Source organism: Nocardioides sp. NPDC101246, assembly GCF_044767415.1.
Lineage (GTDB): Bacteria > Actinomycetota > Actinomycetes > Propionibacteriales > Nocardioidaceae > Nocardioides.
Genome location: NZ_JBIWNX010000027.1, coordinates 1 through 49,602, shown reverse-complemented (window position 1 = coordinate 49,602; position 49,602 = coordinate 1). Strand labels below are relative to the sequence as shown.

General features: G+C 70.0%; 46 protein-coding genes. 23 read left to right on the top strand and 23 right to left on the bottom strand.

The window, feature by feature from the left end:
* Positions 1 to 169: 169 nt before the first annotated feature.
* Genes ACIRON_RS30365 through ACIRON_RS30355 form a run of 3 tightly spaced genes read right to left on the bottom strand, consistent with a single transcriptional unit; the run spans position 170 to position 4,162 of the window.
* The gene (locus ACIRON_RS30365; RefSeq protein ID WP_402998998.1) at positions 170 to 1,345 is read right to left on the bottom strand and encodes an RDD family protein; all 1,176 of its coding nucleotides are present in this window, start codon (positions 1,343 to 1,345) and stop codon (positions 170 to 172) included.
* Between the two features lie 49 nt (positions 1,346 to 1,394).
* Positions 1,395 to 3,338, bottom strand: coding sequence for an FHA domain-containing protein (locus ACIRON_RS30360; protein WP_402998995.1), 1,944 nt, complete (start codon positions 3,336 to 3,338; stop codon positions 1,395 to 1,397).
* On the bottom strand, positions 3,335 to 4,162 hold the full coding sequence (locus tag ACIRON_RS30355) for a PP2C family serine/threonine-protein phosphatase (protein ID WP_091052335.1): 828 nt from the start codon (positions 4,160 to 4,162) through the stop codon (positions 3,335 to 3,337). Before ACIRON_RS30355 ends, ACIRON_RS30360 begins: the two co-directional genes overlap by 4 nt.
* A gap of 282 nt (positions 4,163 to 4,444) precedes the next feature.
* Between ACIRON_RS30355 and ACIRON_RS30350 the strand changes: the two genes are divergently transcribed.
* Complete coding sequence (locus ACIRON_RS30350) at positions 4,445 to 6,436, top strand: helicase-associated domain-containing protein (protein WP_402998992.1); 1,992 nt, start codon at positions 4,445 to 4,447, stop codon at positions 6,434 to 6,436.
* Here ACIRON_RS30350 and ACIRON_RS30345 read toward each other — a convergent pair.
* Genes ACIRON_RS30345 through ACIRON_RS30330 form a run of 4 tightly spaced genes read right to left on the bottom strand, consistent with a single transcriptional unit; the run spans position 6,411 to position 11,607 of the window.
* Positions 6,411 to 7,439 carry an ABC transporter permease gene (locus ACIRON_RS30345; protein WP_402998989.1) on the bottom strand — a complete coding sequence of 343 codons (1,029 nt, stop codon included), beginning with the start codon at positions 7,437 to 7,439 and terminating at the stop codon, positions 6,411 to 6,413. The two genes, ACIRON_RS30350 and ACIRON_RS30345, sit on opposite strands and share 26 nt — an antisense overlap.
* Positions 7,436 to 8,971 (bottom strand): sugar ABC transporter ATP-binding protein, encoded by a 1,536-nt coding sequence (locus tag ACIRON_RS30340; protein ID WP_402998985.1) that lies wholly within the window; start codon positions 8,969 to 8,971, stop codon positions 7,436 to 7,438. Before ACIRON_RS30340 ends, ACIRON_RS30345 begins: the two co-directional genes overlap by 4 nt.
* Before the next feature lie 3 nt (positions 8,972 to 8,974).
* Positions 8,975 to 10,093 (bottom strand): sugar ABC transporter substrate-binding protein, encoded by a 1,119-nt coding sequence (locus ACIRON_RS30335; RefSeq protein WP_402998982.1) that lies wholly within the window; start codon positions 10,091 to 10,093, stop codon positions 8,975 to 8,977.
* A 59-nt stretch (positions 10,094 to 10,152) separates the two neighbouring features.
* Positions 10,153 to 11,607 (bottom strand): aldehyde dehydrogenase family protein, encoded by a 1,455-nt coding sequence (locus ACIRON_RS30330; protein ID WP_402998979.1) that lies wholly within the window; start codon positions 11,605 to 11,607, stop codon positions 10,153 to 10,155.
* 172 nt (positions 11,608 to 11,779) lie between these two features.
* Here ACIRON_RS30330 and ACIRON_RS30325 point away from each other — a divergent pair, with 172 nt between their 5' ends.
* The 3 genes from ACIRON_RS30325 to ACIRON_RS30315 all read left to right on the top strand — a co-directional run bounded on the left by ACIRON_RS30325 (position 11,780) and on the right by ACIRON_RS30315 (position 19,178).
* Positions 11,780 to 12,709 (top strand): AraC family transcriptional regulator, encoded by a 930-nt coding sequence (locus ACIRON_RS30325; RefSeq protein ID WP_402998976.1) that lies wholly within the window; start codon positions 11,780 to 11,782, stop codon positions 12,707 to 12,709.
* 24 nt (positions 12,710 to 12,733) lie between these two features.
* Positions 12,734 to 14,383, top strand: a complete 1,650-nt coding sequence (locus tag ACIRON_RS30320; protein WP_402998973.1) for a DNA repair helicase XPB — start codon at positions 12,734 to 12,736, stop codon at positions 14,381 to 14,383.
* 139 nt (positions 14,384 to 14,522) lie between these two features.
* Positions 14,523 to 19,178 (top strand): family 78 glycoside hydrolase catalytic domain, encoded by a 4,656-nt coding sequence (locus ACIRON_RS30315; protein ID WP_402998970.1) that lies wholly within the window; start codon positions 14,523 to 14,525, stop codon positions 19,176 to 19,178.
* A 3-nt stretch (positions 19,179 to 19,181) separates the two neighbouring features.
* Here ACIRON_RS30315 and ACIRON_RS30310 read toward each other — a convergent pair whose 3' ends face one another.
* From ACIRON_RS30310 to ACIRON_RS30300, 3 genes are read right to left on the bottom strand one after another with little or no spacing between them, the layout of a single operon-like run.
* A complete protein-coding gene (locus tag ACIRON_RS30310) occupies positions 19,182 to 19,439 on the bottom strand; it encodes a hypothetical protein (protein ID WP_402998967.1) in 258 nt (85 codons plus the stop codon).
* A gap of 43 nt (positions 19,440 to 19,482) precedes the next feature.
* Positions 19,483 to 20,133, bottom strand: a complete 651-nt coding sequence (locus ACIRON_RS30305; protein WP_402998964.1) for a hypothetical protein — start codon at positions 20,131 to 20,133, stop codon at positions 19,483 to 19,485.
* Positions 20,123 to 20,584, bottom strand: a complete 462-nt coding sequence (locus tag ACIRON_RS30300) for a pyridoxamine 5'-phosphate oxidase family protein (protein WP_402998961.1) — start codon at positions 20,582 to 20,584, stop codon at positions 20,123 to 20,125. Before ACIRON_RS30300 ends, ACIRON_RS30305 begins: the two co-directional genes overlap by 11 nt.
* 61 nt (positions 20,585 to 20,645) lie before the next feature.
* Between ACIRON_RS30300 and ACIRON_RS30295 the strand changes: the two genes are divergently transcribed.
* The 3 genes from ACIRON_RS30295 (at position 20,646) to ACIRON_RS30285 (ending at position 23,545) form a co-directional block, all read left to right on the top strand.
* On the top strand, positions 20,646 to 20,942 hold the full coding sequence (locus ACIRON_RS30295; protein ID WP_402998958.1) for a DUF1905 domain-containing protein: 297 nt from the start codon (positions 20,646 to 20,648) through the stop codon (positions 20,940 to 20,942).
* A 36-nt stretch (positions 20,943 to 20,978) separates the two neighbouring features.
* Positions 20,979 to 21,905, top strand: coding sequence for an aminoglycoside phosphotransferase family protein (locus ACIRON_RS30290; protein ID WP_402998955.1), 927 nt, complete (start codon positions 20,979 to 20,981; stop codon positions 21,903 to 21,905).
* Between the two features lie 398 nt (positions 21,906 to 22,303).
* Positions 22,304 to 23,545 carry a DUF222 domain-containing protein gene (locus tag ACIRON_RS30285; RefSeq protein WP_402998952.1) on the top strand — a complete coding sequence of 414 codons (1,242 nt, stop codon included), beginning with the start codon at positions 22,304 to 22,306 and terminating at the stop codon, positions 23,543 to 23,545.
* A gap of 6 nt (positions 23,546 to 23,551) precedes the next feature.
* Here the strand turns inward: ACIRON_RS30285 and ACIRON_RS30280 are convergent, their stop codons facing one another.
* Positions 23,552 to 24,175: a TetR/AcrR family transcriptional regulator gene (locus ACIRON_RS30280; RefSeq protein ID WP_402998949.1), complete on the bottom strand. Its 624-nt coding sequence runs from the start codon at positions 24,173 to 24,175 to the stop codon at positions 23,552 to 23,554.
* Entirely contained in the window at positions 24,172 to 24,786 is a 615-nt protein-coding gene (locus tag ACIRON_RS30275; protein WP_402998946.1) for a hypothetical protein, read from the bottom strand. Before ACIRON_RS30275 ends, ACIRON_RS30280 begins: the two co-directional genes overlap by 4 nt.
* A 92-nt stretch (positions 24,787 to 24,878) precedes the next feature.
* On the opposite strand from ACIRON_RS30275, the gene ACIRON_RS30270 reads away from it, so the two are divergent.
* From ACIRON_RS30270 to ACIRON_RS30235, 8 genes are all read left to right on the top strand, one after another.
* Positions 24,879 to 25,889 carry a TIGR01777 family oxidoreductase gene (locus tag ACIRON_RS30270; RefSeq protein WP_402998943.1) on the top strand — a complete coding sequence of 337 codons (1,011 nt, stop codon included), beginning with the start codon at positions 24,879 to 24,881 and terminating at the stop codon, positions 25,887 to 25,889.
* Entirely contained in the window at positions 25,886 to 26,182 is a 297-nt protein-coding gene (locus ACIRON_RS30265; RefSeq protein ID WP_091046158.1) for a DUF2087 domain-containing protein, read from the top strand. Before ACIRON_RS30270 ends, ACIRON_RS30265 begins: the two co-directional genes overlap by 4 nt.
* 27 nt (positions 26,183 to 26,209) lie before the next feature.
* Complete coding sequence (locus tag ACIRON_RS30260; protein ID WP_402998940.1) at positions 26,210 to 26,629, top strand: hypothetical protein; 420 nt, start codon at positions 26,210 to 26,212, stop codon at positions 26,627 to 26,629.
* A gap of 57 nt (positions 26,630 to 26,686) precedes the next feature.
* Positions 26,687 to 27,343: an exonuclease domain-containing protein gene (locus ACIRON_RS30255; RefSeq protein WP_402998937.1), complete on the top strand. Its 657-nt coding sequence runs from the start codon at positions 26,687 to 26,689 to the stop codon at positions 27,341 to 27,343.
* Between the two features lie 123 nt (positions 27,344 to 27,466).
* Positions 27,467 to 28,324, top strand: coding sequence for a peptidoglycan-binding protein (locus tag ACIRON_RS30250; RefSeq protein ID WP_402998934.1), 858 nt, complete (start codon positions 27,467 to 27,469; stop codon positions 28,322 to 28,324).
* Positions 28,325 to 28,398: 74 nt separating this feature from the next.
* Positions 28,399 to 29,601, top strand: a complete 1,203-nt coding sequence (gene serA, locus ACIRON_RS30245) for a phosphoglycerate dehydrogenase (RefSeq protein ID WP_402998931.1) — start codon at positions 28,399 to 28,401, stop codon at positions 29,599 to 29,601.
* A gap of 11 nt (positions 29,602 to 29,612) precedes the next feature.
* Positions 29,613 to 30,230: a hypothetical protein gene (locus tag ACIRON_RS30240; protein WP_402998928.1), complete on the top strand. Its 618-nt coding sequence runs from the start codon at positions 29,613 to 29,615 to the stop codon at positions 30,228 to 30,230.
* Positions 30,231 to 30,270: 40 nt separating this feature from the next.
* A complete protein-coding gene (locus tag ACIRON_RS30235) occupies positions 30,271 to 31,515 on the top strand; it encodes an MFS transporter (RefSeq protein ID WP_402998925.1) in 1,245 nt (414 codons plus the stop codon).
* Between the two features lie 335 nt (positions 31,516 to 31,850).
* On the opposite strand, the gene ACIRON_RS30230 is transcribed toward ACIRON_RS30235, so the two are convergent.
* Positions 31,851 to 32,108 (bottom strand): DUF4031 domain-containing protein, encoded by a 258-nt coding sequence (locus tag ACIRON_RS30230; RefSeq protein WP_091046148.1) that lies wholly within the window; start codon positions 32,106 to 32,108, stop codon positions 31,851 to 31,853.
* Positions 32,109 to 32,198: 90 nt separating this feature from the next.
* Between ACIRON_RS30230 and ACIRON_RS30225 the strand changes: the two genes are divergently transcribed.
* Positions 32,199 to 32,549 (top strand): hypothetical protein, encoded by a 351-nt coding sequence (locus ACIRON_RS30225; RefSeq protein ID WP_402998921.1) that lies wholly within the window; start codon positions 32,199 to 32,201, stop codon positions 32,547 to 32,549.
* A 14-nt stretch (positions 32,550 to 32,563) separates the two neighbouring features.
* Here the strand turns inward: ACIRON_RS30225 and ACIRON_RS30220 are convergent, their stop codons facing one another.
* Positions 32,564 to 33,298: a GntR family transcriptional regulator gene (locus tag ACIRON_RS30220; RefSeq protein ID WP_402998918.1), complete on the bottom strand. Its 735-nt coding sequence runs from the start codon at positions 33,296 to 33,298 to the stop codon at positions 32,564 to 32,566.
* Positions 33,299 to 33,417: 119 nt separating this feature from the next.
* Here ACIRON_RS30220 and ACIRON_RS30215 point away from each other — a divergent pair, with 119 nt between their 5' ends.
* The 7 genes from ACIRON_RS30215 (at position 33,418) to ACIRON_RS30185 (ending at position 39,307) form a co-directional block, all read left to right on the top strand.
* Entirely contained in the window at positions 33,418 to 34,041 is a 624-nt protein-coding gene (locus ACIRON_RS30215) for an alpha-ketoglutarate-dependent dioxygenase AlkB (protein WP_402998915.1), read from the top strand.
* A 72-nt stretch (positions 34,042 to 34,113) separates the two neighbouring features.
* Complete coding sequence (locus ACIRON_RS30210; protein WP_177191518.1) at positions 34,114 to 35,127, top strand: MoxR family ATPase; 1,014 nt, start codon at positions 34,114 to 34,116, stop codon at positions 35,125 to 35,127.
* An 85-nt stretch (positions 35,128 to 35,212) separates the two neighbouring features.
* The gene (locus ACIRON_RS30205; protein WP_402998912.1) at positions 35,213 to 36,040 is read left to right on the top strand and encodes a DUF58 domain-containing protein; all 828 of its coding nucleotides are present in this window, start codon (positions 35,213 to 35,215) and stop codon (positions 36,038 to 36,040) included.
* On the top strand, positions 36,027 to 36,530 hold the full coding sequence (locus ACIRON_RS30200; RefSeq protein WP_402998910.1) for a hypothetical protein: 504 nt from the start codon (positions 36,027 to 36,029) through the stop codon (positions 36,528 to 36,530). Before ACIRON_RS30205 ends, ACIRON_RS30200 begins: the two co-directional genes overlap by 14 nt.
* The gene (locus ACIRON_RS30195; protein ID WP_402998907.1) at positions 36,521 to 37,600 is read left to right on the top strand and encodes a VWA domain-containing protein; all 1,080 of its coding nucleotides are present in this window, start codon (positions 36,521 to 36,523) and stop codon (positions 37,598 to 37,600) included. Before ACIRON_RS30200 ends, ACIRON_RS30195 begins: the two co-directional genes overlap by 10 nt.
* Positions 37,597 to 38,499, top strand: a complete 903-nt coding sequence (locus ACIRON_RS30190; protein WP_402998904.1) for a VWA domain-containing protein — start codon at positions 37,597 to 37,599, stop codon at positions 38,497 to 38,499. The genes ACIRON_RS30195 and ACIRON_RS30190 overlap by 4 nt, the downstream gene beginning before the upstream one ends.
* A gap of 76 nt (positions 38,500 to 38,575) precedes the next feature.
* Positions 38,576 to 39,307, top strand: coding sequence for a hypothetical protein (locus ACIRON_RS30185; protein ID WP_402998901.1), 732 nt, complete (start codon positions 38,576 to 38,578; stop codon positions 39,305 to 39,307).
* 3 nt (positions 39,308 to 39,310) lie between these two features.
* Here ACIRON_RS30185 and ACIRON_RS30180 read toward each other — a convergent pair whose 3' ends face one another.
* From ACIRON_RS30180 to ACIRON_RS30140, 9 genes are all read right to left on the bottom strand, one after another.
* Positions 39,311 to 40,279 (bottom strand): AraC family transcriptional regulator, encoded by a 969-nt coding sequence (locus ACIRON_RS30180; RefSeq protein WP_402998898.1) that lies wholly within the window; start codon positions 40,277 to 40,279, stop codon positions 39,311 to 39,313.
* A gap of 228 nt (positions 40,280 to 40,507) precedes the next feature.
* Complete coding sequence (locus tag ACIRON_RS30175; RefSeq protein ID WP_402998895.1) at positions 40,508 to 41,989, bottom strand: flavin-containing monooxygenase; 1,482 nt, start codon at positions 41,987 to 41,989, stop codon at positions 40,508 to 40,510.
* Between the two features lie 108 nt (positions 41,990 to 42,097).
* Positions 42,098 to 42,784 (bottom strand): SRPBCC family protein, encoded by a 687-nt coding sequence (locus ACIRON_RS30170; protein ID WP_402998892.1) that lies wholly within the window; start codon positions 42,782 to 42,784, stop codon positions 42,098 to 42,100.
* 3 nt (positions 42,785 to 42,787) lie between these two features.
* Positions 42,788 to 43,642, bottom strand: coding sequence for an FAD binding domain-containing protein (locus ACIRON_RS30165; RefSeq protein WP_402998889.1), 855 nt, complete (start codon positions 43,640 to 43,642; stop codon positions 42,788 to 42,790).
* On the bottom strand, positions 43,639 to 46,116 hold the full coding sequence (locus tag ACIRON_RS30160; protein ID WP_402998886.1) for a xanthine dehydrogenase family protein molybdopterin-binding subunit: 2,478 nt from the start codon (positions 46,114 to 46,116) through the stop codon (positions 43,639 to 43,641). Before ACIRON_RS30160 ends, ACIRON_RS30165 begins: the two co-directional genes overlap by 4 nt.
* Positions 46,113 to 46,628, bottom strand: coding sequence for a (2Fe-2S)-binding protein (locus tag ACIRON_RS30155; protein WP_402998883.1), 516 nt, complete (start codon positions 46,626 to 46,628; stop codon positions 46,113 to 46,115). Before ACIRON_RS30155 ends, ACIRON_RS30160 begins: the two co-directional genes overlap by 4 nt.
* Positions 46,629 to 46,726: 98 nt before the next feature.
* Complete coding sequence (locus ACIRON_RS30150; protein ID WP_402998880.1) at positions 46,727 to 47,950, bottom strand: transcriptional regulator; 1,224 nt, start codon at positions 47,948 to 47,950, stop codon at positions 46,727 to 46,729.
* A gap of 141 nt (positions 47,951 to 48,091) precedes the next feature.
* On the bottom strand, positions 48,092 to 48,379 hold the full coding sequence (locus ACIRON_RS30145; protein ID WP_402998877.1) for a hypothetical protein: 288 nt from the start codon (positions 48,377 to 48,379) through the stop codon (positions 48,092 to 48,094).
* A gap of 416 nt (positions 48,380 to 48,795) precedes the next feature.
* Positions 48,796 to 49,602 (bottom strand): colicin E3/pyocin S6 family cytotoxin (locus ACIRON_RS30140; RefSeq protein WP_402998874.1); only part of this gene is annotated, 807 nt, incomplete at its 5' end.

Here is a 49,602-nt window from a genome sequence, read left to right as displayed (position 1 = left end):
GCCCGGCCCCCCCCCCCCCCCCGCCCCCGTCCCCCCCCGCCTCGGCCGCCGGCCGGCCGGGGGGGGGGGGGGGGGGCCCCCCCCGGGGGGGGGGCCCCCCCCCCCCCCGGGCCCCCCCCCCCACAACTACAGATTCGACCCGCCACAACTGCAGATTCGGCGGGAGGGGTCAGGCCTCGCGAACCACATCCATGGTGCGGTCGCCGAACTTGACCTTGTCGCCGTCGACGAGAGCCGCGGGGCGGCGGGCGCCGAGGGCTCGTGCGGCACCCTGGCGGATCAGGGTGGTGCCGTTGGTGGAGCCGCGGTCCATGACCACGAGGGTGCCGTCAGCTGCGATCTGGAACTGAGCGTGGGTCTTGGACAGCGACATGTCGCTCGAGGAGAGGGCCACCCGGTGGGCGACCTCCTCGCCGGGACGCGGCTCGGGGCCGCGACCGACGATCGCGAGACCCTCGACGACGAAGCTCTGGCCGGTGTCGAACGTGACCCGCCAGCGAGCTGTCGCCGCGGGCTGCGGAGCAGGCACGGGAGGCGGCGGAGGAGCCGGCTGCGCCACCGGAGGAGGCGGGGGCGCGGGAGTCGGCGCGGGAGTCGGCGGGACGGGGGCCGGCGGCATCGGAGCCGCAGGCGTCTGACGGGGGATCATCCCCGGAACGATGGTCTGCGCCGCCTGGGCTTCGGCCGCGGCCTGAGCGGCAGCAGACTGGGCCGCGGCCTGAGCCGCCGCGCTCTGGGTCGGGGCGGCCGGGGTCTGCGGCCGCTCGGCCCGCTCCGGAGTCGCCTCGGCCTGCTTCAGGCGCATGGTGGTCAGGTTGACGATGCGGCGCGGCGCCGGGGCCTCTTCCTCGGCCTCGACGACCACCGGAGGACGTACGTCGACCACGACCGAGCCCGCACGACGGTCGTGCCACCCCTGGCGCCGGCCGCGGTCGTCCATCGCGGCGACCCAGGCGAAGGTGGCGGTCCCGATGCCGAGCGTCGGGATCGTGCAGAGGCCGAGCAGGGCCTGGCGTACGAACGCCTTGCCGACGCCGATCGGGCGGCCCGCGGCTCCGGAGTCATCGCTGACCACGCGGAGCCCGAGGGCCATCTTCCCGGGGGTCTTGCCCCCGGAGCCGGTGAGTACGGTGCCGACCAGCCAGACCGCCAGCACCACGCTGGCGATCAGCGCGACCCCAAGCAGGAGCTCGTCGTTGCGGAAGAAGATCAGCCACGCCAGGAAACCGGCTGCGGCGAAGATCGCCCACGCGATCACCCGATCGATGGCGAAGGCGTAGAACCGACGGTCCGGCTCCGCAATGGCAGCCTCGACCGCTGGGGCCTGAAGCCCCGCCACGCTCATGCCGCCGCCCCCACGATGGAGGACGGCGGCATCAGCGAAAGCGCATGGATCACGGGTTGGTCACCCGGATCGTCAGGCTGTCACCGAGGTCGATGACGGCACCCGGCATGAGCTGGACGGGTACGCCGGGGCGCAGGTCCTCCGGGCCGAGACCGGGCTGGACCAGCACGGTGCCGTTGGTCGAGCCGAGGTCGGTGACCACCGCTGCGCCGTGGTCGACCCCGGCACCGGGACGGATCTCGCAGTGGGTCGAGGAGATCTCCTGGTGGGGGCTCGGCACGGTCACCAGCATCGGCTGCTCGGTGGGCGTGAACCGGCTCGCCTCCGGCGCGCGGCCGACGAGGACGACCCGGTCGACCTCGACGCGGTCGCCGCTGGAGAACTCCAGGCGCGCGACCGGGTAGGCGGTCACCTTCGGGGCCTCGGGCTGGCCGGGGATCCCGGCGAGACCGGCGTTGAGGTCCTCGCCGACGCCGATGCGGGTCAGACCGTCGTGGTCGTCCTCATCGGGGTTGGGCTCCTCCCAGACCGGCTCGTCGTGGGTCTCCGGGATGGGAGCCACGGGCGGAGCCGGCGGCGCGGGCGGGGCCGGGAACGCGGGCGGGGCCGGGGGCGCCGGCGGGATGTCGGTCAGCGGGGCGTCGGCAGGCGGGCCGTCGAAGGACGGTGCCTCGATCGGGGCGTCGCTCGGCGCAGCATCGATCAGGCCCTCGGCCGGCGCCTCCTCGTATGGAGCGGGCGGCGCGTCCACCGGAGGCGGCGGAGGCGTCGTCAGCGGCGGCGGAGGCGGCATCGACGGCGGACCGAAGCCGGGCGCCTGGGCAGACGCGGGCTCGTCGTAGGACTCGGGCCCGTCATAGGACTCGGGCTCGTCGTAGGAGTGCTCGTCGACGGCCTCGAGGATCTCGGTCTCGGCGTCGGGGGCGACGTCGTCCATGTCGGCCACGGGCTCCGGGGAGACCGCGGAGGGCCCGAAGGAGGACGCCACGGCAGCGGCGTGCTCGTCGCTGGCGTAGTCGTCCTCGTAACCGCCGGCAGCGGGCTCCGGGAAGTCCTGGTCGTCGGTGTCCTGGGAGGCGGCCGGCATCTCGAACGCCTCGGTCGGCTCGGTCAGGTCGTCGTGACGCGGCGCGGAGGCCTCGCCGGACTCGTCGCCGCGGTTGACCGAGATCGGCTCGTCCTCGGAGTCCGCGTCGAAGTCGGAGTCGGAGTCCGGGCCGAGGTCTGCCTCGAAGTCGGTCTCCGACTCCGAGTCGGCCTCGAGACCGGGGAGGTCACCCGAGACCGGGATCGGCGGAACGACCGTGAGCGAGGGCGGAGCCGCGACCGGCTCGTCCTCGTCGAGACCCTGCTCCTCGGCGGATTCCAGGTCGTCGGCGGAGTCGGCGTAGGTCTCCTCGGGAAGAGGATCGGTGAGCGGGTCGGCCTGGGCCGGCTCGTCGACGCCGTCGTCGGCGCCCTCCTCGACCGCCACCGGGGCAGCGACGAAACCGGCGCGGCTCTCCGGCGAGTCGTCCTGGGTGGACTCCGGGGCCGGCGGCGGAACCTCGAGACCCGAGACCCGCAGCAGGCCACCGAGCGCCGTCATCGGCTCACCGGTCGCACCCTCCTCGCCGAGCGAGACGGACATCCTGGTGACACCCTCGAGAGTGCGCTCGACCCACGTCTTCGACGACGAGCCGTCGACCTCGACGGCGCCCTCGCCGGCCTCGAACGAGACCACGGACGGGCCGCGCACGACCGTGCGTACGCTTCCACCTTCAGGCGTCACGTCCCCGGAGATGAGGACGAAGCCCGGCAACGAGCTCAGCCCGGTCGCGACGAGCGCGTCGAGCACCTCGTCGAACCCGGCACCGTCGTCGACGAGCGCCCACAGCGCGCCCGCACGGCTCTTCTCCGAGGGCGGGAGCAGCACCGTGGCGCTCTCACCGATGATGCCGAACCATGTGCCCGGCATGTAGGACGTGCTTGCGATGGTTGCTGGCTCACTCATGGCAGCACTCCTAGCTTCTGCTCCATACTCACCCTTTGTTGCTCCGAGTCATACGGGTTCTCCTCGGTCAATCCCATCACATCGACCACGACGGCGGTGGCGTTGTCCCGGCCACCCGCCTCGACCGCGGCGGCGACCAGCTTCTCGGCCGTGTCGCGGGCATCGGTGTCCTCCGCGGCAAGGATGTCGGCGATCTCAGCATCCGAGATCATTCCGCTCACGCCGTCGGAGCACAGCATCAGCCGGGCGCCCACGGGCAGGGTCACCTGGAAGATGTCGGGGACCGCCGGGGCCATCCCGCCCAGCGCCCTGGTCACCACGTTGCGCTCCGGGTGGTGCTCGGCCTGCTCGCGCGTGATCTGCCCCGAGTCGACCAGCTCCTGGACCAGGCTGTGGTCGCGGCTGAGCTGGCTCAGCGTGCCGTCGAAGTATCGGTAGATGCGCGAGTCGCCGACGTTGAGCAGGATCCACAACGGGCTGCTTCCGCCGTCGGCGATCAGAGCCGCGGCGCAGGTGGTGCCGGACTGGTAGTCCGAGGCCCCGCGCGAGCGCTGCTCGAGCGCGAAGGCCACGATCCGGTCCTGTGCCGCCTGGAGGGCCTCGACCATCGCCTGGCTGCCGGACTCGGAGACGTAATGGGTGCCGCCGAGCTTGGCGAACTCCTGGATCACCATCTCGCTGGCGATGTCACCACCGTCGTGGCCGCCCATCCCGTCCGCGACGACGAAGACCGGTGGCTCGGCCACATGGGAGTCCTCGTTGACCTTCCGCACCTGGCCGACATCTGTCGCGGCCCCGTGCGCGATCACTACTTTCCTGGACATCTCGCCCCCTAGGCCTGCCGGGATAGCGTGATGCCGATGGACACAGGCTTCCGCTCACTCGCAGACCAGTTGCGCTCTTGGCCCACAGAGCGCGTCTCACGCCTGCTTCTTGCTCGTCCTGATCTCGCCACGCCGTCCCCTCATGACTCCGGCCAACTCGCCGCCCGAGCAGCCACTCGCACATCCTTGCACTACGCGATGGATGACCTTAACCATCTCGAGCTGATCGTGCTTGATGCCGTTGTCCTCGCGAATCAAACCACCAAAGCCCACTTATCTTCCATGGTGAATGCCGAAGTGGACGCCGCGACACGGGCACTTTCTCATCTGGAGGACACCTGCCTGGTGTGGCAGTCCCTCGACGGCGTGCGCGCGGTGACCGGTGTCGCGGCCCTGCTGCGAGGCTCGCCCGGCACCTCCGGGCTGCAGCCGTTCGCCGCTGACCAGGGAGAAGGCGTACGCAGTCTGCCTGCTGTGTCCGCCGAGGCGCGCGCGATGCTGGAGGCCGTCGACGCCGGCGGCGGCCAGGCCTCGTCCTCCCGCGCGCGCCCGGGCGTATCCGTGGCCGAGGCGGCCGGACCGGCGGAGGAGCTGATCGCCCACGGGCTGCTGGTGTCCTCGGGCGACGGCATGCTGACCCTGCCCGGCGAGGTCGGGATCACACTGCGGGGCGGGCGGACGACGCTCGCCCCCGTGGACGTCCCGCCGCCCCTGCCGACCTCGTCGCGGGCGTCCGCGCTGGTCGACCGGGCGGCCGCGGGCGCCGCCTTCGAGCTCGTACGCAACCTCGAGCTGCTCCTCGACGCCTGGAGCGCGGTGCCACCCCGGTCGCTGCGTGGCGGGGCGGGGCTGACGGTCCGCGACCTCAAGACGACCGCCGAGCGGCTCCATGTCACCGAGCCGGCCGCGGCGCTGCTGATCGAGGTCGCCTGGGCCTCGGGCCTGCTCGCGCTGGGCACCGACGAGGAGGGCGATCCGTCCTGGATGCCGACCGAGCTCTTCGACCAGTGGCTCCAGCAGCCCCTGGCGGCCCGCTGGGCGCACGTGGCGGGCGCCTGGCTGGCCTCTCCACGGCTTCCCGGGCTCGTCGGCCAGCGCGACCCCGCCGGGAAGACCTGGAACGCGCTGGCGCCAGATCTTGCGGGCGCCTCGGCCGTCGAGACCCGGAGGCTGACGCTCGGTCTGCTCGCCGGGCTCCCGGACGGCGAGGTGCTGGCGGCCGGCACCGGCCCTGCATCGATCGTCACCCGCCTCGCCTGGGAGCGACCGCGCCGGCCGCGCACCCGCACCGAGTCCCGCGAGGCACTGGTGGACTGGACGCTCACCGAGGCGCAGACCCTCGGGATCGCCGCGTTCGGAGGGCTGGCTGCGTACGGTCGGCTGCTGGTGGCCGGCGAGGACCCGGTCCCGACCCTGGCCGGGCTGCTGCCGGAGCCGGTGGACCACGTGCTGCTCCAGGGCGACCTGACCGCGGTCGCGCCGGGGCCGCTGGAGCCCGCGCTGGCCCGCACGCTGGCCGTGGTGGCCACGGTGGAGTCGCACGGCGGGGCGACGGTCTACCGGTTCACCAAGGAGTCGGTGCGCCGGGCCATGGACCGCGGCTGGACCGCCACCGAGATCCACGCGTTCCTCACCGCCGCCTCCCGCACCCCCGTCCCGCAGGCGCTGACCTACCTGGTCGACGACACCGCGCGTACGTTCGGGACGGTCCGGGTCGGGTTCGCCGCCGCCTATCTGCGCAGTGACGACGAGGCCGCGCTGGCCGAGCTGCTGGCCCACCCGGCGGCCGACTCCCTGGGGCTGCGACGGCTGGCGCCGACGGTGGTCGTCAGCACCGTCGCGCTCGACTCGCTCCTCCCCCGGCTGCGCGAGCTGGGCCTGGCCCCGGTCGTCGAGGCCCCCGACGGATCCGTCCACGTGGCGCGCTCCGACACCAAGCGCGCCAAGGCCCGCAACAGCCAGCGTCCGGCCGGCGCCCAGGAGGCCCACCTCGCCGCTCGCGCGACAGCGGTCGCGGCCAGGATCAAGGCGGGCGACGAGACCGCCGCCTCCCGCCCGACGCCGGCCGAGCCGGCCTCCACCATGGCGATCCTGCACGAGGCCATCGACGCCGGGGAGCAGGTCGTGATCTCCTACGTCGACGGGCGCGGGGTCGCCGGCGAGGCTCGCGTCGAGCCGTTGGGGATCGACGGCGGCTCGCTCGCGGCCAGGGTCGAGGAGGACGTACGTTCCTTCGCGCTGTCGCGGATCAGGAGTGTCCGGCCGGGGTCGTGACCTTCGGCTCGGCCTCCGCGGGATTCTCCGGCTCCCCGGACCTCCGGCGACCGCGCCAGAGCATGCGGCCACGGGTCTCCCACTGGGAGAGCGCGACGGCGAGGATGAGCGCGACGCCGTAGAAGAGGTCGTTGACCCAGCGAGGTGAGCCACCGAGCTGGAGGCCCTTGATGCCGACGGCGAGGACGTACATCGCCACCAGCGTGCCCCACACGTTGAACCGTCCGCCCCGGAACTGGGTCGACCCCAGGAACACCGCCGTCAGCGCGGGGAGGAGGAACGACGGCCCGACGGTCGGGTCGCCGGCGTTGAGGCGGCTGGTGAGGAGGGCACCGGCCAGCGCGGAGATCGCGCCGCCGGCCATCAGCGCGCCGGTCTGGATCCGGGTCACGCCGACTCCGGCGAGCCGGGCCGAGTCGGGGTTGAACCCGGAGGCGTACATCCGGCGGCCGACGGGCGTGCGCTCGAGCACGTACCAGCTCACCAGGGCGACCGCGAACAGGATGTAGACCGGCACCGTGACGCCCGCCCACTGCGTCGTGGCCAGGGTCCGGTAGGAGGGACCGAGGTCGAGGATCTGCTGGCTGCCGGAGACCCATGCCATCCCGGCGAGCAGGATCGAGCTCATCGCCAGGGTCGCCACGATCGGCTCGACCCGCAGCCTGGTGATGACGACCGCGGTGACCCAGCCGATCAGCGCCCCGACCACCAGCACCAGCGGGAGCTGGACCGCGATCGGCAGACCTGCCTTGGCCAGCAACCAGGCCGACAGGATCGCGGTGAAGCCGACCTGCGCCCCGATCGCCAGGTTGAGCGAGCCGGTGACCAGCGGGATCAGCGCGGCGAGGGCGGCCAGCCCGGTGAGCGCCTCGGCGTCGAGGATCGAGCGCCACACGCCGACCTGGAGGAACCGGTCCGGGATCCAGATCGAGAAGACGACGAACATCACCACGAAGATGTAGACGGCGCTGATGTTGCGGAAGGAGAGTGCACGCAGGTTCACGATGGTCCTTGGTTCTTCTGGATCTCTGGGTTGTCGGGCGTCAGGCCGTAGCCCTCGACGAGCAGGCGATGCTCGGTGAGCGCGTCGCCGGCCAGCTCGGCGACGAGACGGCCGTCTCGCAGGACGAGCACGCGGTCGCAGATCCGCAGCAGCTCCTTGGTGTCCGAGGAGCTCACCAGCACCGCGGTCCCGTTGGCCGCGGCCTGCCCGACCGCCTCGTAGATGGTGGTCTTGGCACCGATGTCGACACCCTGGGTCGGCTCGTCGAGCAGCAGAACCAGCGGGTCGTCGCGCAGCCACCGGGCCAGCACGATCTTCTGCTGGTTGCCCCCGCTGAACAGGCCGAACCGCTGCTCGGTGCGATGCGGACGTACGTCGTACGCCGCCAGCCGGCGCTCCGCCTCCGCCCGCTCCCGGCGGGTGCTGATCGCCCCGCCCGCGCCTCGGACGGTGCGCATCTGCGGCAGGGTGAGGTTCTCCCGGGCGCTCATCTGCGCGGTGGAGCCGTGCCTGGCGCGATCGCCCGGGACGAAGGCGACCTTGCGCCGGATGCTGGTCGCCGGGGTGGGCGCCAGGACGACCGCTCCGCCGACGGTGAAGGTCCCCGCGTGGGACGGCACCGCACCGAAGAGCAGCGACGGCACCGCCTCCCGGCCCGAGCCGAGCACGCCGGCGACGCCGACCACCTCACCGGCGTGCAGGTCGAGGTCGAGGTTCTCGATGGCGCCGCCCCGCAGGCCACGCACGCTCAGGACCGGGTCGGTGCTGCGTACGTCCTGGGGTTGGTGGGCCTCGATCTCCGCCGGGGTGGCGCCGGTGATGAGCTCGACGAGCCGGTCGTGGTCGAGGCCGTCTACCGGCTCGGCGGCGACGACTCGTCCGTCGCGCAGCACGACGACCCGGTCGGCGAGCGCCAGGACCTCGTCGAGACGGTGCGAGATGAACATGACCCCCGCCCCCTCGGCAGCGAGACGGCGGACCGCGGAGAAGAGGACCTCCACCTCGGCGCCGTGGAGCGACTCGGTGGGCTCGTCGAGGACGAGCACGTTGCGCGGGTGCGTCCAGCCGTCCAGGGCGCGCGCGATCGCGACGATCGCGCGCTGGCCGGGGGTCAGGGACGCGACCGGGACGGTGACGTCGAAGCCCTCTCCGAAACGAGCGACGAGCTCCGTGGCCCGGCGACGCTCGGCCCGACTGTCATGGGGGTGCAGTCGGGCCGAGCCGATCAGGTTCAGGTTCTCGACCGCGGTCAGCGCACCGACCAGCGCGAGATCCTGATGGATGAAGTGCAGCTCGGCTGCCTCCTCGCCGGCCGACGCGGGCAGTTCCACGGTGCCGCCGTCGGCGGCGTACCTGCCCGCGAGAACCTTGACCAGCGTCGACTTCCCGGAGCCGTTGTGGCCGAGCACGGCCACCACCTCGCCGCTGCGCACCTCGAGCGAGACGTCGTCGAGCGCCCGCAGGCCCGGAAAGTCCTTCACCAGGGAGGTGACCCGCAGCAGCGGGTCGCCTCCCGACATCTCGGCTGACATGACTCAGTCGACCAGCCAGGTCTTGGCGAAGAGCGTCTCGAGGTCCTCGACGGCCTGGTAGCCGACGGTGGCGTCCTCCGGGAGGTTCTCGGCGTCGGTCACCCGGGTCAGGGTCGAGGCGCGCACCTCGGTCGCGGGCCACTCGTAGGCGTCGCCGTTCATCTCCCGCAGCAGCTGGTCCAGGACCGTCCACATCATCAGACTGAGGTCGACCGAGAGGGTCGCGTCCTGGTCGCCGGAGCCGATCTGCTCGTAGTTGGGCGGCGAGGTCCACATCCCGATGCCCTTGGTGTCGATGCCCGCCAGCTTCAGCTTCTGGGGCAGGCCGATCTGGACCTCGTCGACGGCGGCGATGAAGTACTCCGTGTCCGGGTTGGCCTGCAGGTCGCTGACCACCCGGTCGGCCGCGGTGGAACCCAGCTCGGCGATCGGGATGTCGACGGTGCGCAGCGTGCAGTCGGGGCAGAGCTCCTTCATCTTCGCCTTCGCGCCCTCCAGCTCCAGCGGCGAGAACGGGAACTCGGGCACGTTGTAGAACACGTACTCGCTCGCGCCCTCCGAGCGCACCACCGCGGCCGCGGCCAGCGCGGCACCGTTGGCCTTCATCCAGTCCGGTCCGTTGAACGCCTCGGGCAGACCGTGCTCGACGGTGTTCATCACCGACCCGGAGGCGATCGGGATCCCCTTCTCCTCCAGCGCCTTGGTCTGCGACTCGAAGAAGACCGGGTCGAGGGTGATGTTGATGACGCCGTCGGGGTTCTTCTCGACCACCGTGTTCATCGCGGCGTTGATGCTCTGCGCGTCCCGGCCGACCTCGACCCGTTCCAGCTCCAGGCCGAGCAGCTTCGCCGGTGCCTGCAGGTTGCCCCACATCACCGCGCTCACCGGGGTGCCGACGTCGAGGTAGACGACCTTGGTGCCCGCGGCGATCGGCTTGGAGAGCGGCTCGTCGATCAGCAGGCCCTTCTCGCCCTCGCCGTTCCACGGCTCCAGGTAGGCCTTCGCAGCCTCGACGTCGGCCTCTGCGCTCGCACCTCCCCCGCCGCCGCTCTCGCTTCCGCAACCGGCGAGCAGCAGCGCTCCCGCGGCCAGCGCCGCGTACATCCGCTTCGTTCTCATCATGCGTAGTCAGTCCTTGTCTCAGGTGGATCTGCGTGGATCTGCGTGGGGCCCGAGAGGGTTCAGAAGGGGTACGCCTGGATCTGCGACTGCACCGTGACCCACTGGGTCTCGGTGAAGGCGTCGATGTTGGCCTCGTGGCCGCCGAACCGGGCACCGGTGCCGGAGGCACCGATGCCCCCGAAGGGCGCCTGCGCCTCGTCGTCGACGGTCTGGTCGTTGACGTGCACGATCCCGCTGGGGATCCGGTCGGCGAGCTCGTAGCCGGCGAACGGGTCCGTGGTGAGGACACCGACCGAGAGCCCGTAGTCGCTGCGGCTGACCAGCTCGATCGCCTCGTCGACGGTCTCGAACCGGGTCACCGGCGCGACCGGTCCGAAGATCTCCTCGGCGAACGCGGGATGCTCCGGGGTCACCGCGGACAGCACCGTCGGCTGGTAGAAGAGGCCCTGGTACGTCCCGCCCGTCTCCAGCCTCGCCCCTGCCGCGATCGACCCGGTGACCAGGGCGTGCACCTTGTCGCGCTGCCCCGCGTCGATGACCGGACCCAGAGGTACGCCGCTGGTCGGGTCGCCCACCGGGATCCCGGCGGCCTTGGCTGCCAGGGTCGCGACGTACTCGTCGTAGATGTCGGCGTGGACCAGGTGACGGCCCGTGGTCATGCAGATCTGGCCCTGGTGCAGGAAGGAGCCCCAGGCGCCGGCGGAGGCCGCGGCGGTGATGTCGACGCCGGGCAGCACGATCATGGCGTTGTTGCCGCCGAGCTCGAGATGGGCCCGTTTGAGCAGGCGCCCGGCGCGCTCGCCGATGACCCGTCCGGCCCCGGTCGAGCCGGTGAAGGAGATGACCGGGACGTCGGGGTGCTCGACGAGCGCCGAGCCTGCCTCGACCCGTCCCGGGACGACGGCGAAGAGCCCTGCCGGGAGCCCGGCCTCCTCCAGGAGCGCGGCGAGGAACAGCCCGCCGCCGATGCTGGTGCGCGGGTCGGGCTTGAGGATCACGGCGTTGCCCAGCGCGAGCGCCGGGAGGACCGAGCGCGCGGCCAGGATCGCCGGGAAGTTGAAGGGTGAGATGACACCGACGACGCCGACCGGACGACGCCGGGCGACGCTCAGCCGCGGGTGCGAGGACTGGAGCAGCTGGCCGTAGGGCATCAGCGCGGTCGCGGCGGCCTGGTGGAGCTCGGCGGCGACCAGCCCGGCCTCGAAGGCGGCCTTGCCCTGCCCGGATCCTGCCTCGCGGACGAGCCAGTCGACCAACAGCTCCTGGTGCTCGGCCAGGATCGCGGCGGCCCGGCGCATCACCTCGGCGCGCACCTCGGCCGGTCGTGCCGCCCACTCCCGCTGTGCCTCGACCCCCAGGCTCACCGCCTGGTCCACGTCGGCGGCCTCTCCGGACGCGACCGTGGCGATCGTCTCGCCGGTCGCCGGCTCGGACACCTCCAGCGTCCCACTCAGCCTCACCCAGCCCCCGACGTACGCCCTGCCGGTCCACTGGTCCTGGTCGAAGAAACCCATCCCACTCCCTCGTCTACATCTGGCGACAACAGCCTCTGGTGGCTGCGGCCGCATCGACGCTACGGTGGGTCGCCGCCGCCTGAACCGACGATTTGTGCACGGTGCCCGGCGGATCCGGTCGTGACCGGCGTCACGTTCCGTAGGCTCGTGTCAGGCCCGGGAGGAGGACGAGATGAGCGCGGTGGTCGAGGTCGACAGCGCCGACGCCTGGCAGTCGGTCGTGAGCAACTGTTTCGTGCCTCTCGCCTGCAACGATGTCGAGCCCGGCTTCACCGGCCGGATGGAGCACACCCAGCTCGACGACGGCATCGCGGTCGCGCTCGCGACGTCCTCGGGCCACAGCTCGACCCGCACCGCCCGGCTCGCCCGCGGCGCCGGCGGTGACGACCTGCACCTCTCGCTGCAGCGCGCCAGCACCGGCACGGTCTCCTCCGGATCCCGGACCGTCGCGGTACGCCCCGGGTCGGTCTCCGTCTACCGGGTCGATGCCCCCTATCTCGTGGACTACTCCGCGCCCCACCAGCAGCAGCTGCTGGTCCAGGTCTCGCGATCGTCGATGCGGCTGCCGAGCGGGATGCTCGGCGAGGCCGCGGACCGGGTCGCGCTCCCCCGGGTCCAGGAGGCACCGGCGGCGCGTGCCCTCTTCTCCTATGCGGCCGCGCTCCCGGAGGCGGAGAGCCCGGCCGAGGTGGCGACCGTGGTCCGTGACCTGGCCGCGGTGATGATCCACTCCGCGTTCACCAGCGCCCCGGTCACCCCGCACACGACCGCCGGGCTGCACCACACCGTGCGCCAGCACCTGCGCGACCATGCCGGGGACCGCACGCTGACCATGGACGAGGTCGCCCGCCGCCACGGCGTCTCCAGGCGGCGGCTCTACCAGGTCTTCGAGGAGTCCGGCAGCTCACCAGCGGCCTATCTCCGCTCCGTACGCCTCGCCGCCGCGGCCGAGATGCTCTCGGCCGCGCGTCAGCCTCCGGGCGGCATCGGCGCCGTCGCGTACGTCTGCGGGTTCAACGACCCGCTCACCTTCACCCGCGCCTTCCGGCGGGCCTACGGCGTCACCCCGCGGGAGTGGCGGTCCGGAGACCGCGCCGCCTGAACCTCGGGCCCGTAGGCTGGTTCGGTGAACGACGGCCCCCTGATCGTCCAGTCGGACAAGACGCTGCTGCTCGAGGTCGACCATGCCCGGGCGGGTGAGTGCCGCAAGGCGATCGCGCCGTTCGCCGAGCTCGAGCGGTCGCCGGAGCACATCCACACCTACCGGCTGACCCCGTTGGGACTGTGGAACGCGCGCGCGGCCGGGCACGACGCCGAGCAGGTCGTGGACACGCTGCTGGAGTTCTCCCGCTATCCCGTCCCACACTCCCTGCTGGTCGACGTCGCCGAGACGATGGCCCGCTACGGCCGCCTCCGTCTCGAGAAGAACCCGGCCAACGGGCTGGTGCTGGTCTCCTCCGACCGGGCGGTGCTCGAGGAGGTCATCCGGGCGAAGAAGGTCGCCGGGATGCTGGGCGAGCGGCTCGACGCGGACACCGTCGTCGTGCACCCCTCCGAGCGCGGCAACCTCAAGCAGGCGCTGCTCAAGCTCGGCTGGCCGGCCGAGGACTACGCGGGCTACGTCGACGGCGAGGCGCACCCGATCGCGCTCGACACCACCGACTGGACGCTGCGCCCCTACCAGTCGGAGGCGGCCGAGTCGTTCTGGCACGGCGGCTCCGGGGTCGTCGTGCTCCCCTGCGGCGCCGGCAAGACGCTGGTCGGAGCCGCCGCCATGGGGTTGGCTCAGGCCACGACCCTGATCCTCGTCACCAACACCGTCTCGGCGAGGCAGTGGAAGGACGAGCTCGTACGCCGCACCTCACTGACCCCGGACGAGATCGGCGAGTACTCCGGGTCGGTCAAGGAGATCCGGCCGGTCACGATCGCCACCTACCAGGTGCTGACCACGCGCCGGAAGGGCGCCTATCCCCACCTGGAGCTGCTCGACGCCCGCGACTGGGGACTGGTCGTCTACGACGAGGTCCACCTCCTTCCCGCCCCGATCTTCCGGATGACCGCCGACCTGCAGGCCCGCCGCCGGCTCGGCCTGACAGCCACGCTGGTGCGCGAGGACGGGCGCGAGGGTGACGTGTTCTCCCTGATCGGGCCCAAGCGCTACGACGCACCCTGGAAGGACATCGAGGCGCAGGGCTGGATCGCCCCGGCGGACTGCGTCGAGGTGCGGGTGACACTGCCCGCCGACGAGCGGCTCGTCTACGCCACCGCCGAGCCCGACGAGCGCTACCGGATCGCCTCGTGCACGCACCACAAGATCGACGTGGTCAAGGAGATCGTCGCCTCTCACGCCGGCAAGCCGACCCTGGTGATCGGGCAGTATCTCGAGCAGCTCGACGAGATCGCCGCCGCGCTGGACGCTCCGGTGATCGAGGGCAAGACGTCGGTCAAGGAACGCCAACGCCTCTTCGACGCCTTCCGCTCCGGCGAGATCGACCTGCTGGTGGTCTCCAAGGTCGCCAACTTCTCCATCGACCTGCCCTCGGCAGAGGTCGCGATCCAGGTCTCCGGCGCCTACGGCTCCCGCCAGGAGGAGGCCCAGCGGCTCGGTCGGCTGCTGCGTCCGGGCGACGGCAACAAGACCGCGCACTTCTACACGATCGTCTCCCGCGACACCGTCGACGCCGACTTCGCCCAGAACCGGCAGCGCTTCCTGGCCGAGCAGGGCTATGCGTACCGGATCGTCGACGCCGACTCCCTCGGCGACCTCACCTCCTGACCTCGCCTGCTGAACTCGCGGCCACCCACGGCCGTTGAATCGTTGTCCGTGGCCGGATGAGGCCAATTCACTGCACGTAAAGTGTGACGCACGCCATACTCCCTGAAGCGTTTCAATTCCTCGACCTCAGGAGTTTCGCGTGCGCCCTCATGTCGCCGGGTTGATCACGGCCGCCCTCGCCGTCATCCTCGTCCCCTCACTGCCACCGCTCGCCGCAGGTGCCGCCCAACCGCCCGTGAGCGGGAAGGTCGACGCCGTCCCGGTCGTCGACGAGCTGCGTACGAACGCACTGGCCGATCCGCTCGGCATCGCCGCGACCGCCCCGACGCTGGGCTGGCAGCTCGAGTCCGACCGGCGCGGGGTGACCCAGAAGGCCTACCAGATCCGCGTCGCGTCCTCGGAGCGGAAGCTCCGGACGCCCGATGTGTGGGACAGCCGGAAGGTGCGCTCCGGGCAGTCCGTCGACGTCCGGTACGCCGGGCCCGCGCTGAAGCCGCGCACGGACTACGTGTGGTCGGTGCGGGTCTGGGACGACCACGGCGTCGCTTCGGCGTGGAGCGATCCGGCGACGTTCGCCACCGGCCTCGGCAAGGAGTCGTGGACCGCGGACTGGATCGGCGCGGAGACCGCTGAGCCGGGCGCGGAATGGACGGACTACACGATCGAGTTCACCGCCTCCGACATCGGCGGAGCGCTCGGCGTCTACTTCCGTGGCGAGAACACCGAGAACGCCTACATGTGGCAGTTCAGCGAGTCCGACGACGCGCTCCGCCCGCACGTGAAGCGCAACGGCGGCTACTCCGTGCTGCCCGCGAAGCCGGTCCCGAGCGGGTTCGACTTCGCCGCGGAGCACGACTACGCGATCACCGTCGCGGGCGACACGATCACGACCACGATCGACGGTCAGCAGCTCGACCAGCGCACCGATGCCACCTTCGCCGGGCCCGGGGTCATGGGTTTCCGCACCAACGGTGCCGAGCACGGACTGGTCCACGACGTGACCGTCACCAGCGCCGCTGGCGCCACGCTCGTGGACACCGACTTCCCCACCGGCGACCGCACCTTCACCGCCGGCACCGTCACCGCCGATGGCCTCCGGGTCGACAACGCCGGCGGCGAGGCCTGGCTGCGCGGCGACGACGCGGTGCCGCTGCTGCGCAAGGAGGTCGACCTGGGCACGAAGAAGGTCGAGCGCGCCCGCGTCTACGCCTCCGCACGCGGCGTCTACGAGCTGCGCCTCAACGGCGAGCGCGTCGGCGACGCCGAGCTGGCGCCCGGCTGGACGGCGTACGACAAGCGCATCGACTACCAGACCTACGACGTGACCGATCTGGTGCGTTCGGGATCGAACGCCTTCGGGGCCGAGGTCGCGCCCGGCTGGTACACCGGCAAGGTCGCGATGTTCGGCACCGACGTCTACGGCACCGACAACTCCGTGATCGCCGAGCTCGTCGTGGACTACTCCGACGGCACCAGCGAGGTCGTACGCACCGACGACAGCTGGCGCACCACCGGCGGCCCGACCCGCGAGGCCGACCTCCTCGACGGCGAGTGGTACGACGCCCGCCGAGCGGCCGAGGTCGACGGCTGGGACCGCGCCGGATATGACGACCAGGACTGGGCCGACGTCACCGTCAGGGACGAGCCGACCGACGTGCTCGAGCCACAGACGGCCGTCGACGTACGCGTCACCGAGGAGCTGGAGACCGCCGAGCGGATCGACTCGCCGACCGACGGTGTCTACCTCTACGACCTCGGCCAGAACATGGTCGGCCACGTCCGCCTCACCCTGCAGGGCGAGAAGGGCCGGACGGTCACGATCCGCCACGGCGAGGTGCTCAACCCCGACGGCACCCTCTACACGGCCAACCTCCGCAGCGCGAAGGCCACGGACACCTACACCCTCGGGTCGGACGAGCCGGAGACGTACGAGCCGTCCTTCACCTTCCACGGCTTCCGCTACGTCGAGATCTCCGGGCTGGACGAAGCGCCCGACGCCTCCGACATCGTGGGCGTCGTGGTCGGCACCGACGGCGATCTGGCCAGCACGCTGGACACCAGCTCGCCGCTGGTCGACCAGCTGCAGAGCAACATCGTGTGGGGCATGCGCGGCAACTTCCTCTCCATCCCGACCGACACCCCGGCTCGCGACGAGCGGATGGGGTGGACCGGCGATATCAACGTGTTCGCCCGGACCGCGGTCTACAACATGGACTCCGAGTCGTTCCTGACCAAGTGGCTGCAGGACCTGCGCGACACCCAGCGGCCGAACGGATCGCTGCCCGGCGTCGCTCCGGTCGTCCCGGGCCGCTTCGACGGCGGCTACGAGTCGGCCGGCTGGATGGACGCGGGCGTGCACGTGCCCTGGACGCTCTGGCAGGCCTACGGCGACACCGGCGTCATCACCGAGAACTACGACATGATGAAGCGCTATGTCGACTTCCTCGACGCCGACTCGACCGGACACATCCGCTCCGCCGGGGGCTATCTGGACTGGCTCAACCTCGACGACCCGACACCTGCGGACATCCTGGACACGGCCTTCGTCGCGAAGAGCACCCGCGAGTTCGCGCAGATGGCGAAGGCGGTCGGCAACGACGAGGACGCCGCGACCTACCAGGCTCGCTACGAGGCCATCCGGGCTGCCTACCAGCAGGCCTTCATCGCTGCCGACGGATCCGTCAAGGGCGACAGCCAGACGGCGTACATCCTCACCCTGACCAACGATCTCGAGCCCGAGAATCGGCGCGAGGCGGTCTATGACCAGTTCGTGCAGACGCTCGAGCGCCGTGATCACCACCTCTCGACCGGGTTCCTGGGGGTCGACGGGCTGCTGCCGGCGCTGACCAAGGCCGGGCGTACCGACATCGCCTACCGGCTGCTGCAGCACGAGGACTACCCGTCGTGGGGCTATGAGATCGAGAAGGGCGCCACCACGATCTGGGAGCGCTGGAACTCGATCAACCCGGACGGCACGTTCAACGACGTGGGCATGAACTCCTTCAACCACTACGCCTACGGTGCCGTCGGCGAATGGATGTATCGCACCATGGCCGGCGTCTCGGCCGCCGAGCCCGGCTACCGCAAGATCACGATCGCGCCCGAGCCGGGCGACGGTGTCGATGACGTCGACTTCAGCCTGCAGACCCCGTACGGCACCGTACGCAGCGCGTGGACGACCGGCGACGGGCCGATGAGCCTCGAGGTGACCGTCCCGGCGAACACGACCGCCGAGGTGCGGATCCCGGCCGCCAACCGCTGGGCGGTCACCGAGGGCGGCTCCCCGATCGAGGACTCGCGGGACGTCGAGTTCGTGCGTGAGGACGAGGGCGTGGTCGTTCTCGAGGTCGGATCCGGCGACTACAGCTTCGCGGTCGCTCCCGCGCTCGGAGACCTCGGCGCCGCTCGGGCGGCGGCTGCCGCGACGGCTGCGCAGGTCGCCTCCTTGAGCCTCGAAGGCCCGGCGGGCCGTGCCGCCGAGCGCGACCTCGCGAAGCGGACGGCTCTGCTGCGCGGCGAGATCGCCAAGGCATGGGACCTCGCCGCTCGTGACGCCGAGGAGGAGCGGGTCGCCGAGGCGGTCCATCGTGCCCTCGCGGCAGCCGCGAACCTGGACCGTGCCGTCCAGATGTACGCCGACCACGGCACGCTCACCGAAGCGACCGCTGCAGATCTGCGCGACCGGCTGACGGCGATCGAGAAGGGTCTCTCGCGGGCTTCGGCCCGGCTGGTCGGCGCCGTCGCCGTCCTGCAGGTCCCCGACGAGGAACTTCTCCCCGGCGACAACGTCGAGGTGTCGGTACGGGTCGACAACTCCGGCAAGCAGTCGCTGAAGGAGGTGGCCTCCTCGCTCGAGGTGCCGGACGGATGGACCGCCGAACCGGTCGGAACGCCCGCCGACACCGTGCCCGCAGGCGGACAGGTCGAGCACGCCTACGAGATCACGGTGCCGGAGGGCGCCGCTGTAGGGCCCGTTGAGCTCGGCGGTGAACTGTCCTACAGCCGCTCCGGTGGCACCGCCACGCTCCCGGTGGGAGGCACGCTGATGGTCGGACCCGGGGTGCAGATCACCGCGACGTCGAGCGCGCCGGCGTCGGTCGACGGCGGACGGACCGCGACCATCACCGCCACGCTGCACAACCGCAGCGACGTCACTCAGCGCGGCGAGCTGTCGCTGACCGGTCCTGCCGGCTGGTCGGCGGAGCCGGTCGGCTACGAGATCCCGGCCGGTCAGAACGCTGATGTCGAGGTCGACGTCGTCGTGCCGCAGACCGTCGTCGCCGGCCCGGTGTCCCTGACCCTCGCGACCGGAGCCACGGCGGCGGAGCAGGCGGCGGCCACCGTGACCGTCGGACTCGCGACGCCACCGTCGGCGTCGACCGATCATGTCGACCTCGGTGAGGCGACCTCGGAGACAGCGCACGGACTGACCGCCTCCGAGCGGTCGGGGACCAACCAGGAGGCGGGACTGACCCGCCGCTACACCCACTCCTCCTACCCCGGCGGCTGGTTCGAGTTCGACGCCGCGGTGCCGACGGACGGGTCGTTCGTGGTCCGCATCGTCGAGACGTTCGACGGTGCGCGACGCAAGACCTATGACGTAGAGCTCGACGGTCAGGTCGCGCACAGCGTCGACCTGACCCGCACCGACGGCGGCCAGGGCACGATGACCCACCAGTTCCTGGTGGAGCCCTCGGCGCAGACCGCGGACGGCTCGGTGCGGATCCGGTTCCGGGACACCGGCGCCGACTACGACCCGTCGGTCGCCGACGTCTGGGTGGTGCCGGTGGCATGAGCCTCACCCGAGCGCAACGACGCGGAGCTGGTGAGGGGGTGGACAGTTCTGCACCCACAGGTCCCGGCACTCCCGGCACAACAGATAGGTGTGGGTGCACCGGTCGTCGGGACAGAGCACGGTCACGGCGTACGCCGCCACCTCGCCACAAGGTTCCGCGTCGCTGTCCGGGTTGCCGCAGCTGCACTCACAGGCAGGCCGCTCGCCGAGCTCCACCTCGAGCCGCTCGATCTCCTCATCGATGGTCGTACTGATGGTCATGACATCTCCTCCGTCTGGATCGGATGTCGTCCTCACCACCCACCTAAACAGAGACCACCGACAGTTCTGCCTCATGGATCGTGGTCTCGAAGCCGAGATCGGGCCGTGAGCCTCCGACCGGGGTCAGCTGCACGACGATCCCGGTCGCCACGTCCAGCGCGACGTCGTACGCCTCGGGGTAGACCGTCCCCGCGGACGGCTCCCAACCCGGGTCGCCATCGCCGTACTCGTCACGGTCGGAGACCCAGGACCACAGCAGCGGACAACAACCGCACCGCGGCTCGTACTCCTCCCCGGGCACCGCCCTCGCCCACCAGGTCTCCCGACCCGCTCGGGCCTCCGAACGCAGGTCGCTCAGCGCGACGTCGGCGGAGAGCTCCTCGGGATCGAGCATCGACACGAACAGGTAGTTGTTCCACATCGGGTCGTCGATGTCGTGGGTGTAGGCCCGCGGGCGGCTCTCCACGAGACCGTCGGCCCGCAGGACCGGCCGCGGATCCACCGGAGCCTCGCCCCTGACCACTCGATCCCCGGCGGCGTCGCGCACGCGGAGCCAGCCAGGTCTGCGCAACCAGCACTCGATGTCGCCGTCGTCCCGCGTTCGCCAGGTGAAGTGCAGAGTTGAGAAGCGCCACGGCGACGATCGGGCGAGCGCCCGGAACGTGTCCTCGGTCAGCGGCACCTCAGCTTCCATCGGACCCACCCTCGTCCAGCCAGCGACCGTTGCGCATCAGGTGGCGGCCCTCGAGCTCGTTCTCCTCGCGCCAGGCCTGGACCTTGGTCGGCCGGATGCGGATCAGGCTGTCGGCCCAGCTGCTCGGATCCCCACCCTGCTTGGCCGCGTAGATCTCGAGCACCTTCGCCGGCGTACGCTCCATCGGCTCGACCTCGGCGCGACCGTCGACGATCACGACGTCTCGCAGCTCGCCGAGGGCCAGACGTACGACCGGGGAGGCGGTGAGGTTGCGCTGGGTGCGCGCTCCGCCCATGCTCGCGATCCAGATCTCGCCCTCCCACCACACGAACGAGATCGGCACCAGCCACGGCTGGTCGTCGTGCGCGGAGGCGATCCACAGGTCGACGTCGCTCTCCAGACGGGTGCGGGTGTCGGAGAGTCTCTGGGCGAGGGAGCGAGGGTCAGCCATGGCCGCACCCTAGTCCGCGACCGAGCAGGCGACCCAGCGCTTTCCGGGGGAAGATGGACGCATGGAGACCTGGGAGTTCGAGGCCGAGCTGTGGCCCTGGAAGGACGAGCTCGACGCCTGGATCTTCGTGACCGCGCCACCCGAGGTCACCGAGGAGATCCGCGAGGCGTCGATCGCGACCGGCCCGCCCCGCGGCTTCGGCTCGGTGAAGGTCGAGGCCCGGATCGGCACGACCATCTGGCGGACCTCGGTCTTCCCAGGTCAGGAGGGCTATGCGCTGCCGATCAAGAAGGACGTACGCCGCCGCGAGGACCTCCAGGTCGGCGACCGCGCCCTCGTCTCGCTCACCCTCGTCTGACGCCCGCGAAAATCATGCGCGCCGCGGGGCGCCGACATGGTTGGCTCGCTCCCGATGAACGCCGCGATGCACGACGACGAGCTGATGATCGACGAGGACCTGGTGCGGTCCCTGCTGAGGCGGGACCTCGCCGCGTACGCAGAGCTTCCCCTCCGCCCGCTGGACTCGACCGGGTCGACGAACCGGCTCTTCCGGCTCGGCGAGGAGCATCTCGTACGCCTCCCCCGCCAGCCCGGCGGATCGGCCACGATCACGCAGGAAGCCCGCCGGCTGCCCGGGTTCGCGGCCAACCTCGCGGTGGCGACGCCGGAGGTGACGGCGGTCGGCGAGCCGGGGTTCGGCTACCCCGAGCGCTGGAGCGTGGTGCGCTGGCTCGAGGGCGAGAAGCCGGGACCGGGCGCCGGTGACGTGACCGCCGCGGACCTGGCCGGGGTCGTGACCGGGCTCCGGCGTACCGAGGTGCCGCAGGAGGCGCTCGAGGATCCCGATCTGCGCTGGTACCGCGGCGAGCCGATCGCCGGCTTCGACGCCGATGTGCGGTTCCGCCTCGAGGAGTGTCGCGAGCTCGCCGAGCTCGACCTGGACCTGGACCTGGACGCGGTCGAGACCGTCTGGGAGCAGGTGATGGCCCTGCCCCCGGCCGACGCCGAGCCACGCTGGGTCCACGGGGACCTGCTCGCCGAGAACCTGCTGTCTCGCGAGGGCCGTCTCACCGCCGTACTCGACTTCGGGGCCCTATCCGTCGGCGACCCGACCGTCGATCTGATCTGCGCCTGGGAGCTCCTCGACGCCGCCGGCCGCGACTCGTTCCGCGCGCTCCTCGATCTCGACGACGCCACCTGGCTCCGCGCTCGGGGCTGGGCGCTCTTCATCGCGCTGATGACGTTCCCCTACTACTGGCGGACCATGCCCGTACGCTGCGCGGACCGCCTTGTGATGGCTCGTGCTGCGGTGGCGGGCTGAATGGTTTGCCTTCCAGCGTGGGTGGGGCCAATACGTGGTCTGGGTTGGGAGATTTCGAACCAGGGTGTCTGGGTTGGGTGCCATTTGGCTGTCTTGCGGGCTTCCAGCAGCGGTCGGGGTTGGGTTGGGGATATCTGTCCCTGATTGGGTTGGGTTTTGCTTTGTGTGGTAGGCTCGGCGCAGGCGTAAACGTGATGGCCGACCACCTCTTCAAGAGGCGTGCCCTTCCACCCGAGACACAACGGGGGTGGGGTAATCCAGGGGAACCAGGGGCGTGAACGCTGAGCTGCGAGGGTAAGTAATAGCCCGTACTGCCGGGCCTCCGAGACCAGCGAACCAACCGGGATTCTGCGCGGGCAGAAACCCTTGAGTTCGTACGTCGGGAGGTGACCGAATCGATGACCACGCTGCAACAACCACAACACCCCGTACTGGGGGCACTGGTCGCGATCACCGGCGCCCTTGATGGTGTCGCGGATGCCAATCCGGTGTTCATGGCCACCGAGCAGAAGGCCACTACGCTGCTTGAGATCGCGCGGGCCAAGGCGCAGCTGGCCGAGCTCGAGCTCCGGGTGCTCGCCACCGCCGAGGACGTCGCTGCCCAGAGTGCTGCCCGTGATGTTGCGGCCTGGCTGCATCAGCACACCCACCAACGCCCGGAGACCCTCCGTGCCGACCTCCGCCTCGCCGAGACCCTCGACCGGACCTACCACCAGGTCGCGGCCGCGATGCGCACAGGGGCGTGCAACCCGGCGCAGGCCCAGGTGATTGTCAACGCCCTCGACGACTTCCCCGCCGGGCTCGACCCCGAGATCCGCACCAAGGCCGAAGAGACCCTGGTCGCCTACGCGACCCGGTTCGACCCCACCCAGCTCCGCCGCCTCGGCCGTCGCATCCTCGACGTGATCGCCCCGGAGGTCGCCGAGGCGGAAAAAACTCGCCGGCTGGCGGCCGAGGAGGCCCACGCGAGGAAGAAGACCCGCCTGGCGATGCGGCGGCTCGGGGATGGCACCACCCGGATCACCGCGGTCATCCCGGATGCGGCCGCGGACCGTCTCGCGACCAACCTGGAAGCGTTCGCGTCACCGCGGCGCGAGGACGGCACCCGTGCCGAGACCGGTGAGTATCTGCCCTACGACCGTCGCCTGGGACGCGCGTTCTGTCAGATGCTGGAGACCCTCGACCCGGGTCGGCTCCCGATCCACGGCGGGGATGCGACCACGGTGATCGTGACCATCGACATCGACCAGCTCCGCAACGAGGCCGGCATCGCCCAGATCATCGGCGGGTCCCCGATCACCGCCGCCGAAGCCAGGCGCCTGGCCTGCACCGCCAACATCATCCCCGCCGTCCTCGGCAGCGACTCCGAGGTCCTCGACCTCGGCCGCAAGGAACGCTTCTTCACCGCCGCCCAACGCCGAGCCCTCCTGCTCAGATCAGCAACCTGCGAGGCCGAAGGCTGCGACATCCCCGGCACCTGGGCCGAAGCCCACCACTGGATCGAATGGGCCCAAGGCGGCGCGACCGACCTCGACAACGCCGCCCTGCTCTGCTCCCATCACCACCACCGCGCCCACGACGCCGACTACCTCCACGAACGCCTACCCAACGGCGACATCCGCTTCACTCGACGCACATAGATGGCTCTAGCCGCGGCCTTTGAGCCGAGAGCGAAGGACGAGCCGGGCGGCAGGGCCGAGGTCCTCGATCACCTCGACGAGCGCACCGAGCTGCTCGAGGGACTCGAAGGCCGACTCGGCTCCGGGACGGTCGACGCCGTCGTAGAGCAGCAGACCGACGAACGCGGAGCTGATCGCCCGGGACAGCCCGGACACGGCCACCACGCCCTCGAACGGGCTCCCCTCCAGGGCACGGGCGACGGCCGCCTCGATCTCCTCGTTCCACCGCGCCATCGCATAGCGCGCCGTCTCGGCCAACGTCTTGTCCCGCTGGGCGCCGGCCATCAGCTGGGCCATCAGCGTGACGGTGCCCGCGGCCCGCTCACGCTCGTGAAGGCTGCGCCCTAGCTCCAGCAGCTCCGCCAACGACGTCACCTCGACGAGCTCGTCCCGATAGGACGCCGCCGCCTCGTTCGTCGCCGCGCGGCACGCCTGGTCGACCAGGTCCATGACCGTGCCGAAGTGGTAGAAGACCAGCGCCTGGTTGACCTCCGCCCGAGCGGCGATCGCGCGCGCCGAGAGTCCTGCGATCCCGTCCTCCTTGAGCAGGTCGGTCACCGCCAGCATCAGCTTGGCCTTGGTGGGGTTCATTCTGCGGCGGGCTCCTTGGTGACGAGCAGGTTGTAGCCGATCAGGACGAGACCGAGTATGCCGCCGCCGACGAAGCCTACGACCACGCACAGCAGGGCGATCCACGGCCCGGCATCGACCCATCCTTCCAGCGTCACGAGTCGAGCAGTCGACACCAGCGTTCCCGCCAACGCAAAGTAGACGAAGGTCTCAGGCGTACGCAGCGCCCGGATCCGCGCGCGTCGGGTGATCGCGCGACCGAAGATCCCCGCGATCAGTCCGACTGCGGCAGCCATGCCGACGAAGATGACGAGATCCTCCGCGACATCCAGGTTCGCCCCCGAGAACATGACCTCGCTGAACAGCACGAACGACAGTCCCGCGGCAACGATCGCCGGCCAGGCTCGGTCAGCGAACGACGAGGGCGGAAACAGCGACACCGGAGCCATCAGAACCGCGAAGGGCAGCCCGGTCATCGCCCCCATAACGGCTCCGGTCACTCCGCCGAAGACCGGGCCGAGCACCGGGACCAGCAGCATCCCGACCGAGCCACCCATCACCAACCCGAGCACGACTCCGAACAGCCATCCCCGAAGAAAGGCCCAGAACAGAGAACACACACCACCAGTCACGTACGCCTCCTTCAAGCCATTTGAGCGATTGCTCAAATTAAAGGTAGCGCATGGCTTGAGCGATCGCTCAAATAGGCCGTATGGTCGCTGGCATGAAGATCGTGATCCCCGGAGGGACCGGCCAGGTCGGAGGCATCCTGCGGCGTGCCTGGAGCGCGCGCGGCCATGAGGTCGTGGTGCTCTCCCGCCGTCCCGAGCAGCTGGAGCCCGGCGTACGTCATCTCGTCTGGGACGGCCGGACGGTCGGCCCCTGGGCGGACGAGATCGACGGCGCGGACGTGGTGGTGAACCTCGCGGGACGGACGGTCAACTGCCGCTACACCGACGCCAACCTGAAGCAGATGATGGACTCGCGGGTCGAGTCGACCCGCGTGGTCGGGGAGGCGATCAGGAGGGCGGCCGCCCCGCCGCCCGTCTGGCTCCAGATGAGCACCGCGACGATCTACGCCCACCGCTTCGACGCACCCAACGACGAGGCCACCGGCGTCATCGGCGGCGAGGAGCCGGGCGTACCGGCCTACTGGGAGTTCTCGACGCGGATCGCCAAGCGATGGGAGGCCGAGCAGGCCGCCGCGGACACCCCCGGCACCCGCAAGGTCGCGCTCCGCTCGGCGATGGTGATGAGCCCTGACCAGGGAGGTGTCCTCGATGTACTCCTCACCATGGCCCGACTCGGCCTCGGTGGCCCGGTCGCCGGAGGCAGGCAGTTCGTCTCCTGGATCCACGAGGCGGACTTCGTACGCGCCTGCGACCTGCTCATCGAACGCCACGACATCACCGGGCCGGTGAACACGGCAGCACCCGGACCACTGCCCCAACGCGACCTGATGCGTGCGCTGCGCACCGAGGCGGGGATGCCGTTCGGGCTGCCCGCGACCGCTTGGATGGCGGAGATCGGCGCCTGGGCGATGCGCTCGGACACCGAACTGCTCCTCAAGAGCCGCCGGGTCGTACCGGGCCGGCTGCTGGAGGCGGGCTTCGAGTTCGAGTACGCCACCTGGGAGCCCGCCGCCCACGACCTCGTCGCCCGCACCCGGCGGCGGAGGTCCGGCCGGACAAACCAGTCGCATCGCCCAGCCGCGTCGACCACGATGGAGGGATGACCCGCGCGACCTGGCAGCCCCGACCCGACGACGCCGAGACCCTGAGACGGTTCTTCGGCAAGGACGGGCGGCTGCTGACAATCCCGTCCAAGCACGTCAAGAAGCTGGTCGTGCTCAACGAGCTCGCGCAGTCCTTCGAGCTCGGGAAGGTCTACCCCGAGCGCGAGGTCAACGAGATCCTCGGACGGTTCCACGAGGACGTCGCCGCGCTGCGCCGCTACCTCCACGAGGAGGGCTTCATGATGCGCGAGGGCGGCTTCTACTGGCGCGACGGCGGGAGCGTCGACATCTGACTCTGCGGATCGGGCATGATTCGCCGCATGACGATGCCGGAACAGTCGGGCCAGCAAGTGCCCGGACACCCGCCCGCGGGGTGGATCGACCTGACCATCCAGGGCAGCCACATGACCTCGAACATGATCGTGCCGACGGTGCTGCTCAACGGTCACCAGATGCCGACGCAGTACGGCCGGAACGTCTTCCCCGTGCCACCGGGGCACTGGAGCGTCGAGATGTACGCCCAGTGGACCTGGAAGTTCGGCAAGGCGTCGCTGAGCTTCGACGTCGCCGAGGGCCAGACCGTTCCGGTCTTCTACGCCACGCCGCTGACCGGGTTCAGCAAGGGTGCGATCGGGCACGAGAAGCAGCGCAAGCCAGGAGTCCTCGGACTCGTCCTTCTGATGGCCGTCCTGCTGCTCTTCATCGTCGGCATCGTGGCTCTGGGCGTGGTGTCGGGCTAGCTCCGCCCGCGGGGACACCGGCCGGGACTGTCGGTGCTCACCGATACGGTCAGCCTTGTGACCACCACCGATTCACGCGGCCGAAGCGAAGCCCGGCGCCATCGACAGGGCTACGCGGTCCTGGACGTCGAGACGACCGGGCTCGACCCCTACCGCGACCGCGTGATCCAGGTGGCGATCCGCCAGATCGCCGCCGACGGCACCGCCGAGTCGGAATGGGAGACGCTGGTCAATCCCGGCGCCGGCGTCGACCCGGGCCCGGTCGAGGTCCACGGCCTGACCAGTGCCGACCTCGCCGACGCCCCGGCCTTCCGCGAGGTCGCCGCCACGATCGCCCAGCGCCTCGCCGGCCGGGTCTTCGTGGCCCACAACGCCCCGTTCGACTGGACGTTCGTGGCCGTGGAGTCGGACCGTGCCGGCGTGCGCCTCGAGGTCCTGGAGTGGCTGTGCACGATGCGGTTCGCGAAGGCGCTCGCGCTGGAGGTGCCGGACAAGTCGCTGGCCACCATCGCGGCCTACTACGCGGTCGAGCAGCTGAAGGCCCACGACGCGGGTGACGACACCCGGGTGGCCGCGGAGATCCTGCTGCGTGAGCTGGCCGACGCCGACCGGGTCGGTCTCACCCTGCCGCTGGTGGAGTGCAACACCTCGCGACTGCGGCTGAAGCGGACCCTGCGCCGCTGGTTCAGCCGCGTCCGGCGACCCTTTCACTGAGAGATCGTCCCACCATCCGGGACATTTCCCGCAGAAATGCAACCGGAGGACCCGGTTCGGACATCAGTATGTCGTCAGCCCGATTCAATCTCGAGGGCCCTGGTCCGAAGCGAGGCGATGAAGATGGTCATGCGGGGAATGATCGCCGGGGCGCTCGCCGCCCTCCTGGCAACGACGTTCGCGGCCTGTGCCGTGGAACCGGCCGCCGCGCCTGAGCCCGAGGCGACCGCCACACCGGCCGCGGGCTCCTCCTCCGCCAGCCCCTCGGCGTCGCCGAGCGCCACGCCGACACCATCGCCCAGCGCGAAGCCGAAGCCCGAGCCGAAGCCGTCTCCGACCACGGGCCCGCGACTCTTCGGCAAGGGCGACAGCGGTGACGACGTACGTGACCTGCAGGCGCGCCTGAAGCAGATCGGCTGGTTCAACGCGGGCGTGACCGGGTTCTACGGCAACGTCACCACCGAGGCCGTCTCCGGTTTCCAGGCCAAGCGCGGCATCGCGGTCACCGGCTTCGTGGACCAGACCACGCTCGACCGGCTGCACGCGATGACCCGCGAGCCGACCGAGGCCGAGCTGACCAACGCGCCGCCGCCGGTGCCCGCCGGCAAGCTCGACCCGCGCTGTCTGACCGGCCGGGTGATGTGCATCGACAAGTCGACCTCGGTGCTGCGCTGGGTCGTCGACGGCACCGTCCAGACGAGCGTCGAGGTCCGGTTCGGTTCCCAGGAGCTGCCCACCCGGGAGGGTCGGTTCTCGGTCTTCGCCAAGAGCCGCGACCACGTCTCCTCCATCTACAAGACCCCGATGCCGTTCGCGATGTTCTTCTCCGGCGGTCAGGCCGTCCACTACTCCCCCGACTTCGCCGCCAACGGCTACAACGGCGCCTCCCACGGCTGCGTGAACGTACGCGACTACGCCGCCATCACCTCGCTCTACGACCAGGTCAAGATCGGCGACGGGGTCGTCATCTACTGGTCCTGAGGACCTCCGTGAGCTGACGTCCGGCCCTCGGGCAGGATTGAGGAGGCGTACGTCCGGAGTCTTACCCTTGAGCCATGAAGGCGCTGCTCCTGGAGAACATCCATCCCGTCGCTGTCGAGAACCTCGAGAAGGCCGGCTTCGAGGTCGAGCTGCGCAGCAAGTCCCTCTCCGAGGACGAGCTGGTGGCCGACCTTCCGGGCGTGACGCTGCTCGGCATCCGATCCAACACCCACATCACCCCGCGGGTGCTGGACGCGGCCACCGACCTCAAGGCGATCGGCTGCTTCTGCATCGGCACCAACCAGGTCGACCTGGCCGGAGCCGCGGAGCGCGGCGTGGCCGTCTTCAACGCCCCATACTCCAACACCCGCTCGGTCGTCGAGCTGGTCATCGGCTACATCATCTCCCTGGCCCGACGACTGCCGGAGAAGACCGAGAAGATGCACGCCGGCGTCTGGGACAAGTCCGCGAAGGGCTCCCACGAGGTCCGCGGCCGCACGCTCGGCATCATCGGCTACGGCAACATCGGCACCCAGCTGTCCAACGTCGCCGAGGCGCTCGGGTTCTACGTCATCTTCTACGACATCGCCGACCGGCTGGCCCACGGCAACGCGCGCCGGATGAAGTCCCTCGACGCGCTCCTGGCCGAGGCCGACGTGGTCTCCATCCACATCGACGGACGCCCGGGCAACCTGGGCATGTTCGGCGAGGAGGAGTTCGCGAAGATGAAGCCGCGCTCGCTGTTCATCAACGCCGCGCGCGGCTTCCTGGTCGACAACGACGCGCTGCGCAAGCACATCGAGTCCGGCCACATCGCCGGCGCCGCGCTCGACGTCTTCCCGATCGAGCCCAAGGCCCAGGGCGACGCCTTCGAGAGCCCGCTGCAGGGCCTCGACAACGTCATCCTGACCCCGCACGTCGGCGGCTCGACGCAGGAGGCCCAGGAGGAGATCGGCTGGTTCGTCTCCGGCAAGCTGCGCGACTTCGTCGTCTCCGGATCGACCGCGCTGAGCGTCAACCTCCCCGCGGTCCAGCCGCCGCCGCTGGCCGCGGGTGCGCGCCTCGCGCTGCTGCACGACAGCGTCCCGGGCGTGCTCGCCGAGCTCAACGCCCTGCTCGCCGCCGAGGGCGTCAACGTGACCGGCCAATACCTCGCCACCGCCGGCGAGACCGGCTTCGTGGTCACCGACGTGACCGACGTACCTGCGACCACGCTGGAGAAGATCACGGCCAACCCGCACACCAGGTGGGTGCGCGCCTACCACGCCAGACGCTAGCGTTCTGGCTCATGGACCTCCCCCAACATTGGCCGCTGCCAGCGGCGACCGACCTTCTCGGTGACGTCCTGGCAGCGTACGACGACCCGACCCGCCGCTATCACGACCGCCGGCACCTCACCGAGGTGCTGGATCGGATCGAGGAGCTGCGGGCGGAGGGAGAGCGCTTCGACCCGCTGACGGTCACTCTGGCGGCGTTCTTCCACGACTCCGTCTACGACGGCGAGCGGGACGCCGAGGAGCGTTCGGCCACCTGGGCCGAGGACGCGCTGGCCGCCCACCTGGATGTCGACGCGGTCGCCGAGGTGGTCCGGCTGGTGCGGCTCACCGAGACGCACGACCCTGCGCCCGACGACCGCAGCGGCCGGGTGCTCTGCGACGCCGACCTGGCGATCCTGGCCGCGCCGACGGAGCGCTATGCGGAGTACGCCGCGACCGTCCGCGAGGAGTATCAGCACCTGTCCGACGAGGAGTTCCGCGCCGGTCGTGCCCAGGTCCTGGAGCGGCTGCTGGAGAAGGAGTCGCTCTTCTCGACGCCCTTCGCCAGGATCAGCTGGGAGGCCGCCGCGCGGGCCAACATCTCGGCCGAGATGGAGACCCTGACCACATACCTGTCACCTGATCAATAACAATTCGTGAAGCACCGCCCACCGGTGACAGAATCTCGTGGTGAGCTTCCAGACCTACGCCGACCTGTGGCGGCTTCCCGACGTACGCCGCATCCTCGTGCTGGGTCTGTTCCTGCGAATTCCGATGCCGGCCTCGGCAGTCATCGTGACCCTTCACGTGGTCGGCCCGCTGGACCGCTCCTACGCCGAGGCCGGGCTCGTCTCGACGGTCCTCGCGATCGCGATGGCGATCTCCGCGCCCTGGCTCGGTCGGCTCCTCGACCGCCTCGGCCTGCGACGTACGCTGCTGCTGCCGCTGGCCGTTCTCCCCATCGCCTGGTCGATCGCCCCCTGGGTCGGCTACCTGCCGCTGCTCGCACTGGTCGCCATCGCGGGGCTCCTCACCGTCCCGTCCTTCTCGATCGTGCGCCAGGTGATGCTCCGCTCGGTCGGGCCCGGGCAGCGCACCGCCGCGCTCAGCGCCGACGCGATCATGACCGAGCTCGGATTCATGGTCGGTCCGGTCATCGGCGTCCTCGGCGCCAGCTACTTCGGCACCTCCTGGGCGTTGCTGCTGATCCAGTGGCTCGGCATCGCCGCGGCGGTCGTGCTGTGGCTGTTCAACCCGACGATCACCGAGGGCGAGCCGACGGTCCCGAGCGACGCCGTCCCCAGTGATTCCGGCACACCGAGGCGCCGCTTCGGACTCCCCTCGTGGGTGAACCCGGGCGTCGTACTCCTGCTCGCCGGCACCTTCACCGCCTCGCTCATCCTCATCGCCGAGGACCTCGGCACCGTGGCCGCGATGCGCGACTTCGACCGCACCGCGCTGCTCGGGCTCGTCATGGCGATGTGGGCGCTCGGCTCGCTGCTCGGCGCGCTCATCTACGGCGCCCTCAACAGCCACCCCTCGACCGCGGTGATGCTCGTCCTGCTGGGTGCGACGACGGTGCTGACCGCGTTCGCCTGGGACCCGATCTCGTTCACCGTGCTGCTCCTGCTCAGCGGCTTCTTCTGCGCACCGACCCTGACCGCCGCGCTCGAGGCGATCACCAGCAGCGTCCCCTCGACCGTACGCGGCGAGGTGATGGGCTGGCACGGCTCGGCCATCACGCTCGGCAGCGCCGTCGGCGCCCCCACCGCCGGCTTCGCCATCGACCTGATCGGCTGGCAGGGCGGCTTCGTCCTCGGCGGCGGTCTCGGCCTGCTGATCGCGGCGGCCATCTGGCTCACCACCCGACGGATGTCCACCCCGGCTGAGGCGTCGCTCCCGCCGGGCGAGAAGTCGCCCGCGCCGGCCGAGTAGTCGCTCCCGCCGGCCGAGTAGTCGCTCCCGCCGGCCGAGTAGTCACTCCCGCAGGCCGAGTAGTCACTCCCGCCGGCCGAGTAGTCACTCCCGCAGGCCGAGTAGTCACTCCCGCCGGCCGAGTAGTCGCTCCCGCCGGCCGAGTGGTCGCTCCCGCCGGCCGAGTGGTCGCTCCCGCCGGCCGAGTGGTCGCTCCCGCAGGCCGAGACGTCACCGCGGCGCCACCTCGGCCGACGTACGTGACGTCTCGGCCGACGTACGTGACGTCTCGGCCAACGTAGGTGACGTCTCGGCCAACGTACGTGACGTCTCGACCGACGTAGGTGACGCCTCGGCTATCGGGGTTTGCGACGGCGCAGGCCGGCGGCAAGGAGGGCGGAGACCAGGACCCGGGAGGTGACCTCGACGGCACCCGCCGCGACCATGTCGTCGTAGGCCTCGGCCGGCACGTCGTAGTGGTCCCGGTCGAAGCCTCGGGGCGGGATGCCCAGCCGACTCGCGAAGGCGTGCAGCTCCTCGTAAGAGGTGTCGCTGGCGAGGTGAGACCACATCCGGCCGCGACTGGGTACGTTCGGCGGGTCGATGAGGATCACGGGGCATTCTTACCGCGTCCATCCTCGGGCGCCACCCTGAGGCCACAGCGTGAGCCCACAGCCTTGACCGGTCGGCAAGAATGGTTCGTGATGAACACGACAGTGCTGTTCGAGGCTCGGGCGAGGGTGCTCCATGACCTCGATGCCCGCGGACTCGCCGGTGCGGCCGCCGTCTCCGCCCTCGAGGACGCGATGACCGAGCGCGGCTGGTGGGTGGAGCAGTGGCCGGAGGGCAAGGCGTACGTCGCCGGCCTGGTCGCCCAGGACGTGCAGGACCTGCTCTTCGACGGCGAGGCCGCCGCGCGCTGGCCGGTGTGCACCTCGTGCCCGCCCGAGTCGCCGGTGCACTCGCTCCACATCACTCCCGACCTGGGAGGCCCGGACCCGATCTGGGTCTGCGAGGAGAGCGGCGACGTGGTCGCGCCGCTCGGTGCCCTCTGACCGACCCGGAAACGTCAGGATGGGCCGAGCTGCAGGTGCAGCGCGTAGCGGTCGGCACGGTAGACCGAGCGGCACACCTCGACGTAGCGGTCCCCCGCGACCGACTTCCGCTGCCTGCGGAGCACCGGGACGCCGACCGAGAGGCCGAGCAGGGTGGCCTCCTCGATGTTGGCCACGTCGGCGCGGAAGGTGTCGTCGACCCACGAGGGTCTCATGTGGCGAGTGGCCAGCTCGGCGTAGAGGCTGGTCGGCGTGGTGCGCTCGAGCATCCCGGGCACGATCGCCTCGTCTAGGTAGACGTCCTCGATGCAGATCGGCACCCCGTCGCCACGACGTAGCCGTCGCCAGTGGACGACGGCCGCACCCTCCTTGATGCCCAGCGCGCGGGCGATGGTGGGTCCGGCCTTCTCCCGGCCGAGCAGCAGCGTCTCCGACGATGCCTGCATGCCCCGGCGTGCCATCTCCTCGCTGAACCCGAGCACCGGGCTCGCCGCCCGCGGCGGGCGCGCGACGAAGGTGCCCCGCCCCGGGATCCGGACCAGCAGACCGTCGGCGACGAGCGCGTCGAGCGCCTGCCGCACGGTGGCCCGGGCGACGCTGAACTTCTGGACCAGCTCACGCTCCGAGGGCGCAGAGGCGCCTGGGCTCTCGCCGACGACCAGCTCCCGGACGTACTCCCTGATCTGGACGTGCTTGAGCGACCGCTCACCCTCGACCGACCGGACCATGACCAGAGCGTAGGTGTACACCTCGCGTACGTCCCGAATTTGGTCAAGTTGTGACATTGCAACGAGATGAGGCAGATCTTCTGCAACGAAATAAGACGGCTGGATTTCACTAGAACAAGTGTTCGATCACGAGGTACGCTATGAGGGTGGACTTCCAGGGAACACTCTTCGCCCCTACAGACGACGAGACCACCGAGACGGCCTACGAGCGGACCCATCTGGACCGCGGAGCCTGGGTGGACATCGCCCGCGGCTGGCTGCCCGATCCCGACGACGTCTTCGCGGCCCTGGTCAACGACGTCCCGTGGCACGAGGAGCGCCGGCAGATGTACGACCGGATCGTCGACGTGCCGAGGCTCCTGCACACCTACCTGCAGGGCGACCCGCTCCCCCACCCCCGTCTCGCCGAGGCCCGCGGCCGCCTCACCGCCCACTACCTGCCCGAGCTGGGCGAGCCGTTCGTGACCGCAGGCTGCTGCTACTACCGCAACGGCCACGACTCGGTCGCCTGGCACGGCGACAAGATCGGCAAGGGACGCACCGACGACACGATGGTCGCGATCGTCTCCGTCGGCGACCCCCGCCGCCTCGCCCTCCGCCCCCACGGAGGGCGAGGCGGCAAGGGCATGAGCATCGAGATGGGCCACGGCGACCTCGTCGTGATGGGCGGCTCCTGCCAGCGCACCTGGGAGCACGCCATCCCCAAGGTCTCCTCAGCCGGCCCCCGGATCTCGGTCCAGTTCCGCCCCCGCAACGTCTTCTGAGGCGGCCCCCAGATGCGTTCCGTACGCTGGTAGGAAAGGATGGGACCGACAGCCGACGCCCCTGGAGCCGCCTTGACCACCACCGCACCAACCCTCGCCCCGCCGTCCGCTGAAGAGATCGCCAGGGCGAAGGAGATCGTCGGGCGGGTCAGCACCGCCTTCAGCAGCCGCGTGGTCGGCCAGGAGCGGCTCCGGACGGCGCTGCTGATCGCGCTCCTCTCCGAAGGTCACGTGCTGCTCGAGAGCGTGCCCGGCCTGGCCAAGACGCTTGCCGCGAGCACCCTGAGCCAGACGGTCAAGGCGCAGTTCTCCCGGATCCAGTGCACCCCCGACCTGCTGCCCAGCGACATCATCGGCACCCAGGTCTACGACCAGCGCAACCACGAGTTCGAGACCCAGCTCGGCCCGGTGCACGCCAACTTCGTGCTGCTCGACGAGATCAACCGCTCCTCCGCCAAGACCCAGAGCGCCATGCTCGAGGCGATGCAGGAGCGCCAGACGTCGATCGCCGGCCACATCCACCCGCTGCCGCGCCCGTTCATGGTGCTCGCCACGCAGAACCCGATCGAGGAGGAGGGCACCTACGTCCTCCCGCACGCGCAGATGGACCGGTTCCTGCTCAAGGAGATCGTCAACTACCCCAGCGAAGGCGAGGAGCTCGTCGTCCTGGAGCGCATCGAGGCCGGCACGCTCGGCCCCGACCACGAGGAGACCCGCCCGGTCGCCGACCCCGACGACGTGATCTGGCTCCAGGAGCTGACCAAGCGCGTCTACGTCGACCCGGCGATCAAGCGCTACATCGTCGCCCTCGTCCAGGCCACCCGCAACGCCCGCCAGCTCCTCGGGCCGGAGACGGGTTCCTACGTCGAGATCGGCGCGTCCCCGCGTGCCTCGATCGCGTTCCTGCAGGCGTCGCGAGCGGCGGCGCTGCTGCTCGGCCGCTCCTACGTGACTCCCGAGGACGTACGCGAGCTGCGCCACAGCATCCTGCGCCACCGGCTCCACCTCAGCTTCGAGGCGCTGGCCGAGAAGGTCCAGCCCGAGATGCTGGTCGACGCGCTCGTCCGCGCTGTCCCGAGCCCCTGAGTGGCGCCAGGAAATCAGGCACAGAATGGCGACGTACCTTCCCCGGATCCGCACGCGGTTGATGATCCATGCCCACCGTAAGGTCGTGGGACTGCTCGACGGGGAGTACGCCAGCCTCCAGACCGGGCGCAGCATGGACTTCCACGACCTGCGGGAGTACGTCCCCGGTGACGATGTGAAGGACATCGACTGGAAGGCGACGGCTCGGTCCCGGAGCCTGCTGGTCAAGCGGTTCACCGCCGAGCGCCAGCATCTGGTGCTGCTGGCGATCTCCACCGGCCGGAGCATGGCGGCCCAGGCGACCGGCACCACGACCAAGCGCGAGCTGGCGATCTTCACCGCCGGCCTGGTCGGCTGGCTGGGTGTACGCCACGGCGACAAGGTCGCGGTCGTCTACGGCGACTCCGAGACCCAGAAGCTCACCAAGCCGGCCGACACCGAGGTCGCGCTCGAGCGGGCGCTGGGACAGGCCCACGACGCGATCACCCCCGATGCCGCCGAGGCCGACATCGTCGCGGTCCTGCACCACATCGCCACCAACGTACGCCGCCGAGCGATCCTGCTCGTCGTCACCGACGAGCACTCGGTCAGTGACGAGATGGCCGCGGTCCTGCGCCGACTCACCGTCCAGCACGAGGTCCTGGTCGCCGGCATCGACGACCTCGACCCCACCACCGCCGTGGCCGGCGGCGCGCCGACCGTCGACGTCGACACCGTCTCCGCTCTGCCCGGGTGGCTCACCGGCGACGCCGTCCTCCAGTCCCAGTACGCCGAGCTGGCCGCCGCCGAGGAGCACGGCCTGCGCGGCACCCTGGACCGCCTGGGCATCGCCTACCAGCGCGTCCAGGACGACACCACCGCCATCGGCGCGGTCTTCCATCTCCTGCAGAGGCATCGTCATGCGCGCCGGTAGCGTCCCCGAGGAGTTTCAGCAGCCGCTGGCGCACTCGGGCTGGTGGCTGGTGCTCGCGCTCGCGCTTCTCGCCGCGGTGGCGCTCTACTACCTCGTGGTCATCGTGCTGACCCGTAAGCGCAAGCCGGTCGTCGAGATCGAGACGCCCTGGGTGCCCGAGCCCCGCGACCTCCGTGCCGAGCACCTGGCCGAGATCGATCGGATCGAACGGGCGGTGCATCGCGGCGACGTCCCGGCGCGGGTCGGTCACCAGCACCTGAGCCGCACCGTGCGTGACTACGTCGCCGAGGTCAGCCAGATCCCGGCCGACAAGATGGTCCTCGCCGACCTGAAGGCGACCGTACGCAGCGACCCCCGCACGCGCCCGCTGGCGATGGCCGTCGAGGTGATGTACCCGCCCGCCTTCGCCTCCGAGGAGGAGGGCAAGGCGGCCGAGCGCTTCCCCGAGGCGCTGAGCCGGGCTCGTCAGGTGGTGACGACATGGACCTGAGATGGCCCGTTCTCGGCGCGATCGTGCTGGTCCTCACCATCATCGCGATCGCCGCGATCGTCGTGTTCGCCGCCCGGGTGCACCGCCGCCCGGCCGACGCGGTGCTCGTCGCTCACACCGCTCGGCTCAAGCGGCTCCCCCGGTTCCGCGAGCTCGCGACCCAGCAGCGGTGGCTGTCGTGGTGGCAGACCGCGGGGATCGCGCTCGCGGTGATCGGCTGCATCTGGCTGATCGCCCGGCCGCAGACCACCGACATCACCCAGAACCGCTACTCCACCCGCGACATCGTGCTCTGCCTGGACGCCTCGACCTCGATGTTCGACGAGGACACCCAGGTCACCCAGGCGTACTCGCAGCTCGTCGCCGGTCTCAACGGCGAGCGGGTCAGCCTGGTCCTGTGGAGCGACGCCGCGGTCACCGTCTTCCCGCTCACCGACGACTACGGCTGGGTGCAGGACGAGCTGGCGCGGGCCGGCCGGGCCTTCGCCCTCGGCGACCAGGAGTACGTCGCCGGGACCTATCTCGGCAAGGAGCGGGCGAGCCTGATCAGCGACGGGATCGTCTCCTGCGTCAAGCGCTTCGACCTGTCCAACCCCGAGCGCGGCCGGGCGGTCATCGTCGCCTCCGACAACGATCCGCAGGGCGGCCCGCCCGTCTACACGCTGCCCGAGGCCACCAAGTTCGCCAAGGAGCGCGACGTCCAGCTCTACGGCATCGGCTCGGCCGACCTCAGCTTCCAGGAGGACAAGCGCGCCAGCTTCGACAAGGCGATGACCGACACCGGCGGCACCTTCTCGCTGCTCGGCGACGACGGATCGATCGAGTCGATCCTGGCCGGCATCGACCGGCTCTCCGCCGATGAGGTCGTCGAGCCGCCGAAATACCAGATCCGCGACGCTCCCGGCTGGCCGATCGTCACGATCGTCGTCGGGGTGCTCATGCTGATCGCCGGGTGGGTCTACGCCCTGGTCCGCTCCGGAAGGCTATCCCCGGGCTCCCGGCCGACTCCGCCTCTCGCCTGGCCCCAGCAGAACCAGCAGACCCCACCACGGAGCGAGGTGGGTCGATGAGCGCTCTGGGATGGCAGATCCTCACCCTCGTACGCCGCGTGCTGATCGTCCTGCTCACCGTCGTCGTCCTGGTGCGACCGACCTGGGGCGCGGCACCTGCGGAGATGCGTACCGCCGACCTCGACGTCCTCGTCGTGGTCGACCGGACCCGGTCGATGGTCGCCGAGGACGCGCCCGGCGGCGAGGCCCGGATGACCCAGCTCAAGAAGGACCTCAAGGCGCTCTCGGCCGCGCTGCCATCGGTGCGGTTCGGCGCGATCACCTTCGGTGGCGAGGTCGTCCGCACCGAGATGCCGTTCACCTACGACACCACCGCCTTCAACGCCTGGGTCGACGGGCTCTACGCCGAGCGGGCCTTCGACGGGTCCGGCTCGATGGTCGACGCCCCACGCGACGTGGTCATCGACGCCCTCCAGCGTGACCAGGAGCGCTTCCCCGAGCGGCGCCGGATCGTGGTTTTCGCCTCCGACGGTGAGAACACCCGCGAGGGTGTCGACCAGCAGTCGTTCGCCGAGGTCGACGACCTCTCGGCCGGTGGCGTGGTGCTCGGCTACGGCACCGAGGAGGGTGGCCGGATGCCCTGGGACGACGAACGTCCCCAGGACGGCTACCTCAAGAACGGCGAGGGCCAGGACGCCCGCTCCCGGATCGACCTCGCCAACCTGCGTGAAATCGCAGGTCAGATGGGTCTTCAGACGCTTCACCGCACGACGAAGGAGACCAAGGAGATCACCACGGAGGCCTCGACATGGGACTCCGAGATGCTCACCGAGGAGACCTCCGCCGGCGGCGAGACGTCCCGGGCATGGATCTTCGGCTTCCCGCTCCTGGCACTCTTGCTGTGGGAGCTGTGGGGCCACCGCCGCCGTGCACACGAGGCCGAGGAGGTGCTGTCATGAGCGAGCGTCAGCGAGTGGCAACAGATGTCAGGCCAGCGCGTCCGTATTCTCGCGCTTGCGCTACGGAGGCGGTGGCATGACCCTCACCGAGACGCCTGCCGACCCGGCCGAGTCGCAACCACTACGCACTCCTCGCGAGCAGGTGCGGCGCGCGCTGCTGCTCGCCGGGATCGTGCCGGTGGTGATCGGCCTCGCCTTCCTGGCGAAGGTGATCCTGATGGATCACCACGACCGCGGTGGCCGGGACGCCTGGGACGTACGCGACGCCGCGACCGCGATGGAGCACTACTCGGCCAACCGCGACTTCAACTTCCTGCAGCCGTGGATCGCTCACTTCGACGCCGGCAACGCGGCCTTCCTCCTCGGCGAGAACGCCCGTGCGATCGCCTACTACGGCGAGGCTCTGGAGCGCGTGCCCGAGGACCACGAGTGCACCGTACGCATCAACATGTCGCTGACCCAGGAGGCGATCGGCGACCGCGCCCGGGACGCCGGCGACCAGGCCGGGGCGAAGGCCGCCTACGAGGAGGCGCTGGCCACCCTGCGCGAGGGCGACTGCCCCACCGACGCAGGCCAGGGCCCCGAGCAGTCCCAGCAGGGCGAGTCCGTCGAGGAGCGTCTGAAGGAGAAGCTGACCCCGAAGGTGCGGATCAAGCCCAACGAGCAGGAAGACCCGCCCGAGGAGCCGCAGAGCGAGGACGAGAAGGAGGACAAGCTCGACCGGCGCAACGGTGACGGTCAGGACTACCGCCGCGACGACGCCGACCTCGACGACTACGGCGGGTTCAGCGACGAGCCCCAGTGGTGAGCCTCAGCGCATGAGCGTCTGAGACGGGAGCTCCTGGAACTGCGCCCGGTACGCCTGGGAGAACCGGCCGAGGTGGAAGAAGCCCCACTGGGCGGCGATCTGGGTGACCGAGGTGGCGGTGGCGTCGGCGGTGAGCAGGTCGGTGTAGGCACGGTCGAGCCGGGTCCGCCGCCAGTACTCCAGCGGGGTGGTGTCGAGGTCGCGCTGGAACGCCTCCTGCAGCGTGCGGGTGGAGACTCCGACCGCCAGAGCCAGCTCGGCGACCTTCCAGGGGCGCTCGGGGTGGGCCTCGAGGAGGTCCACGGCCATGCGTACGGCTCGGGAGATCGTCGGCGTGACGTTCTCGGAGACGATCTGCAGGGACGTGTTGGCCTGCACCGTCAGCAGTCCCCCGATGAGCGCCTGCTCGTAGGGCGCCGCCACCAGCGGCGAGCTCATCAGCGAGCCTCCGGCCTCGACGTTGTCGTAGGCCAGCCGCACCATCTTCAGCCAGTCGCGCACCTCGGGCCGGCCGAGGTCGAGCGTGGGGTCGAAGACCACCGGCCCGGAGCCGCCGATGCCTGCGGCCGCCTCCTCGACGGCGCTACGCCGGATGTAGACCTGCAGCTTCTCGCAGCCGTCGGACCAGAGCATGTCGACCGCCTCGGTCGGCGAGCCGATCGAGGCGCGGGTGCGGTCGGCGAGGACGACCTGCTCCCCCACCTTGACCTTGGCGCTGCCGGCCAGCGGGAGCTGGATCAGGTAGAAGTCGTCGAAGGTGCCGGGAGTGATCCGCACCTCGTCGCCGTAGCGCATGTAGTTGAGCATCACGTCCTCGCCCAGCGGCGCGGCGTTGTGCACCATGTCGAGGTGGGAACCAGCCTTGGTCAGCGCCAGGTAGTGAGCACAGAATCGTTCGGCTACGGCTTCTCTGGCCTGGTCCACGTCAGTGGTGGCGACAACGGTGTGGCGACCCAGCAGGGGACGGGGCAATGGAGGCTCCTGGCGCGCGGCTCGATTGACCGAAGAGCGTAGCGGAGCCGCCGCCGCGTCGACGCGAACGCGGCGCAATCACTGCCAAAAGTCCCGGCCTCGTCGGGGTAGTCCGGTAGCGAACTGCCTAAATACCGACGAGTAATAGGCAGTTCGCTACCGGACTACCCCAACAAACGGCTGAAACGAGATGCCGGTCCCACCCAGGAGTACCGGCATCTCGCCGTACTAGCTCCTCGCTGCCAGCTTCTCCACGAGTCTGGGAGTGATGGAGGCGTACGCCTTCGGGTTGATGGGTAGCAACCACTGCACTGCCTTGACCCGCTTGCTGACATCGATGCCGACGTCACTGAGAACCTCGTCGATGTTGTGCATCGAGAACGGGATGATGTTGGTGCCGCGGGCGTGGTGGTTGTCGGTGCGCTCCCGCATCCAGGCCAGCCGCTCGGTGACGTGGGCCTCCATCTCCTCCACCGGTGGGACCTCGTGGCCGCCACCGAGGTGGGAGCCGATCCAGACGGCGCTCATCTCGGCCGAGAGCGGCGAGAAGAACGAGGAGTTGTAGCCGGCGAAGGTCAGATCCTTCACGCCCAGCGGGAGAATCTGGCGGTAGAGCTGGTAGTCGCCGTTGTCGTCGGTGAGCTGGTCACAGATCTCCTCGGAGAAGAACGGGAGCTCCTGTTTGAACCCGGTCGCGGTCACCACGACGTCGGCAGGCACCGCGCGCCCGTTGGCGAGCTCGGCGTACGGCTTGCCGTCCTTCGTCACGAAAGCGGCGATCTCGGTGTCACGCTCGACGGCGATGTCACCGGCCTCGACGCCCTCGAAGAAGCCCTCGGTGGCCAGCGAGACCGTCGAGCGGGCGATGTCGGTGAACTGGCCCTTGGGCAGCAGGCCGAGCTTCTTCAGCTTGAGCTGGCTGCTGGTGACCGACTCGACGCTGCCGACCATCGAGCCGGCCATCTTCGAGCCGCCCGCGTGCAGGACCTTCTCGGCTCCGCTGATGCTCTGGTAGGGGAAGAGCCCCTCCCCCATGCGGGTGAGCAGCAGCACCTTGTAGTTGAGGACGCCCTTGATCTTGCGGGGCATCTTCCACAGCAGCTGGCGCGCGACGACGGTGGTCGAGGCCGCCTCCTTGGCGATCTCGACAGCCACGTCGCAGGCCGACTTCCCGTAGCCGACGACCACGACGTCCTTGCCCTTGACGGTCTCCAGGTCGTGCAGCTCGCTCGCCGCGAGGATCCGGCCCCCGGCGGCCTCCAGGTCCTCGACCCCGTCGTACGCAGGTGTGAACGGCTCCGAGAAGACGCCGCTGGCCACGATGAGGTGGTCGTGGTGCTCGGTCGTCTCGCCGTCGACACCTGCGAGGACGATGTCCCAGCCGCCCCCTCCAGCCGGCTGGGCACTCCGCACCTCGGTCGAAAGCTTGATCATCGGGGTGAGCTCGTACTTCTCGACGTACATCTCGAGATAGCTCTGCACCTGCTCGCCACTGAGCCACTCGGGGAACACCTTCGGCATCCTCAGGTCCGAGAGCGTGTAGGAGTCCTTGTTGTTCTGCGTCGTCAGGCCCGGGTAGCGACGGGTCCGGCTCCAGACGCCGCCGACGTCCGGGGCCTTCTCGTAGACGGTGACGTCATGACCGAGCTCGGTGAGCACCTTGGCCGAGGCTACGCCTGCGAACCCGGCACCGATGACCGCGATCTTCACTTTTCTGTTTCCTCTCGCAGTGGGGTCTGCGTCATGGAAACGCTAGAGAGGTCGAACGGCCCTTCGCTATCCCCGTTGCGCGGGTGGTATCCGGTTTGCGCGACGGGTTCAACCTCGCAGGAGCTTGTAGCCGATCACCACCACCGCGATCACGGCTACCCCGATGGCGATCTTCTTGCCGTAGTTCTTGATGAGCACCGGTACGACCGTGGCGCCGAGGTCGATCGCCTCGGGCTGCTGAGCGCCCTTCGGCGCCTCGGCCCGCGGAGCGGGTGACCCCGCCGGGGTGACAGCCTCCGACGGTTCGGGGCTTGCTTCCCCCGACGGCTCCTCAGCGGCGGGGGGCTCCTCGGCCGGAGCCGACTTGGACTCCAGGCAGGCGACGAACTGGCCGAGCAGCTTGTCGGAGACGTCCTGCATCACCCCGCGGCCGAACTGGGCGGGCTTGCCGGTGACGGCGAGATCGGTGACGATCTCGACCTTCGTGCCGGTGCCCTCCGGGGCCATCGTCAAGGTGGCGTTGGCGCCGGCGGTGCCGTTGCCACGCTTGTCCCGTCCCTTGGCCTCGACGACCAGGCGGCGGGCGGCTTCGTCCTTCTCGACGAAGGTGCCGGAGCCGGCGTAGACCATGGCGATCGGGCCGAGCTTGACCTTCACCGTGCCGGTGAAGGTGTCGCCCTCGGCCGAGGTGACCTGGGCTCCCGGGAAGCACTCGGCGAGCGAGCCGATGTCCAGGAAGCTGTCCCAGGTCTCCTCGACCGAGGTCGGAACCGTGAACTCGTGCGTCAGGTCCACGCCTCAGCCCCCGAGGGCCTTCGTGATGGCACGCCGGGTCAGCACCGTGACCAGGTGACTCCGGTAGTCGGCATCACCGTTGAGGTCGGAGGGCGGCTCGGCACCGTCCGCGGCCAGGGCCGCGGCGTTGCGTACGACCTCCTCGGTGGCCTGCTGGCCGACCAGGGCGGCTTCGACGCCGGCGGCCCGCAACGGGGTCGCGCCCATGTTGGTGAGACCGATCGCCGCACCCTCGATCACGCCGCCGGAGACCTTGACGGTCGCGCCGACCGCGCAGATCGGCCACTGGTGGGCGACCCGGACGAACTTCTCGTAGTGGGCGGTCCACCCGGTGTGCTTCGGGATCCGTACGCCGACGAGCAGCTCGTCCTCGGAGACGGCCGTCTCGAAGAGCCCCTGGAAGAACTCAGCACCCGGAACGACCCGCTCGCCGGCCGGCCCGGCGATGACGAACTCGGCGTCCAGGGCCAGGGCCGGGGCTCCGAGGTCGCCCGCCGGGTCGGCGTGGGCGAGTGCGCCACCGAACGTGCCGCGGTGGCGTACCTGCTCGTCGGCGACCGTCGCCGTGGCACGGGCGACCAGCGCCGCGTGCTCGGCGACCAGAGGATCGGCCGCGACGTCACAGTGACGCGTCATGGCGCCGACGAAGATCGCCTCGCCCTCGTCACGTACGCCGCGCAGCGAGTCGATGCGACCGAGGTCGATGACCCACTCCGGGGCGTTGAGGCGCATCCTCAGCACCGGCAGCAGGCTCTGCCCACCGGCGATGATCTTGGCCTCGTCGCCGTACTGCGCGAGGGCGGCCAGCGCCTCCTCGACCGTGGTCGGGGCGACGTAGTCGAACGATGCGGGAATCACTGGACGTCTCCTTCCGTGCGGTCGACGTTCCCGGACATGCCCGTCGACGGATCGAAGTGTGCTGCGGCCGCACCGGTGGTCTCGCCACCGGCCGAACCCTCGTTGATCGCCCGCCACACCCGTTCCGGTGTGCAGGGCATGGCCACGTCGTGCACGCCCAGCGGGCGCAGCGCGTCGACGACCGCGTTGACCACCGCAGGCGTGGAGGCGATCGTGCCGGCCTCACCGACGCCCTTGGTGCCGAGCGTGTTGGTGGTCGCGGGCGAGGTGGTGTGGTCGATGTCGAAGCTGATCGTGTCGGCGGCCGTCGGCAGCAGGTAGTCGACGAACGAGCCCGACACCAGGGTCCCGGCGTCGTCGTAGACCGCGTCCTCCCACAGCGCCTGGGCGATACCCTGGACGAGACCACCGTGCACCTGACCTGCGACGATGAGCGGGTTGATGATGTTGCCGATGTCGTCGCAGCAGACGTACTTCCGCATCTTCACCTGCCCGGTCTCGGTGTCGACCTCCATCGCGCACAGGTGGGTGCCGTGCGGGAAGTTGAAGTTCTCCGGGTCGAAGGTGGCCTCGGAGTCGAGGTTGGCCTCGACCCCGTCGGGCAGGTTGTGCGCGGCGAAGACCGCCGTGGACAGCTCGCCGATGGACATGCCCTGGTCGGTGCCGCGCACCGTCCACCTGCCGCCGGTGAACTCCATGTCGTCGACGCTCGCCTCGAGCAGGTGGGCCGCGATCGGCTTGGCCTTCTCGAGCACCTTGTCGGCGGCCCGAACCAGCGCCTCACCGCCCACGACCAGCGACCTGGACCCGTAGGTGTCGTAGCCCTTGGCCGCGATCTGGGTGTCGCCGTGGAGCACCTCGACGTCCTCGAAAGGTACGCCGAGACGGTCCGCCACGATCTGGCTGAACGCCGTCTCGTGCCCCTGCCCGTGCGCGCTGGCCCCGGTGATGACCTCGACCTTGCCGGTCGGCGTCAGTCGCACCTGGGCGTGCTCCCAGCCACCGGCGCCGTAGTCGAGGCTGCCGAGGACCCGGGACGGAGCCAGGCCGCACATCTCGGTGAAGGTGGAGATGCCGATGCCGAGCTGGACCGGGTCGTTGTTGGCGCGGCGCTCGGCCTGCTCGGCCCGGAGCGCGTCGTAGCCGAACATCTCCTTCGCCTTGGCGGTCGCGGCCTCGTAGTTCCCGGAGTCGTAGGTCAGACCGGCGATGGTCGTGAACGGGAACTCCTCGTGCTTGATCCAGTTCTTCTCCCGGATCTCGAGCGGGTCGACCCCGACCTCGGCGGCCAGCTCGTCCATCAGCCGCTCGATGGCGTACGTCGCCTCCGGCCGCCCCGCGCCGCGGTAGGCGTCGGTCCAGGTGGTGTTGGTGAGCACCGTCTGGCAGTTGAACTGGTAGGCCGGGAACTTGTAGATCGCGTTGAACATGAAGGCGCCGAGCACCGGGACACCGCCGCCGACGATGGCGACGTAGGCCCCCAGGTTGGCGTCGAGCTCGACCTTGAGGCCGGTGACCTGTCCGTCCTTCGTCGCCGAGAGGGTCAGCTTCTGGATCTGGTCGCGGCCGTGGTGCGCGCTGAGGAGGGACTCCGAGCGGGTCTCGGTGTACTTCACGGGCTTGCCGAGACGGCGGGCCATCGCGAAGACGATCATCTCCTCCGGCGTCTGCTGGAGCTTGCCGCCGAAGCCGCCGCCGACGTCGGGCGCGATCACCCGGATCTTCGACTCGGGCACGCCTGTGGTCGCGGCGAACGCGAACCGCAGGATGTGCGGGATCTGGGTGGCGCTCCATACGGTGATCTGCTCACCGGTCGGGTCGCACACGACGCTGCGCGGCTCCATGAACGCCGGGATCAGGCGCTGCTGCCGATAGGTGCGCTCGATGACGATGCCGTCGCTCTTCGCGGAGGCGATCGCCTCGTCGACGTTGCCGCCGGTGCCGGCCTGGGCGCTGTCGAAGACCCACAGGGCGGACTTGTTGGTGCCGAGGTCGGGGTGCGCGAGCACCTCGTCCTTGACCGCCTCCTCGAGGGAGACGACCGCGGGGAGCTCGTCGTAGTCGACCTCGACCAGCTCGGCGGCGTCGCGGGCCGCGGCCGCGGACCGGGCGGCCACGATCGCGACGATCTCACCGGCGAAGGTGACCCGGTCGGTGGCGATCGGCGGGTGGGCCGGCGTCTTCTGGTCCGGCGTGATCGGCCAGGCGTTGATGCAGGCGCCGAGGCTCTCGTCGAAGTCCTTGGCGGCCAGCACGGTCACCACGCCCTCGGAGTCCTCCGCGGCGCTGGTGTCGATGCCCGTGATCCGGGCGTGGGCGAACGGGCTGCGCACCATCGCCAGGTGCAGCATCCCGGGCAGGTTGATGTTGTCGGTCCAGCGGGTCCGTCCGGTGATCAGGCGCGCGTCCTCCTTACGTCGCCGGTCGCGGCCGATCTCGTTGGTCTTGTCGGGTCGTGCCTCTACCGCGGTCACAGCGCGTCCACCTCCTCGGTGGCGCCGCGCGGGTTGGCGGCGGTGGCCAGGTGGCCGCTGGCGTACTGCACCGCGCGGACGATGTTGTGGTAGCCCGTGCAGCGACACAGGTTGCCCTCGATCCCCTCACGGATCTCGTGCTCGCTGGGCTGAGGGTTGCGCTTGAGCAGGTCGACGGACTGCATGATCATGCCCGGCGTGCAGAATCCGCACTGCAGACCGTGGCACTCGCGGAATGCTTCCTGGACGGGGTGGAGGTCGCTCTCGACCGTGTCGGCGAGGCCCTCGATCGTGGTCACCTCGCACCCGTCGGCCTGCACCGCGAGCACGTTGCACGACTTCACCGAGTCACCGTCGAGATGGACCGTGCAGGCGCCGCAGTTGCTGGTGTCGCAACCGATCACCGTGCCGGTCTTACCGAGTCCTTCGCGAAGATACTGCACGAGCAGCGTTCGCGGTTCGACGTCGTCGGTGACCTTCATACCGTCGACGCGCATGCTGATCCGGGCCATGTTGTCTCCCTGCCAGACGTCACTGTGTGGGCCAGATCACAGTAGGACGCGCAGGGTTGGGCTCCGGTTGGCTGCCGGGTCGGCGTACCCCTTCTTGGTCAGCGGCTGGCCGCCAGGCGTGCCCTGAGCAGGGGCAACGCGGGGTGGGCGCTGCTGCCCAGGCGGCGCAGACAGACGTCGACGACCTCGGTGTCGTAGGGGGCCAGCTCGCTGTAGCTGAGCACGGCGTCCGGCTGCGGGTCGGCGATCAGCGCCTCGCGCAACGCGACCGCGACGTACTCGGCCATCTCGGCCAGCGCCGGGCTGTTGGTGCCGGGCAGGAGATCCCCGCCGTACGCCTCCACAGCAGCGGCCACCCGGCCGTGGCGGATCAGGGCGAGGACCTGCTCGACGTCGGTCACGACCGGCATCAGCAGGCGGTAGGGCCGCGATGCGACCTGGCCGCCGAGGGCGTGGCGCAGGTGGGAGACCTCGGCCTTGAGCGTCGAGAAGGTGACCGCCTGGTCGCCGTAGACCATCGCGTGCAGCCGCTCCAGCGAGAGGCCCTCGGGGTGGAGCGCGAGCAGGGCGAGGATCTCGGTCTGGCGACGGTTGAGCAGCAGCCGCTGCCCGTCGAGCCAGGTCTCGGCGGTGCCGAGCAGCGTCAGCACCAGGCCAGGTTCCGCGATCGCCTCCTCGTCCCGCTGGGTCGGGAGCTTCGGCAGCGCACCCTCGATGAGCCGCGCCATCACCCGAGCCGTGGCCAACCCGATCGGATGGGTGCGGTCCCAGGTGGTCGAGAGGTCGAGGACGCCGAGGTGCTTGCCGGTGACCGGGTCGTGGAGCGGTGCGGCCCAGCAGACCCAGTTGTGCACGACCTCCGCGTAGTGCTCGGGGCCGAAGACCATCGTCGGGGTGTTGGTGCGGTTGGCGAGGTCGAGCGCGTTCGTGCCGGCGCTCTCGTCGTCCCAGCGGCCACCCGGCACGAAGTTGACCGACTCGGCCTTGTGGCGCATCACCCGGCCGCCGTACGTCCACAGCACCCGGGTGTCAGGGTCGGTGACCGCGATGACCAGGTCACCGTCGTCCGCCGTGCACCGCAGCTCCTCCTCGACCCGCTCGACCGCGACCTGGAGCGGCGAGCCACGCCACATCTCCCGGGTCTCGTCCTCGTCCGCCAGCGGCGCCTCGCGCACGTCGGGTCTGATCGCCGTCGCCGAGCGCGTCCAGCTGGTCAGGATCTCGGGCCTGACGAAGTCCTCGGCGGCATCGCCGCTCTCCACGAAGGCGGTCCAGGCCCGCGCCGCGCTGATGCGGCGCTCCTGCAGATCGCTACGAACCATCGCTCTCCCCCTAGGAGATCGGCCCAGCGAGCTCGGCCGTTGAGGCTGGATTCTGCCAAGGTAGCACCCTGTGACCCGCGTCACGATCCCCTCAGCGGTACTCCCCTCTTGATGGATCCGACCCCTATGCGCGGTCGCCGATCACCGAGGTGTCTCGTAGCCGATGGCGCGGAGTACGTCCGCGACCCAGACCAGGCCGTATCCGATCGCGCTGTCCGGGGCCTCGAGAAAGGTGCGAAGAAACTCCCAAGACTGCGTGACCGTCCCGATCGTCAACTCGTCCGGCTCCTGATTCGGTTCGTACGCCGCCATCGCAGGCACCGACCAGAACTCATCGGTGTCGATGCGAATCACACCGTCGGAGTCCTGAACATGTTCGAGCAAGACGCCAAGCACCCGCGCGAGATCCCCTGCCGGCACTTCGATCATTGGCCCTCCTTGAGCCATCGATGTCCACGGCGCGACGCGGCGCTGCGGATCCTCTTGGTCGCACCCAGCTCTGCGAGGAGTCTCAGAACGTCCTGTCGCAGGGTCACCTTGCGCGTCGAGTTCGACCCGACGCCGAACCGGCAGCAGGTCGAAGGACCAGCCGCCTCATCAATCACCCCTATATCCGAGGAAGTAGACATACAGAACGGAGCGGCCCTTTGAAAGGAAGGCGCCTCCGACACCTTCGCGACGCAGGAGCGCTAACAGGGCGCCTTGAACTGGCCACTCTGCATCGCGAATCTCTCCAGCAACCCCGATAGCTCTGCGTAATGCATCCTCCGTTACGCGCTCCGGAACTTCGATCTCGTCGATATACGGGCTCGGCCCGAAGCGCCTGTACCTTTCGATACGCCAACTCATCTTTTGCACTCTCTGCCCGGCACTGATCCCTTGATATTGTCCCCAGTCTCCGGATCGAAGGCACCCAGGTGCTTGCCACGCTTGTCATACATCTCAACCTCGCCGTGCTGGTAATCCCATTCAAGGATCTTCCCCTGCCAGGACCACCGCTTACGCAGGCCGCCACCCTTCTTCGGAGTCTTCGGAGTATCTCTTCTGGCCCCGGGGAAGCCAGGCAGGTCGCTGGGCGCGGGAACGTAATCATTGTGGACGAGGACATCAATCTCGCTCACAAAGAACGTATGAAGCCCCTCGATCGTTAGGTTGTATGCCATCAGATCCCGTGCAGCCACCCCGGCGCTAACGACGAGAACTTGCCGGTCCTCGTTAGTTACGAGCCGGTCGCCGAACCGCAGGTCGATCGCGTCAACCCACGATCCGCCACTCGCACCCGAATCGCCGCGGTTTGTGACCCAGAAGGGGTGTTCGTCGGTCGCATCGATCGTGGTCCCGTCCGCCAGGCGCACCGCAACCATGACATGCGGACCGTAGTGACGGATCAGGTCCACCACCTTGCGTGGCCCAGACTCGCCCGTGACAGGGTTCGTTGCTATCACCAGATCGCCAAGGCTTACATCCTTGATCGGCCTCCTGGATCCGTCCGCCATCGCCACTAAGGTGCTGGCTGTAAACGAGTTCCCAGGAATTTTGCAAGCCTTCTTGCGAGCCGGGTCTGTCGCGTGGATTGTGTTCTTGGAGGTCTGGCGTGGTGTCCCGGCGTGAGGTCGGGGCGGAAGGACGATCACGCTTATGACGGAGGAAGT

Excerpts from the sequence above, each read along its gene's own strand:
- ACIRON_RS30365 (WP_402998998.1), bottom strand. The coding sequence starts at position 1,345 with ATGAGCGTGGCGGGGCTTCAGGCCCCAGCGGTCGAGGCTGCCATTGCG.
- ACIRON_RS30360 (WP_402998995.1), bottom strand. The coding sequence starts at position 3,338 with ATGAGTGAGCCAGCAACCATCGCAAGCACGTCCTACATGCCGGGCACA.
- ACIRON_RS30355 (WP_091052335.1), bottom strand. The coding sequence starts at position 4,162 with ATGTCCAGGAAAGTAGTGATCGCGCACGGGGCCGCGACAGATGTCGGC.
- ACIRON_RS30350 (WP_402998992.1), top strand. The coding sequence starts at position 4,445 with ATGGTGAATGCCGAAGTGGACGCCGCGACACGGGCACTTTCTCATCTG.
- ACIRON_RS30340 (WP_402998985.1), bottom strand. The coding sequence starts at position 8,971 with ATGTCAGCCGAGATGTCGGGAGGCGACCCGCTGCTGCGGGTCACCTCC.
- ACIRON_RS30335 (WP_402998982.1), bottom strand. The coding sequence starts at position 10,093 with ATGATGAGAACGAAGCGGATGTACGCGGCGCTGGCCGCGGGAGCGCTG.
- ACIRON_RS30330 (WP_402998979.1), bottom strand. The coding sequence starts at position 11,607 with ATGGGTTTCTTCGACCAGGACCAGTGGACCGGCAGGGCGTACGTCGGG.
- ACIRON_RS30325 (WP_402998976.1), top strand. The coding sequence starts at position 11,780 with ATGAGCGCGGTGGTCGAGGTCGACAGCGCCGACGCCTGGCAGTCGGTC.
- ACIRON_RS30310 (WP_402998967.1), bottom strand. The coding sequence starts at position 19,439 with ATGACCATCAGTACGACCATCGATGAGGAGATCGAGCGGCTCGAGGTG.
- ACIRON_RS30305 (WP_402998964.1), bottom strand. The coding sequence starts at position 20,133 with ATGGAAGCTGAGGTGCCGCTGACCGAGGACACGTTCCGGGCGCTCGCC.
- ACIRON_RS30300 (WP_402998961.1), bottom strand. The coding sequence starts at position 20,584 with ATGGCTGACCCTCGCTCCCTCGCCCAGAGACTCTCCGACACCCGCACC.
- ACIRON_RS30295 (WP_402998958.1), top strand. The coding sequence starts at position 20,646 with ATGGAGACCTGGGAGTTCGAGGCCGAGCTGTGGCCCTGGAAGGACGAG.
- ACIRON_RS30290 (WP_402998955.1), top strand. The coding sequence starts at position 20,979 with ATGGTTGGCTCGCTCCCGATGAACGCCGCGATGCACGACGACGAGCTG.
- ACIRON_RS30285 (WP_402998952.1), top strand. The coding sequence starts at position 22,304 with ATGACCACGCTGCAACAACCACAACACCCCGTACTGGGGGCACTGGTC.
- ACIRON_RS30280 (WP_402998949.1), bottom strand. The coding sequence starts at position 24,175 with ATGAACCCCACCAAGGCCAAGCTGATGCTGGCGGTGACCGACCTGCTC.
- ACIRON_RS30270 (WP_402998943.1), top strand. The coding sequence starts at position 24,879 with ATGAAGATCGTGATCCCCGGAGGGACCGGCCAGGTCGGAGGCATCCTG.
- ACIRON_RS30265 (WP_091046158.1), top strand. The coding sequence starts at position 25,886 with ATGACCCGCGCGACCTGGCAGCCCCGACCCGACGACGCCGAGACCCTG.
- ACIRON_RS30260 (WP_402998940.1), top strand. The coding sequence starts at position 26,210 with ATGACGATGCCGGAACAGTCGGGCCAGCAAGTGCCCGGACACCCGCCC.
- ACIRON_RS30250 (WP_402998934.1), top strand. The coding sequence starts at position 27,467 with ATGGTCATGCGGGGAATGATCGCCGGGGCGCTCGCCGCCCTCCTGGCA.
- serA (WP_402998931.1), top strand. The coding sequence starts at position 28,399 with ATGAAGGCGCTGCTCCTGGAGAACATCCATCCCGTCGCTGTCGAGAAC.
- ACIRON_RS30240 (WP_402998928.1), top strand. The coding sequence starts at position 29,613 with ATGGACCTCCCCCAACATTGGCCGCTGCCAGCGGCGACCGACCTTCTC.
- ACIRON_RS30225 (WP_402998921.1), top strand. The coding sequence starts at position 32,199 with ATGAACACGACAGTGCTGTTCGAGGCTCGGGCGAGGGTGCTCCATGAC.
- ACIRON_RS30215 (WP_402998915.1), top strand. The coding sequence starts at position 33,418 with ATGAGGGTGGACTTCCAGGGAACACTCTTCGCCCCTACAGACGACGAG.
- ACIRON_RS30200 (WP_402998910.1), top strand. The coding sequence starts at position 36,027 with ATGCGCGCCGGTAGCGTCCCCGAGGAGTTTCAGCAGCCGCTGGCGCAC.
- ACIRON_RS30195 (WP_402998907.1), top strand. The coding sequence starts at position 36,521 with ATGGACCTGAGATGGCCCGTTCTCGGCGCGATCGTGCTGGTCCTCACC.
- ACIRON_RS30190 (WP_402998904.1), top strand. The coding sequence starts at position 37,597 with ATGAGCGCTCTGGGATGGCAGATCCTCACCCTCGTACGCCGCGTGCTG.
- ACIRON_RS30185 (WP_402998901.1), top strand. The coding sequence starts at position 38,576 with ATGACCCTCACCGAGACGCCTGCCGACCCGGCCGAGTCGCAACCACTA.
- ACIRON_RS30155 (WP_402998883.1), bottom strand. The coding sequence starts at position 46,628 with ATGGCCCGGATCAGCATGCGCGTCGACGGTATGAAGGTCACCGACGAC.
- ACIRON_RS30150 (WP_402998880.1), bottom strand. The coding sequence starts at position 47,950 with ATGGTTCGTAGCGATCTGCAGGAGCGCCGCATCAGCGCGGCGCGGGCC.
- ACIRON_RS30145 (WP_402998877.1), bottom strand. The coding sequence starts at position 48,379 with ATGATCGAAGTGCCGGCAGGGGATCTCGCGCGGGTGCTTGGCGTCTTG.